Origin of the sequence: Pseudoalteromonas sp. C8 (genome assembly GCF_011378685.1) — a bacterium.
GTDB lineage: Bacteria > Pseudomonadota > Gammaproteobacteria > Enterobacterales > Alteromonadaceae > Pseudoalteromonas > Pseudoalteromonas arctica.
The window spans coordinates 1-57,671 of the sequence record NZ_WTKT01000013.1; the positions used below are offsets into that span (position 1 = coordinate 1).

At 39.3% G+C, this 57,671-nt stretch carries 48 protein-coding genes, 8 tRNA genes and 1 other RNA gene (1 of these 57 running past the window's edge); 38 read left to right on the forward strand and 19 right to left on the reverse strand.

Going from position 1 to position 57,671, the window contains the following annotated elements:
* Nucleotides 1–480 precede the first annotated feature (480 nt).
* The 6 genes from GQR39_RS13175 (at nucleotide 481) to GQR39_RS13200 (ending at nucleotide 9,388) form a co-directional block, all read left to right on the forward strand.
* Nucleotides 481–1,656 carry a DUF1343 domain-containing protein gene (locus tag GQR39_RS13175; RefSeq protein ID WP_165735824.1) on the forward strand — a complete coding sequence of 392 codons (1,176 nt, stop codon included), beginning with the start codon at nucleotides 481–483 and terminating at the stop codon, nucleotides 1,654–1,656.
* A 9-nt stretch (nucleotides 1,657–1,665) separates the two neighbouring features.
* On the forward strand, nucleotides 1,666–3,324 hold the full coding sequence (pbp4b, locus tag GQR39_RS13180; RefSeq protein ID WP_165735825.1) for a penicillin binding protein PBP4B: 1,659 nt from the start codon (nucleotides 1,666–1,668) through the stop codon (nucleotides 3,322–3,324).
* Between the two features lie 191 nt (nucleotides 3,325–3,515).
* On the forward strand, nucleotides 3,516–4,892 hold the full coding sequence (locus tag GQR39_RS13185) for a Na+/H+ antiporter NhaC family protein (RefSeq protein ID WP_007583783.1): 1,377 nt from the start codon (nucleotides 3,516–3,518) through the stop codon (nucleotides 4,890–4,892).
* A gap of 400 nt (nucleotides 4,893–5,292) precedes the next feature.
* The gene (locus GQR39_RS13190; protein ID WP_165735826.1) at nucleotides 5,293–7,035 is read left to right on the forward strand and encodes a potassium/proton antiporter; all 1,743 of its coding nucleotides are present in this window, start codon (nucleotides 5,293–5,295) and stop codon (nucleotides 7,033–7,035) included.
* A gap of 572 nt (nucleotides 7,036–7,607) precedes the next feature.
* The gene (locus GQR39_RS13195; protein WP_165735827.1) at nucleotides 7,608–8,882 is read left to right on the forward strand and encodes an ATP-binding protein; all 1,275 of its coding nucleotides are present in this window, start codon (nucleotides 7,608–7,610) and stop codon (nucleotides 8,880–8,882) included.
* Between the two features lie 11 nt (nucleotides 8,883–8,893).
* Nucleotides 8,894–9,388 (forward strand): RloB domain-containing protein, encoded by a 495-nt coding sequence (locus GQR39_RS13200; RefSeq protein WP_165735828.1) that lies wholly within the window; start codon nucleotides 8,894–8,896, stop codon nucleotides 9,386–9,388.
* A gap of 16 nt (nucleotides 9,389–9,404) precedes the next feature.
* Here the strand turns inward: GQR39_RS13200 and GQR39_RS13205 are convergent, their stop codons facing one another.
* The 3 genes from GQR39_RS13205 to GQR39_RS13215 are packed head-to-tail and all read right to left on the reverse strand — an operon-like array spanning nucleotide 9,405 to nucleotide 11,252.
* Nucleotides 9,405–10,037 carry a hypothetical protein gene (locus GQR39_RS13205; RefSeq protein WP_165735829.1) on the reverse strand — a complete coding sequence of 211 codons (633 nt, stop codon included), beginning with the start codon at nucleotides 10,035–10,037 and terminating at the stop codon, nucleotides 9,405–9,407.
* Nucleotides 10,024–10,602 (reverse strand): sigma-70 family RNA polymerase sigma factor, encoded by a 579-nt coding sequence (locus GQR39_RS13210; protein ID WP_165735830.1) that lies wholly within the window; start codon nucleotides 10,600–10,602, stop codon nucleotides 10,024–10,026. The genes GQR39_RS13205 and GQR39_RS13210 overlap by 14 nt, the downstream gene beginning before the upstream one ends.
* 14 nt (nucleotides 10,603–10,616) lie before the next feature.
* A complete protein-coding gene (locus GQR39_RS13215) occupies nucleotides 10,617–11,252 on the reverse strand; it encodes an energy transducer TonB (protein WP_165735831.1) in 636 nt (211 codons plus the stop codon).
* Between the two features lie 155 nt (nucleotides 11,253–11,407).
* Between GQR39_RS13215 and GQR39_RS13220 the strand changes: the two genes are divergently transcribed.
* The 3 genes from GQR39_RS13220 to GQR39_RS13230 all read left to right on the forward strand — a co-directional run bounded on the left by GQR39_RS13220 (nucleotide 11,408) and on the right by GQR39_RS13230 (nucleotide 13,007).
* Nucleotides 11,408–11,914 carry a DUF3087 domain-containing protein gene (locus tag GQR39_RS13220; protein WP_007583795.1) on the forward strand — a complete coding sequence of 169 codons (507 nt, stop codon included), beginning with the start codon at nucleotides 11,408–11,410 and terminating at the stop codon, nucleotides 11,912–11,914.
* Nucleotides 11,915–11,948: 34 nt separating this feature from the next.
* Nucleotides 11,949–12,398: a low molecular weight protein-tyrosine-phosphatase gene (locus GQR39_RS13225; protein ID WP_010555493.1), complete on the forward strand. Its 450-nt coding sequence runs from the start codon at nucleotides 11,949–11,951 to the stop codon at nucleotides 12,396–12,398.
* 99 nt (nucleotides 12,399–12,497) lie between these two features.
* Nucleotides 12,498–13,007 (forward strand): hypothetical protein, encoded by a 510-nt coding sequence (locus GQR39_RS13230; protein ID WP_007583799.1) that lies wholly within the window; start codon nucleotides 12,498–12,500, stop codon nucleotides 13,005–13,007.
* A gap of 67 nt (nucleotides 13,008–13,074) precedes the next feature.
* On the opposite strand, the gene GQR39_RS13235 is transcribed toward GQR39_RS13230, so the two are convergent.
* On the reverse strand, nucleotides 13,075–14,190 hold the full coding sequence (locus GQR39_RS13235) for an energy transducer TonB (RefSeq protein WP_165735832.1): 1,116 nt from the start codon (nucleotides 14,188–14,190) through the stop codon (nucleotides 13,075–13,077).
* 92 nt (nucleotides 14,191–14,282) lie between these two features.
* Nucleotides 14,283–15,395 carry an energy transducer TonB gene (locus GQR39_RS13240; protein WP_165722094.1) on the reverse strand — a complete coding sequence of 371 codons (1,113 nt, stop codon included), beginning with the start codon at nucleotides 15,393–15,395 and terminating at the stop codon, nucleotides 14,283–14,285.
* Between the two features lie 251 nt (nucleotides 15,396–15,646).
* On the opposite strand from GQR39_RS13240, the gene ribA reads away from it, so the two are divergent.
* From ribA to csrA, 6 genes are all read left to right on the forward strand, one after another.
* Nucleotides 15,647–16,270 carry a GTP cyclohydrolase II gene (ribA, locus tag GQR39_RS13245; protein WP_165735833.1) on the forward strand — a complete coding sequence of 208 codons (624 nt, stop codon included), beginning with the start codon at nucleotides 15,647–15,649 and terminating at the stop codon, nucleotides 16,268–16,270.
* Between the two features lie 81 nt (nucleotides 16,271–16,351).
* The gene (locus tag GQR39_RS13250; protein ID WP_007378958.1) at nucleotides 16,352–17,140 is read left to right on the forward strand and encodes a BPSS1780 family membrane protein; all 789 of its coding nucleotides are present in this window, start codon (nucleotides 16,352–16,354) and stop codon (nucleotides 17,138–17,140) included.
* Nucleotides 17,140–17,592: a regulatory protein RecX gene (locus GQR39_RS13255; RefSeq protein WP_121954069.1), complete on the forward strand. Its 453-nt coding sequence runs from the start codon at nucleotides 17,140–17,142 to the stop codon at nucleotides 17,590–17,592. Before GQR39_RS13250 ends, GQR39_RS13255 begins: the two co-directional genes overlap by 1 nt.
* Before the next feature lie 19 nt (nucleotides 17,593–17,611).
* On the forward strand, nucleotides 17,612–20,212 hold the full coding sequence (gene alaS, locus GQR39_RS13260) for an alanine--tRNA ligase (RefSeq protein ID WP_121954070.1): 2,601 nt from the start codon (nucleotides 17,612–17,614) through the stop codon (nucleotides 20,210–20,212).
* A gap of 6 nt (nucleotides 20,213–20,218) precedes the next feature.
* Nucleotides 20,219–21,436, forward strand: coding sequence for an aspartate kinase (locus GQR39_RS13265; protein ID WP_101217461.1), 1,218 nt, complete (start codon nucleotides 20,219–20,221; stop codon nucleotides 21,434–21,436).
* A gap of 91 nt (nucleotides 21,437–21,527) precedes the next feature.
* The gene (gene csrA, locus GQR39_RS13270; RefSeq protein ID WP_004587515.1) at nucleotides 21,528–21,719 is read left to right on the forward strand and encodes a carbon storage regulator CsrA; all 192 of its coding nucleotides are present in this window, start codon (nucleotides 21,528–21,530) and stop codon (nucleotides 21,717–21,719) included.
* A 50-nt stretch (nucleotides 21,720–21,769) separates the two neighbouring features.
* Here the strand turns inward: csrA and GQR39_RS13275 are convergent, their stop codons facing one another.
* The 3 genes from GQR39_RS13275 to GQR39_RS13285 form a co-directional block, all read right to left on the reverse strand.
* On the reverse strand, nucleotides 21,770–22,237 hold the full coding sequence (locus tag GQR39_RS13275; protein ID WP_010555487.1) for a YcxB family protein: 468 nt from the start codon (nucleotides 22,235–22,237) through the stop codon (nucleotides 21,770–21,772).
* Between the two features lie 132 nt (nucleotides 22,238–22,369).
* Entirely contained in the window at nucleotides 22,370–22,561 is a 192-nt protein-coding gene (locus tag GQR39_RS13280) for a hypothetical protein (protein ID WP_007378921.1), read from the reverse strand.
* Between the two features lie 58 nt (nucleotides 22,562–22,619).
* Nucleotides 22,620–22,793, reverse strand: coding sequence for a DUF1328 family protein (locus GQR39_RS13285; protein ID WP_002961939.1), 174 nt, complete (start codon nucleotides 22,791–22,793; stop codon nucleotides 22,620–22,622).
* 519 nt (nucleotides 22,794–23,312) lie between these two features.
* On the opposite strand from GQR39_RS13285, the gene GQR39_RS13290 reads away from it, so the two are divergent.
* The 5 genes from GQR39_RS13290 (at nucleotide 23,313) to GQR39_RS13310 (ending at nucleotide 27,796) form a co-directional block, all read left to right on the forward strand.
* On the forward strand, nucleotides 23,313–23,555 hold the full coding sequence (locus GQR39_RS13290) for an OadG family transporter subunit (protein WP_007583814.1): 243 nt from the start codon (nucleotides 23,313–23,315) through the stop codon (nucleotides 23,553–23,555).
* Between the two features lie 11 nt (nucleotides 23,556–23,566).
* On the forward strand, nucleotides 23,567–25,348 hold the full coding sequence (gene oadA, locus GQR39_RS13295; RefSeq protein ID WP_024594514.1) for a sodium-extruding oxaloacetate decarboxylase subunit alpha: 1,782 nt from the start codon (nucleotides 23,567–23,569) through the stop codon (nucleotides 25,346–25,348).
* A gap of 13 nt (nucleotides 25,349–25,361) precedes the next feature.
* The gene (locus tag GQR39_RS13300) at nucleotides 25,362–26,492 is read left to right on the forward strand and encodes a sodium ion-translocating decarboxylase subunit beta (protein ID WP_002961942.1); all 1,131 of its coding nucleotides are present in this window, start codon (nucleotides 25,362–25,364) and stop codon (nucleotides 26,490–26,492) included.
* 142 nt (nucleotides 26,493–26,634) lie between these two features.
* A complete protein-coding gene (locus GQR39_RS13305; protein ID WP_024589692.1) occupies nucleotides 26,635–27,606 on the forward strand; it encodes an aldo/keto reductase in 972 nt (323 codons plus the stop codon).
* Nucleotides 27,607–27,619: 13 nt separating this feature from the next.
* The gene (locus tag GQR39_RS13310) at nucleotides 27,620–27,796 is read left to right on the forward strand and encodes a hypothetical protein (RefSeq protein WP_007583822.1); all 177 of its coding nucleotides are present in this window, start codon (nucleotides 27,620–27,622) and stop codon (nucleotides 27,794–27,796) included.
* Nucleotides 27,797–27,870: 74 nt separating this feature from the next.
* Here the strand turns inward: GQR39_RS13310 and GQR39_RS13315 are convergent, their stop codons facing one another.
* A complete protein-coding gene (locus GQR39_RS13315; protein ID WP_165735834.1) occupies nucleotides 27,871–29,184 on the reverse strand; it encodes a peptidoglycan DD-metalloendopeptidase family protein in 1,314 nt (437 codons plus the stop codon).
* 322 nt (nucleotides 29,185–29,506) lie between these two features.
* Here GQR39_RS13315 and tyrS point away from each other — a divergent pair, with 322 nt between their 5' ends.
* Nucleotides 29,507–30,706 carry a tyrosine--tRNA ligase gene (gene tyrS, locus GQR39_RS13320; protein WP_165735835.1) on the forward strand — a complete coding sequence of 400 codons (1,200 nt, stop codon included), beginning with the start codon at nucleotides 29,507–29,509 and terminating at the stop codon, nucleotides 30,704–30,706.
* Nucleotides 30,707–30,802: 96 nt separating this feature from the next.
* Here tyrS and ampE read toward each other — a convergent pair whose 3' ends face one another.
* The 4 genes from ampE to folE2 all read right to left on the reverse strand — a co-directional run bounded on the left by ampE (nucleotide 30,803) and on the right by folE2 (nucleotide 34,211).
* Entirely contained in the window at nucleotides 30,803–31,747 is a 945-nt protein-coding gene (gene ampE / locus GQR39_RS13325; RefSeq protein WP_165735836.1) for a regulatory signaling modulator protein AmpE, read from the reverse strand.
* Nucleotides 31,748–32,455, reverse strand: coding sequence for a 5'-methylthioadenosine/S-adenosylhomocysteine nucleosidase (gene mtnN, locus GQR39_RS13330; RefSeq protein ID WP_024607949.1), 708 nt, complete (start codon nucleotides 32,453–32,455; stop codon nucleotides 31,748–31,750).
* Nucleotides 32,456–32,577: 122 nt separating this feature from the next.
* Nucleotides 32,578–33,174, reverse strand: a complete 597-nt coding sequence (locus GQR39_RS13335) for a DUF2726 domain-containing protein (RefSeq protein ID WP_007582968.1) — start codon at nucleotides 33,172–33,174, stop codon at nucleotides 32,578–32,580.
* Between the two features lie 116 nt (nucleotides 33,175–33,290).
* Nucleotides 33,291–34,211 (reverse strand): GTP cyclohydrolase FolE2, encoded by a 921-nt coding sequence (gene folE2 / locus GQR39_RS13340; protein WP_024589695.1) that lies wholly within the window; start codon nucleotides 34,209–34,211, stop codon nucleotides 33,291–33,293.
* Between the two features lie 232 nt (nucleotides 34,212–34,443).
* Between folE2 and arcB the strand changes: the two genes are divergently transcribed.
* Complete coding sequence (arcB, locus tag GQR39_RS13345) at nucleotides 34,444–36,762, forward strand: aerobic respiration two-component sensor histidine kinase ArcB (RefSeq protein ID WP_165735837.1); 2,319 nt, start codon at nucleotides 34,444–34,446, stop codon at nucleotides 36,760–36,762.
* Between the two features lie 16 nt (nucleotides 36,763–36,778).
* Here the strand turns inward: arcB and arcA are convergent, their stop codons facing one another.
* From arcA to trmB, 4 genes are all read right to left on the reverse strand, one after another.
* Entirely contained in the window at nucleotides 36,779–37,495 is a 717-nt protein-coding gene (arcA, locus tag GQR39_RS13350; RefSeq protein WP_002962549.1) for a two-component system response regulator ArcA, read from the reverse strand.
* Nucleotides 37,496–37,986: 491 nt separating this feature from the next.
* Nucleotides 37,987–39,591 carry a HAMP domain-containing sensor histidine kinase gene (locus GQR39_RS13355; RefSeq protein WP_165735838.1) on the reverse strand — a complete coding sequence of 535 codons (1,605 nt, stop codon included), beginning with the start codon at nucleotides 39,589–39,591 and terminating at the stop codon, nucleotides 37,987–37,989.
* 151 nt (nucleotides 39,592–39,742) lie between these two features.
* On the reverse strand, nucleotides 39,743–40,768 hold the full coding sequence (locus GQR39_RS13360) for a methyltransferase (protein WP_165722087.1): 1,026 nt from the start codon (nucleotides 40,766–40,768) through the stop codon (nucleotides 39,743–39,745).
* Between the two features lie 66 nt (nucleotides 40,769–40,834).
* Nucleotides 40,835–41,560 (reverse strand): tRNA (guanosine(46)-N7)-methyltransferase TrmB, encoded by a 726-nt coding sequence (gene trmB, locus GQR39_RS13365; protein WP_007582957.1) that lies wholly within the window; start codon nucleotides 41,558–41,560, stop codon nucleotides 40,835–40,837.
* Nucleotides 41,561–41,721: 161 nt separating this feature from the next.
* On the opposite strand from trmB, the gene mutY reads away from it, so the two are divergent.
* Both mutY and GQR39_RS13375 read left to right on the forward strand, forming a co-directional pair.
* Nucleotides 41,722–42,783: an A/G-specific adenine glycosylase gene (gene mutY, locus GQR39_RS13370; RefSeq protein WP_024594521.1), complete on the forward strand. Its 1,062-nt coding sequence runs from the start codon at nucleotides 41,722–41,724 to the stop codon at nucleotides 42,781–42,783.
* A gap of 35 nt (nucleotides 42,784–42,818) precedes the next feature.
* A complete protein-coding gene (locus tag GQR39_RS13375) occupies nucleotides 42,819–43,091 on the forward strand; it encodes an oxidative damage protection protein (RefSeq protein ID WP_007582954.1) in 273 nt (90 codons plus the stop codon).
* A 52-nt stretch (nucleotides 43,092–43,143) separates the two neighbouring features.
* Here GQR39_RS13375 and GQR39_RS13380 read toward each other — a convergent pair whose 3' ends face one another.
* The gene (locus GQR39_RS13380; RefSeq protein WP_101164123.1) at nucleotides 43,144–45,921 is read right to left on the reverse strand and encodes an ATP-binding protein; all 2,778 of its coding nucleotides are present in this window, start codon (nucleotides 45,919–45,921) and stop codon (nucleotides 43,144–43,146) included.
* Nucleotides 45,922–46,262: 341 nt separating this feature from the next.
* Here GQR39_RS13380 and GQR39_RS13385 point away from each other — a divergent pair.
* The 11 genes from GQR39_RS13385 to GQR39_RS13435 all read left to right on the forward strand — a co-directional run bounded on the left by GQR39_RS13385 (nucleotide 46,263) and on the right by GQR39_RS13435 (nucleotide 54,247).
* Nucleotides 46,263–46,338, forward strand: a tRNA-Phe gene (locus GQR39_RS13385).
* 71 nt (nucleotides 46,339–46,409) lie between these two features.
* A tRNA-Thr gene (locus GQR39_RS13390) sits at nucleotides 46,410–46,485 on the forward strand.
* Nucleotides 46,486–46,619: 134 nt separating this feature from the next.
* Nucleotides 46,620–46,695 (forward strand) — tRNA-Phe (locus GQR39_RS13395).
* 57 nt (nucleotides 46,696–46,752) lie between these two features.
* Nucleotides 46,753–46,828 (forward strand) — tRNA-Thr (locus tag GQR39_RS13400).
* Nucleotides 46,829–46,962: 134 nt separating this feature from the next.
* Nucleotides 46,963–47,038 (forward strand) — tRNA-Phe (locus tag GQR39_RS13405).
* 57 nt (nucleotides 47,039–47,095) lie between these two features.
* Nucleotides 47,096–47,171, forward strand: a tRNA-Thr gene (locus GQR39_RS13410).
* Nucleotides 47,172–47,222: 51 nt separating this feature from the next.
* Nucleotides 47,223–47,298, forward strand: a tRNA-Phe gene (locus GQR39_RS13415).
* Nucleotides 47,299–47,400: 102 nt separating this feature from the next.
* Nucleotides 47,401–47,476: transfer RNA gene (locus GQR39_RS13420), tRNA-Thr, on the forward strand.
* A 969-nt stretch (nucleotides 47,477–48,445) separates the two neighbouring features.
* Nucleotides 48,446–49,861, forward strand: coding sequence for a TolC family protein (locus GQR39_RS13425; RefSeq protein WP_165735839.1), 1,416 nt, complete (start codon nucleotides 48,446–48,448; stop codon nucleotides 49,859–49,861).
* The gene (locus GQR39_RS13430; RefSeq protein ID WP_010554901.1) at nucleotides 49,851–51,167 is read left to right on the forward strand and encodes an efflux RND transporter periplasmic adaptor subunit; all 1,317 of its coding nucleotides are present in this window, start codon (nucleotides 49,851–49,853) and stop codon (nucleotides 51,165–51,167) included. The genes GQR39_RS13425 and GQR39_RS13430 overlap by 11 nt, the downstream gene beginning before the upstream one ends.
* Nucleotides 51,164–54,247 (forward strand): efflux RND transporter permease subunit, encoded by a 3,084-nt coding sequence (locus tag GQR39_RS13435; RefSeq protein ID WP_024589701.1) that lies wholly within the window; start codon nucleotides 51,164–51,166, stop codon nucleotides 54,245–54,247. Before GQR39_RS13430 ends, GQR39_RS13435 begins: the two co-directional genes overlap by 4 nt.
* Nucleotides 54,248–54,435: 188 nt before the next feature.
* Here the strand turns inward: GQR39_RS13435 and ssrS are convergent.
* A non-coding RNA gene (ssrS, locus tag GQR39_RS13440) (6S RNA) lies at nucleotides 54,436–54,618 on the reverse strand.
* Between the two features lie 193 nt (nucleotides 54,619–54,811).
* Here ssrS and GQR39_RS13445 point away from each other — a divergent pair.
* The 3 genes in view from GQR39_RS13445 to ubiH are tightly spaced (at most 30 nt apart) and all read left to right on the forward strand, a layout consistent with a single transcriptional unit that may run on beyond the window.
* Nucleotides 54,812–55,375 (forward strand): UPF0149 family protein, encoded by a 564-nt coding sequence (locus GQR39_RS13445; protein WP_007587323.1) that lies wholly within the window; start codon nucleotides 54,812–54,814, stop codon nucleotides 55,373–55,375.
* A gap of 30 nt (nucleotides 55,376–55,405) precedes the next feature.
* Nucleotides 55,406–56,728, forward strand: a complete 1,323-nt coding sequence (gene pepP, locus GQR39_RS13450) for a Xaa-Pro aminopeptidase (RefSeq protein ID WP_165735840.1) — start codon at nucleotides 55,406–55,408, stop codon at nucleotides 56,726–56,728.
* Between the two features lie 15 nt (nucleotides 56,729–56,743).
* Nucleotides 56,744–57,671, forward strand: partial view of a 2-octaprenyl-6-methoxyphenyl hydroxylase gene (ubiH, locus tag GQR39_RS13455; protein WP_101216070.1) — the 5' portion only. 260 nt of this gene lie beyond the right edge of the window; 928 of the gene's 1,188 nt are visible here — the first part of the coding sequence; its start codon is at nucleotides 56,744–56,746; its stop codon lies off the right edge, out of view.

Sequence of the window (57,671 nt, forward strand, 5' to 3'; positions counted from 1 at the left end):
TAAAGTGAAATAAAGTGAAGTAAAGTGAAGTAAAGTGAAATAAAGTGAAGTGTAGGTTTAGCCGAATTGAGAACCAAGCAATCGGAGGTTCACTCTTACAAGATACGTCCTGCGCCCACCACTTTCATAAACAAGCCGACATTAAGTCGGTTTTTTTGTGCCCGAAATAAAGTGAAATGTAGATTATCACTCCTGTAGCCGCAGAGCTTGCTCGCGTGAGAAGCGGAAGCTTCTAATCACTGATACTTTATTTACGAGCTTTGCTCGTCGCGTCAGCAAGCTGCACGCCTACAAGTAAAACCAACCCTAATCTTTAAATCCAAACTCCGAGCTTATTCATTTGTTGTAGCCGCAGAGCTTGCTCGCGTGAGAAGCGCCAGCTTCTAATCACTATATCTAAGCCCACTTAACCTTTTCTAAAGCTGCTCTTTAATATTACCTATGTTATTTTAAACGCCTTGTTTAAAAGGATATTGCAGTATGTTTAAAACCCTATTTATTACGTTATTTTTTATTTTTAGCGCTATTTTTATTCCAAGCGTGCAAGCCAACGAAGCTAACAACTCACTTGTAGTAGGTGCGCAGCAATATGCTAAATATTTACCGCAGTTAAAAAATAAACGTGTAGGGCTAGTAGTCAATCAAACATCAATTATAGGGCAAACTCACTTAGTAGATGCTCTGCTGGCTAAAAGCATAAACATAACTAAAATTTTTGCACCTGAGCATGGCTTTCGCGGCGATCACGATGCGGGCGCCCATGTAAAAAATGCCGTTGATAGCAAAACCGGTATTCCGCTTATTTCTATTTACGGTAAAAATAAAAAACCAAGCCAAGCTGCTTTAGCCGATGTTGATGTCATTATTTTTGATATTCAAGATGTAGGAGTGCGCTTTTATACCTACATAAGCTCTATGCACTACATGATGGAAGCCGCTGCAGAGCAGGGGATAGAATTTTTAGTACTCGACAGACCCAATCCAAATATTGCCTACGTTGATGGGCCAATATTAGAGCCAGAATTTAAATCGTTTGTAGGCATGCACCCAATTCCTGTTTTACACGGCATGACCGTTGGCGAACTTGCCAAAATGATCAAGGGTGAGGGCTGGATCAATAAAGCGGCCGATTTAAAATTAACTGTGATCCCTATTGATCATTACACTCGCAAAAGTACTTACAGCTTGCCTGTAAAACCCAGCCCTAATTTGCCTAACGATCAGGCGATTGCGCTTTACCCATCACTTTGCTTTTTTGAGGCAACGCCTATTAGCATTGGTAGAGGCACCGACTTTGCATTTCAAGTAATTGGCTATTCGCCAGTTGCATTAGGTGATTTTAATTTTACGCCGCGTGCAATTAAAGGCGCTGCTTTAAACCCTAAATTTAAAAGCGAAACCGTGCAAGGGCTCGATTTAAGGCAAGCAAATATTACAGGTCTAAATTTAACTTACTTAATAAATGCGTACACGGAGCTTAGTAAAAACAACATCTCGTTTTTTGAGCGCGCTGACTTTATGGATAAACTAGCGGGTACTAATAAATTACGCTTAGCTATTGAAGCAGGGCAATCAGAAGCGCAAATAAAACAAAGCTGGCAGGCGGGGCTTGCGCAATTTAAAGCGCAAAGAGCGCCTTACTTGCTATATAAATAAGGGCTAAGCATGTTTATTGCTTTAAAAAATCAAAGGTGTAGTTATATAAAACAAGCATTTATAGCGGCGTTAAGCCTTATTGTTGTGGGTTGTAGTACACCACCTGAGCCTATTAGCTCGGTGCTACCACTTACAAAGAGCCAACTTGTAGAGCTGCCTAATGCACAAGTGGTTGTAACGTTTCCTGAGGTAAATCCAAGTAGCCGGTTTTATGTAAATAACCGAGGAACGTTTAAAGCTTACAAAGGGCGCGGGCAATTATTAATACAAAACCACAACGCACAAAGCGCCGATATTTACATTAATAATCAAAAGCTCGACGTTAACCAACTAAGCGCCAACACTCTATACAATTACAGTTTGGCAAAAAATACTCACAATGGTGTTAATACTTTTAAAGTTGAAAATATTTTCCCTGTTGGCGCAAGTTTAACGCTACGTTTTGCATTTCCTACTTTAAGCGATGAGCCCATAAAGCTCGTAGATTTTAGTGAAGTAGACACATTAATTGAGCGTGATGTAAAAGCGGGTTTTCCTGGGGCTGTGTTGGCCGTTGTTAAAAATGGTGAACTAATAAAATTAACCGCCTATGGCGATGCAAAGCAATATCAGCAAAGTGATTTAATGTTACTTCGACCAGAGCCCATGCAAACTAATACCTTGTTTGATCTTGCCTCAAACACCAAAATATTTGCCACCAATTTTGCACTTATGAAATTAGTAAGCGAAGGGTTATTGGATATAAATAAACCCGTGCAAAGCTACCTAAGCGAATATAAAGGCGAAGGCCGAGCAAAGCGCACAGTAAAAGACTTACTCACTCACAGCGCCGGATACCCGCCAGTATTTGACTTTCACCGTAAAGATGGCAGCAATGGCGACGCGTTTTATTCGCAAAACAGTAAAACCACCAAACAGCTATTACTTACCAGCGTGCCTTTTAGTAGTAAATCATCTGGGCAGCATGTTTACTCAGATATTGATTACATGATTTTAGGCGTACTAATTGAGCGCATTACAGGGCAGCCCCTTGACGAATACCTAGAGCAGCAAGTGTACGCGCCACTAAAATTAACTAACACGTTATTTAATCCACTTAAAAAAGGCTTTAAGCCACAGCAATTTGCAGCCACTGAGCTTAGCGGCAACACGCGAGACGGGCGCATTAAGTTTGATAATGTTCGCACTGGGGTTTTACAAGGCCAAGTGCACGACGAGCGCGCTTACTATTCTCTTGATGGCGTAGCAGGGCATGCGGGGCTATTTAGTAATGCCCACGACTTAGCCGTGCTTTGCCAGCTATTATTAAATAATGGTGGTTACGGCGACCAACAATTATTTAGTGCAAGCGCCTTAGCGCAATTTTTAACGCCGCAATCAAGCGACGAAACCTACGGGCTTGGCTTTAGGCTTGCCGGTAACAACCAAGCAAGGCGTTGGCACTTTGGCCCTTATGCAAGCGCGCAGGCTTATGGCCACACAGGTTGGACGGGTACAGTGACCGTAATTGACCCCGCTTACGACTTGGCTATTGTTTTACTTACTAATGCTCGCCATAGTGCAATTAAAGGCTCGCTAAAACGTTACGAATTTGCAGGCAAACAATTTGAAACCGCACAATACGGATCGGTGGTGTCGCTTATTTATGAAGCGTTACTAAATCAATAAGCTATCGTATAGGTTAAAACGTACTAACTGTGCCACCTTAAGTGATTTATTTACAGGTGACTTGAGTAAGCCAATCCATTAAGCTAAGCGGTCTATAAAACTAAGCCGGTTTATGTTGTTAGGCTTAACAAATAAGCGTTAAAACGCGTACAAAGCGAGGTTTACTCGCTAATAATTAAGGTTAACTTTTTATGCATTGGTATTCTATTTTACCGCCGCTAATTGCGATTGCTATCGTGTTTTGGCGAAAAGAAGTGATTATGGCGCTACTTGTTGCTGTTGCTTCTTCTGAGTTTTTACTCGCCTTTCAGGGCGAAGGTAATAGCTTGTTTGACACTTTTTTAAATACCATTGAACGTATTATTTCGGTTGCCAGCTCGCCAGGTAATACACGCATATTAATATTTAGTATTTTAATTGGTGCACTGCTTGCCTACATTCGCGAATCTGGCGGCGTTGCAGCAACTGTTAATATGCTAATGAACAAAGGCATTGCAAAAAGTAAGCGCCAAGTGGGCTTTTTAACCATGTTTACCGGTATTGCGGTGTTTATAGAATCTAACCTGAGCGTACTTACCTCGGGTATTTTATCGCGAGGCTTGTTCGACAAATTTAAAATGAGTCGAGCGCGTCTAGCGTATATTATTGACAGCACCAGTGCGCCAGTGTGTATTTTAATACTACTTAACGGTTGGGGGGCATTTGTACTTGGTTTGTTAGGTAACTACGAGCTAGGTGAGTCGGCTGTATCGGTATTGTGGGGCAGCGTTGGGTATAACTTTTACGCCATAATCACCCTTGTTATTGTTTTTTACACCATCGCGTTTGATAAAGTGCATGGCCCAATGAAAGAAGCCGAAGAAAAACTAGAGCTTCAAACAACCGACTTAAAAGATGAAATAAAAGCCTCTAAAGCGCGTTACATGTTAATCCCGCTTATTACGCTCATTACCAGCATGGTTGGCTTTATGTATTACACCGGTAATGGTGTGTTGGCAGAGGGTAGTGGCTCTAAGTCAGTATTATACGCAACAGTTTTAGCTATTGTTGTGGCTTACTTTTTAATGATTGGCTCACGTAAATTTACGCACCATCAATTAGTTGATACAGGCTTTAAAGGCATGGGCGAATTAATGCCACTGGTCGCCATAGTACTGCTTTCGCTTACACTTGGTGCAAGCTTAAAAGAGCTGGGTACTGGCGTATTTGTAGCGTCACTTGTTGGCGACTACTTACCTATTTACTTAATCGTACCTGTGCTGTTTTTAACTGGCGCGGTAATGTCGTTTACTACAGGCACATCGTGGGGTACGTTTGCTATATTAATCCCAATTGGTGTGCCACTTATTCAAGCACTAGGTTTACCGCCATCGCTTGTTGTAGGTGCTATTTTGGGTGGTGGTATATTTGGCGATCATTGCTCGCCTATATCTGACACCAGCGCCGTATCGGCTATTGCCTCTGGGTGTGACTTACTCACCCACGTTAAAACGCAGCTACCGTACGCCTTATTTGGTGGTGGCCTTACGTTTTTAGCGTACTTAGTAACAAGCATAATTGTTTTGTAAAATTTGATTATTTAAATAGTCAAAAGCCTGCTTATTGCAGGCTTTTTTGTTTTTAAATTAAGACCGAGCCGAGTAATACCAAGCTTAACGACACTCTAACTATTAAATAAACTATTTAAATATAGACTTAAGTACCCGTATTTATATTTTTTAGGTTATTGTATAGCATGAGCTTTAAGCTTTTTAATAGCTATAAATTCTTACTTTTTAATACCAATTCGCTTAATTAAGTGATCTATTTTGAGGCTGGAAAAACGTGTTGATAGCTAGGCAAAAAATTTGCTATTTAGTTGTTCTAAATGAGAATTTTTTAACGCCGGTAGCGACATGTTTAGCCCCGTAAAATGATTAAGTATTATTGCGGATTGGTATAACTCATATAAGGCTGTAAATCCACACTATGTTTGCAATTGATAATATCATTCTCGTTAGTGCCATATTAATTTTACTAGGAGTGATCTCGAGCAAGTTATCTGCACGCGTTGGCTTACCTGTACTGGTGCTATTTTTACTTGTAGGTATGCTCGCAGGTGAAGACGGTATTGCAGGTATTTCATTCGACAACGCAGAGGCCGCACATGCTTTGGGTACTCTTGCGCTTGCCATTATTCTATTTGATGGCGGTTTACAAACGCCTACCAGTTCAATTAAACAAGTGTGGAAACCCGCGTCTGCTTTAGCAACCGTCGGGGTGTTATTTACCGCTGTAATTACAGGCCTTGTGGCTACTTATATTTTAGACCTGCCCATATTACAAGGTGTTTTGCTGGGCGCTATTGTTGGCTCTACAGATGCCGCAGCAGTGTTTGCGCTTTTACGAAGTGCGGGTATTCACTTAAACAAAAAGCTTAAATCTACCCTTGAAATAGAAAGTGCATCGAACGATCCAATGGCTATTTTTCTAACGGTTGGATTGCTCGAAATGCTTGTTAACGACATGCCAATAGGGCTGGATTTACTACAGCTATTTGCTCAACAAATGGGTGTTGGCGCTATTTGTGGTCTTTTAATTGGTAAGGTATCGGTTTGGTTTATTAATCGAATTAAACTAAATGCATCGGGTTTGTATTTAGTGATGGTAACCGCATTTGGGCTGCTTTCTTTTGGCCTTTCTGCAACGCTCGGCGGCAGTGGGTTTTTAGCTGTATTTATAACCGGCGTGATTTTAGGTAACAGCAAGTTTGTATATAAACGCGGTATTTTTCTGTTTCATGACGGCTTAGCATGGCTTGGGCAAATAACCATGTTTGTTGTATTAGGACTCCTTATTAATCCGTCATCGTTGGTTGATGTATGGCTAGAAGGATTGCTTATTGCATTGGCACTCATTTTTGTTGCTCGCCCATTAGCGGTAGCGCCTATTTTAAAACTGTTTGGCTTTAATAATCGCGAAACCCTGTTTGTATCTTGGGTTGGTCTTAGAGGCTCAGTGCCCATTATTTTAGCTATATTCCCATTACTATTTGGCCTTTCAGGGGCTGAACTTATTTTTAATGTTGTTTTTTTCGTGGTGTTAATTTCAGCCACATTACAAGGCTCAACAATGCCTTGGATGGCTAAAAAACTAAATTTAGTAGAGCCGCCGCCCGACCTAGCCGCTGCAACACTCGAAATCACAGCCCTAAACGATATTGATATAGAAATTGTAGAATACACCTTAAGTGACGTTTCTCGGGTTTCTGGGCGCAGCTTGTCACATGCCGCACTTCCTGAGAGTGTAGTTGTTGCTATGATCACACGGGGCCCGTCAATCATACCGCCACGAGGTTCAACTAAGTTAAAACCAAATGACCACCTATTTGTTGTTTTAAAACCAGATAACAGACCCTTTGTTGATTTAGTTTTTACAGCAACCGATAAAACAAACCATCAAGATAGCCACTTAGCCCACAACGAACTTAAAGTGAAAGGGGTAACGTTAGTAGGCGATATATTTTACTCTTACCACATGCAAATAGACGCCCCAGAGGGCATAAGCTTGGAAGAAGTGATTAACCAAAAGCTTTCAGGAGAAGTCAGTAAAGGCGATATTGTTGTTATTGGTAATGTGCAAATACGCGTTATAACAATGGTACATACGCGCATAGTTACCATTGGCTTAAAGTATTTAAACAATCCAGAGAAGCGACTTTTAAAGCAGTAATCATTAACAGTGATTTATTTAGCGCTAGGCTCACATTTTTAACGGACGTAGGTTGGGTTGAGTGACACGAAACCCAACGGATCTCCAATGCAAAGAGCACACCCAAAGCTGAGCATGTGTAGTGTTTACTGTAAGCGAACAGCTTGTTGACGCGTAGTGAGTTAGCCTGAAAAGTTAAATGGGAGATAAATACTTCTCCAAGTACTTAGTTTGCCGCCATTACTTTCAGTAAGTGCTTTTGGTTTTTACTAGATAAGAAACTTTGTAACTAAACTTTATATCTATTAAGTAAAATTACTCTAATATTTTTACGCTCATATTTATAAGTAATAATTGTTGGTGAAAGTTCTTATTGGGGCTTTCTAACCATATTCAGTACCACGAAACTTGACTATTCTAGTGCTTCGCTACTGCTTTTTAAAATCTATGATTATCAAGAGCTATGTGTAGGTTTTTTATATGTACTTAATAAAGTTTTTACTATAAGTTTATTAAGTTTGTTTCATAGACATCTATAATTAAATATATATACTAAGCGTGTTAGGACGTATTTTCGTCTCAAGGAGTTTAGTATGATAAAGAAGTTGAAGTTTAATAATTACCAATCTTACCTAAATGACACCGAACTTGATTTTAGTGTTGCAGCAAAATATGCAAATAGCTATTTTGATACTAAAGATAGTAATGGAATCAAATATGCCCGAGTGACAGCTGTATTTGGTGCGAACGGTTCAGGTAAGTCATCGCTTCTAAAGCCATTATCTTTTATTTCTTGGTTTATTTCACAATCCTTCCATGATTTATCAAAGTCTGATTCTATTCCTTTTCAGCCACATTTTTCAGCTAAAAAAAAGCCTACAAACATTGAAATTGAGTTTCAAATTGATCCTCCTGGCGAAGATTCCGAAAAATTAGATTTCAAATATACCTTAAAGTTAACCAGAGAACGTGTTTTGCTCGAAGAGTTAAAGCTTAAAACTTCACGCTTATATTCTCGTGTATTTAAACGGGAGTATGATGAGCAGAAAAGAAAATATATTAATGTCTCTTCATCTTTTTTAAATAATGATAGTCGGCTTAAGGATACGCCACATAACTGTTCTTTTATCTCATATATCGCAAGACTAAATTATGACTTATTACAGGATATAGAGAGTGAAGATATCGATGAAGGTAGTGAATCTATTTATGAAAAGCTAGGTATTATAGACGTTATTTATCCACACTTTTTTCTTTGTATATCTAACATTACAGAAAATGATAAAGCTGATTTCAATGGACTGCATCATGAAACTACTGAGGTGTTTTTAAAACAGCCAAAAATTTTTGAAGCGGTTAAAAACTTAATTTGTAAGTTTGATATAGGAATTAAAAATATTGAAATTAGATCTAAAACTATAATCAATATGAATAAAGAGGAAGAAGAAAGGAATATCCCATATTTTGAGCATGAATATAACGGAGAATCTTTTTTCTTACCTATATTCCAAGAATCAAGAGGCACTAAATCTGCTTACACATTGCTATGTCATATAATACAAGCACTAAACTTTGGTACGTTAGCAATTTTAGATGAATTTGATAATGACCTTCATCCAATGCTAACTAAAGAAATCATTGAGCTTTTTGCAGAAGAAAATAATGAAAAAAATGCGCAATTAATTTTTACCACGCATAATACAGAGTTATTAAAGACATTGCGTAAGCAGCATATTTACTTTGTAGAAAAAGAAGATTCTATTTCAGATGCCTATAGAGCGGATCAGATAGAGGGATTGAAAGAAAGAGATAATTTGAATAGTAAATACTTAACAGGCGCTCTCGGTGGCGTGCCAGATATACTATAGGGATTGTTGTTATGGCTAAGAAAAAAATAAGAAGAGTAATTTTAGTTGTAGGGGAAGGGCAAACTGAAAAAGCATTCTTAAACCATTTAAAATCTATTTTTAAAGGGCAATCTAAAGTTCAAGTTAAAAGTGCAGGAGGAAAAGGGCCTGACAACGTATTAAATAGTGCACTTGCAGAGTATAGGCAGGGAGCATTTTCAGAAATATGTATATTTATGGATAATGATCTACCTATACCGGCAAAGCTATTGAAAGAGTGTGATAAAAAAGGAATACAGATTATAAAGAATGAGCCTTGTGTAGAAGCTACTTTTCTTATGCTTTTAGGTCAAAAAGTTCCCCCTCATCCGAACAATAATAACTGCAAAAAAGAATTTTCAAAATATACCGAAAGCTCTACAACATGCTCGAATACATATAATAACCTTTTTCCTGCTGAATGTTATGTTGAGGCTGTAAATGTGATTCCGCAAATTAAAAAACTACAAGATTTCTATCTTAATTAGTTACCAATCAAACCGCCTAAGCCCCACACTGTTTAACCCCAGCACCCGCATGTTTAAGCGCTATAATCTGCCCTTTACCGTTATGCGCCATAGCCAACATATCACCCGTATTTAGACCACTTTCTACCGCATGTTTACCCTTTAGATCACTGAGCAGTGATTGCTTTATTTGCACTAGTGCCTCGTCATTACAGCTGGCTATGTACCAGTCGTTATCTACCTTTACGAGCGTACCGTATTCTATGTGGCGTTGTTGGTGGCGGCGTAAATCGTTAGCTAATCGGTTGTCGAGTGCGTGTTTTTGCTCTGTAATAGAGCTTGCATAGCTACCTGCTTGATTTATTTCGTGTGTTTTAATAATTGAATAGTCGTGAATGTCTATAGTCTTAAATACCCCGTTAAGTACGGTTTTAGGCTCAGTATTTATTACGTTGTTATTATCAAACACAATAAAGGCGAACACACCCAGTGCGCAGGCAAGGCTGGTTAGTTGTAGCGTAAAACTAAACCTTGTGGGCTTTTTAGGCTTTGTGTGCGTGGCTGTATTAAGTAGCGCTTTTTGTTGATCGCTTGTAAGTGTAGTGCGCTCTTTTCGCTCTTTGTAGTGTTGTGTGAGCTTTTGATCAAACGGCTCATCAGGCTTGTTCATTGTTTGCTCCTAATAAACGTTTAAGGTGTTGCTTGGCGTAGCGCAGCCTTGTTTTAATGGTCTCAAGGCTGCTTTGCGTTATAAGTTCTATGTCGGCGAGCGAAAAGCCTTCTTGTTGCAAGGTTATGGCTTCGCGCTGTACAAAGCTAAGTTGTTTTAGGGCGGCGTCGAATGTGTCATAACTTATGTTTGAGCTGCCTATAGTTAAGCCACTTTCGCTTTTATCATTTTGTGCTGCTAAATGCGTGTTTTCGTCAAGCTCTACAAAGTGCTGTTGCCTGCGGTATTCGTCAATGAGTGTGTTGCGGGCAAGTTTAAATAACCACGCTTTGGGTGTGGTTTGTGCTTGGTAAAGGTGGCGTTTTTCGATTACTTTTAGCCATGTTTGTTGGCTTACGTCGTATGCTAAATGCGTATTAGATTGCGTAACAAGGTAGTGGTATAAGTCGTTACTGTAGAGGGCAATAAGCTGCTCTAAGTAACGATTGTCGCCACTTTTTGCGTAACTTGCCATGCAGTCCTTGCTTGGCGTTTCAAATAACCATGACTTAATACTTAGTAGCATAGGCGTTTAGTCCGTTAAATAGAGTTATCTAATTTAAAATCGAGCTGTACAGTTTGACCTGTTTGTAATTGTGCCACACCTTCAATTACTTTGGGGCGATATTTCCAGCGTTTAATGGCTCTTATTGCTTCGCGATCAAAGGTACGTTTTGGTTCGGCATTAATGACCACTGGGTCGATTACCTCCCCCGTTGGCGAAATACTAAAGCTTAGTTGCACCCAACCTTCAATACCATCGCGCGCTGCTGTGGTTGGGTATTTAGGGTTTATGCGCACTATGGGTGTTGCATCCCCTGTTGGGCGATTAATGGTGTTGTTAATGTCGCCACCAAAATCGTCAATTGTAATCGGCGTAAAGTCGCTAATTGCCAACACAGGATCGGCTGATGTATCAAGCGGTGGAGCTTTTTGCGGCACTTTAGGCATCGGCGGTGGCGGCTGTATTTTTTGTATATGCCTTAGCTTTGAATCCTCAGGTGCCTGAAAAATTTCTACTATAATATCGTCCCCTGGTTTAACCGGTGCGCGTTGCTCGCCACTTATTAAATATTGCATAAACGCAAAAGCTGCAAAGGTCATTGCGGCGCCGCCAATAACGGCAGTCGATGTTTTAATAAATACTGGGTTGTTAGGTACTTCAAGTGTGTGCATAAGCCGCTCCAAATTTTATTGACCACTACAATTAGGGTGTTTTCAAAGCTATAACGGGTGGCAAATCAAAAAGGGGTGAAATAATTTTATAAAAAATGTGGGGTTTAGTTACAATAGCCATTCGCAAATATTAAAACTTAACTTTTTAGGCTGTTATGCAACTCATTGAAATAAATAAAGCGCGTTACCGTAAACATTTAAACCGTGTTATTGCAGGATGTGGTATTGGTTTGGCTGTAGGCAGCTTGGCTATATCGCAAACGCTGATTGCTTTATTTCCTGATGAAAGTGGTAGCCACTTTCATTGGAACTTAATAGGTGTTGCTATTACTAGCGTTGGGCTTGCATGGTTACTTCATAAATACCGTACACATACGTTTATGACAGAAGTTGTTTATGTGTGGGAGCTTAAAAAAGCACTTAATAAAATAACCCGTAAAATGGCTAAGTTAAAAGCCGCTGGCCGTGAAGGCAATGCCGATGCGTTATTAGCGATTCATTATAGCTATGCGGGCTCTCGGTTATTGTGGCAGCTAGACGATAATCTAATTACTATGGACGATTTAGCCATTAAACAAGCTGAGCTTGAATCTGTTGCAGCGCAACATAACGTAACGCTTAACGTTGAAGATTACGACGCAAGTATTTTAAAACAGTTTTAAAGCTTAGGTTTTTAAATTAGTTAGAGGAGCCTTAATGAAAAAAGTACTCATAGTTTGTTTAGGTAATATTTGCCGCTCGCCAACCGCAGAGGCGGTATTAAAAGCCCGCGCTAAAAAGCTAGGTGTTAACGTTAAAGTAGATTCGGCAGGGACTATTGGTTACCACGAAGGTAAAACGCCTGATAGTCGCTCAATGGCAGCAGGGGAGAAGCGCGGTTATAGCTTTAAAGGTATTTATTCGCGTAAAGTACGTACAAGCGACTTTACTGAGTTTGATTTAATTTTAGCGGCCGATACGCAAAATTTAGCTGATTTAACAGCGCAATGCCCTGAGCATTTACGCTATAAGCTGGCGCTATTTTTAGAATATGGCGAGCAAGCCCAAAGCGCTATTCCCGATCCTTATTACGGCGGCGATGATGGCTTTGAAAATGTGCTCGATTTAATAGAAGCGGCTAGCGATAAAATACTCGCTAAAATTTAATCCCTATTTTATTACTAAAGCTAAATTTAACGAGCTTTTTGTCGTATTGCACAGCGTCCCTAAAGTAAGTACATTTTATGCTTACTCAAAGGGAACTTTATGAAAATAAAAATATTACTACTCACTTTATCTATCGCTTCTTGTTCTACTTTTGCTAACGATGTTAGTTTTTCGATTGGGGGTGGCTATCCTTATTTAGTTATTCCTGAAGTGTCTTTGTCGGCTAACGACGACACACAACGCTGGTATGCAAACTATAAACTAGGCCTTGATGATGGATTTTCAGCCGGTTTTGAACAAGCAGTTAGCGATAATAAAAAACATGCTTTTGGCGCGCTTGTGGGCGCTATTGGTGCAAGAGATACAGACCAAGAGTGTGAAAGTTCAACTAATGATGTAGCAACTGACTTTGCTAATACGCTAGGTTGTGTAATTGGCGGTATTTTTGATGAAGAAACAACAAACGGAATAGGGCTTACGTACAGCTATAACTTTAATGGACTGAACAGCGCTGGTTTTAGATTAGAGCTAGATGTGGGCTATGGTAAAGCAAGCGACAGCAACGAAAAAAGAGCCGATGGCGGTATTAGCGTAAGTTACGAATTTTAACTACATAGAATTTGTATTAGTTGGTATTAAAAAAGGCGCATAAAGCGCCTTTTTTAATGAGCCGCTTTTAGTGGCGGTTAATTTTAAAGTCGAGCTGTACCTGAGAAATAGCGCTAACGGGTTTGCCATTTTCAAACTTTGGCGCGTAACGCCATTGCTCAAGCGCTGCTTTGGCTGACTTTTCAAATGCGCTGCCGCCTTCAGAGCTAAGTACTTTTGGGTTTTTTACAAAGCCAGCGGCGTCTACCTCAAACTCCATAATAACGCTACCATCGGTACTAAATCTGGCTTTGTTAACTGGGTATTTAGGATTAACACGATAGAGTGGTGTTTGCTCTTGCGATTCTTTCCATGGCACCATTTGAGCGATAGCGAGGCAATGTTTAGTTGCTTCTTCGCTTTTGCCTTGTTTTTCGTATAGACCTACAAGTTTAGAGTGAGCGGTTAGCTCAGCACTGTGATCGTATTTTAAGTTATCGTCAAACGCGGTAACTATGTTGTTTAAGCGCTCAATTGCCTGATTATACTTTTTACTACCTTCGGCAAATGCGGCTATTAAAAAATTAGCTTTAATTTGCTCTACCGAGCTACTAGGCAGATTTTCACGGTAGTATTCGTCGGCTTCTTCTAGGTAGTTTTTCGCTTCGCGGTATTTTTTAGAGCTAAACTTTTTAGCAAGCAGTGATGCCGCTTCTAGTTTCATGTCGGCTACAAATTTAGGCTTATTTTGTGTTTTAGCTATATCTATTACTTGTTCTAAAAAGTTAGCTGCTTTGTAAGCTGATGTTGTGTAGTTAGCTTGGCCGAGTAGTGCATCAATTGTTTCTATTGATAGTTTACCGTGGTTTGCAGCTAAAATAGTATGGGCTTCGTTATAGAGTGCAAAACGCTGTTCGTTTAGCTCATCGCCGTAGCCTTTTATTGCTTTAGCGTAATTAATAGCTAAGTTGGCGGTGTTATCTGAGCTTTCACCATAAACGGTTTTACCTGATGTGTAAGCAAGTTTGGCAGTTTGTTGTACGTTTTCGTCTACTTCAACTGCTGCTAAATAGCTTTGGTATGCTTGGCTAAATACCGTTTGAGGATCGCTGGCTTGGCTGGCGAGTGCTGTAGTGCTTAAAGTTGTTGCGCTTACAGCAGATAAACTTAAGCCTATAAATAAAGCGAGTTGCTGACGTTTCATAATAATCCCTATTAACTTTTAAATTGAAACTAGGTTGACGTAATTACAACAGTTTCTTATTAATATAATTTTTGACTGAATGGTAAAACTACTTAAAGGCGTTCAAAATACAGTTCAGCTTGAGTTGTTGCATTTACAGGTTTTCCATTTTTAAACTTTGGAGCGTAACGCCATTTTTTAACAGCGGCTATCGCTGATTTTTCAAACGCTTTAGAACCTTCAGAACTAATAACCTTAGGATTTTTCACAAAGCCATGGGTATCAACAGTAATCTCTAATATAACTATTACATGACTTTTAGTTTCACCGCGAGGGTATATAGGCTCGGTTATGTAGAGTGGATTTTGCTCTGAGGTATTTTTCCAGTGCGTATTTTTAGCAAAGGCTAAGGCGTGTTTAGTCGCTTTATCGCTTTCATCTTGTTTTTCATATAGCTGAACTAAGCCAACATGCGCATTAAGCTCAAAGCTTTGATCTAAATTTTTATATTTATCAAATAAGCCAACTATACGGTTTAGCCTTTTAGTTGCTTTGTCGTAATCTTTACGGCCACTCTCAAATGAAACCATTAAAAGGTCAGACTTTATACGCTCTACTGCATTATCAGGTAGCTGGGCTTGGTAATATTTATCTGCATCTTGAGCGTATTTTTTCGCTAAAGAATATTCGCTATGGCTAAACCCATAAAGTAATGTTTCTGCAGCTTCAAATTGCATATTAGCGACAAGGCCAGGGTCATTTTGTAATTCAGCGATTTTAATGAGTTGCTTAAAGTTTTTGACTGCGGTATCTGATTTATTCGTATGAGTGGCTTTGGCTAGTAGCGTATCCATAGTCTCTATTGAGTTTTCGCCATAGTTTTTAACTAAAATACGGTGGGCCTGTGAATACAAATCAAACCGTTTCTCTTCATTACCATACCCTATAGCCACAAGGTTCTTTGCAACATAACTGTTGATGGCTTTAGCGTAGTTAATAGCAAGCTTTGCCGTTTCATTGCTATTTTCTCCATATAGAGCGAGCCCTTTTTGATAAGCAAGTTGTGCTTCTTTTTCAGCTTGTTCTTTGGCTGCAACGAATGCTGAGTCAGTTTCTTCGGCGTTTGCAGATACAACTTGAATGCTATTTACTTGGTTTGCGAAAGTGTAGTTAGCAAAGGCTAATAAGCTTAATCCTATTGATATGGCGATCTGTTGGTGCTTCATAATAATCCCTATTATTTATTAGCCCATAAAATTACCAAAACTATCAAGGCCTGTCATTATTTTAGGTAAATTAAAGTAAACAAGCGAAGTTGTAATATTCGGGTTATTAATTGCTTAACAATCATTGAAAATAACGCCTGTCGTCGCCATATATTTGCCATAAACAGTCTTGTACTACGGTGTATTTATCCTATTTTGTGATATTATCACTTTATTGTCGTGTCGTAGTTATTTAAATATTTGGATTTGTCGTGGCGCAAGTAAGAGCAAGAGTCCAGCTTAATGTTGGCAGAAATAGTGATATCCCTGCAGAAATAATCTCATTTACTGATTTAAAAGATGGTAAAGAACATATTGCTATGGTGTTTAACAACGCTGATACAGAGCAAGATGTACCGCTTATTCGTATGCATTCAGAGTGTTTAACAGGCGATGTATTTTACTCATCGCGTTGTGATTGCGGCGAGCAGCTAAATGAATGTATTGAAATGATGCACGAAAAAGGCGGTATTTTATTGTATTTACGCCAAGAAGGCCGTGGCATTGGTTTATACAACAAAATTGATGCTTACGTACTGCAATCGCAAGGTATGAACACCTACGAAGCTAATAATCATTTAGGCTTTGCTGATGATTTACGTGATTTTTCGGATGCTGTGTTAATGCTTAATGCGCTTAATTTAAGCCACGTTAAATTAATGACCAATAATCCTAAAAAGCTTAACGCATTAAAAGATGCCGGTATTAATGTTGACTCGGTTGTGGGCACGCATGCGCACATTAAAGCGGGTGTTGCGGGTAATAAATCGTACCTAGAAACAAAAATTAAGCATGGCGCGCATATGTTAGATATTAAGAAAATTAAAAAACCTTAATCATTTAATTACGTTTCGTCTATTAATACCCCCTCACGCCAAGTTATACTTGGCGTGTTTCGTTTTAAATTAAGAGCAAGTATGTCTACACAATTACGAATTTTTAAAGCCGATGCAGGGCTAAAGTGGTTAAAAGCCGGATGGCTTATTTTTAAAACCCAGCCAGCAACCTTTATTTTTATGCATTTATTTATTGGTATTGTAGGGCTGCTGTCTTTATTTTTACCGCTGCTGCAAGTAGTAGCAGCACTAGCTACGCCATTTTTAACCGCAGGGTTTTACCAAGCGGTGCTTAGTAAGCAGCAGGGCGGAAAAATTATGCTAGCCGATATTCTCAAGCCATTTACGGCTAAGGGAAATCGCTTAGGGTTATTGCGTTTAGCACTTTATCAAATGGGTGCGGGCATTTTAATGGCGTTACTTGCTAATGGCTTATTTGCCGATGCAGTAGCTGTTATGAGCCAACCGGGACTTGATCCAAACGTAGCACTTGAACAAATGCTTGAGAGTATTTCGGGCGCGAATGTCATTTTGTTTTTTATGGCAATGCTAATTTATTTAACGGCGTTTGCTTACGCTGTACCGCTTGTTTATTTTAGTAAAGAAACACGTATTTTAACGGCGCTTAAAAAATCGTTAATGGTGTTTTATCATAACATTTTGCCACTTGGCGTTTTTGGCCTTATTTGCGCATTATTTATGGCGCTTTCGATGTTCTTATCGTTCTTACCGCTGTTGATTTTAATGCCGATTTGCTACATTAGCTTTTTTGTATCTTATCAAGCCATTTTTATGCCTGTTGTACCACCAAGTGACGACATTAATGTTAAGCCACTTAGCAGTGAAACAAGCGGACGTTTTGACGCTTAATGGATGATAAATTAAAGCAAAAACTAAAAAACTATGTACTTTGGTTACTAGGGCGCCAAGAATATTCGCGTCGTGAGTTAACGCTTAAGCTACAGCAAAAAGAAGCCACAGAAGAGTTTATTGAAACGCTGCTTGATTGGTGCGAAAAGCACAATTTTATTAACGAGCAACGATACTGTGAAGGCTTTGTAAGAAAACACATATTTAAATGCCACGGGCTTAAGCGAATACAAAGCGAAGCTATGGGCAAAGGGATTGATCGTTCGCTACTTGAATTGGTAGTTGAAGAGCTTGAAGTAGATTGGTTTGAGCTTGCGCAGGATGCGTACAATAAAAAATATTCAAATACACCGCCAGATCTCGATTACAAAGATAAAGCTAAGCGCGTGCGCTACTTAATGTATCGGGGTTTTAGCTACGATGAAATTAATTTTGCAATGCAAGCACAGTAAATACAGGTGAGACTTTCAAATGCAGCACATGACTACCGCACAAATTAGGCAACAGTTTTTAGACTTTTTTGCCAGCAAGCAACATCAAATAGTACCTTCTAGCTCGCTTATACCGGGTAACGATGCCACGTTGTTATTTAACAATGCCGGCATGGTGCAATTTAAAGATGTATTTTTAGGCGCAGAAAGCCGCCCTTATACACGTGCGACAAGCTCGCAGCGCTGTGTACGTGCTGGCGGTAAGCATAACGATTTAGAAAACGTAGGCTACACTGCTCGCCACCATACATTTTTTGAAATGTTAGGTAACTTCAGCTTTGGTGATTACTTTAAGCAAGACGCGATTAAGTTTGCATGGGAGTTTTTAACTGAGGTAGTAAGCCTACCTAAAGAAAAACTTTTAGTAACTATTTATCACGATGATGAAGAAGCGTTTGGTTACTGGGCTAACGAAATTGGTTTACCAGAGGATCGTATTATTCGTATTGCGACCTCAGACAACTTTTGGTCTATGGGCGATACTGGTCCGTGTGGTCCGTGTTCTGAAATATTTTATGATCACGGCGAGCATATTTGGGGCGGTCCACCGGGCTCTCCTGAGGAAGACGGCGACCGTTTCATCGAAATTTGGAACCTTGTATTTATGCAATACAACCGTCAAAGCGACGGTACAATGTTGCCTCTACCTAAGCAATCTGTTGATACGGGAATGGGCCTTGAGCGTATTTCTGCTATTTTGCAGGGCGTGCATTCAAACTACGAAATCGATTTATTCCAAGGCTTAATTGCTGCTGCTGCAAGTGTTACTAATGCACAAGACATGGACGACAAGTCACTTCGCGTAGTAGCGGATCATATTCGTTCGTGTGCGTTTTTAATCTCAGACGGTGTTATGCCATCTAACGAAGGCCGTGGTTATGTACTGCGCCGTATTATTCGTCGTGCTGTGCGCCACGGTAACAAGTTAGGTGCACAAGGTTCGTTTTTCTATAAATTAGTTGCTGCGCTAATTGAGCAAATGGGTCAAGCGTACCCTGAGCTTGCTAAGCAACAAGAAATTATCGAAAAAGTATTACGCATTGAAGAAGAACAGTTTGGTAAAACACTTGAGCGTGGCTTAGCTATTTTAGAAGAAAGCTTAAGCGACCTTAAAGGCGATATTATACCGGGCGACTTAGTATTTAAACTTTATGATACGTATGGTTTCCCAGCTGATTTAACGGCCGATGTTGCGCGTGAGCGCCAGATGACAATTGATCATCAAGGCTTTGAAGAGTGTATGGCTGTACAACGTAAAACAGCGCAGCAAGCAGGTAAATTTGGTGCAGATTACAATGACCAATTAAAATCAGATAAACACACTGACTTTAAAGGTTACGACAGTACACATTACAGCGCGACCGTTATTGAAATTTTTGCCGGTGGCGAAGCTGTTCAGTTATTAGAAGATGGTCAACAAGGTATTGTAGTACTAGACCGCACACCGTTTTACGCTGAATCAGGCGGTCAAACGGGTGACACGGGTACTATTACAGTTGCTGGTGGCGAATTTAATGTTACTAATACCACTAAGCTTGGTAATGCTTTTGCTCACCACGGTACTGTACAAGGCCGTATTGGTGTTAATGACAAAGTTGACGCAACTATTGATGATACGCGCCGCGACAGCATTAAGAAAAACCACACAGCTACGCATATTTTACACGAAGCACTACGCCAACTATTAGGTGACCATGTAGGCCAAAAAGGCTCACTTGTTCAGCCAGATCGTTTACGTTTTGACTTTTCGCATTTTGAAGCAGTTACTAAAGATGAGCTACGTGAAATTGAGCGTGTAGTTAATGACGAAATTCGTCGTAACTTTGCACTTAACACTGAGCTTATGGCTATTGATGATGCTAAAGCGAAAGGTGCTATGGCATTGTTTGGCGAAAAGTACGATGACGAAGTACGTGTAGTTACTATTGGCGACTACTCTATTGAGCTTTGTGGTGGTACTCACGTTGAGCGCGCTGGCGATATTGGTTTATTCAAAATTGTATCTGAAAGTGGTATTGCCGCAGGTGTTCGCCGTATTGAAGCCGTAACCGGTGCAGATGCTGTAGCGTACGTTAGCGAGCAAGAGCAACAACTTAGCGATGTTGCAGCTTTAGTTAAAGGCGATAGCGCATCGGTACTTGAAAAAGTAACTGCGTTGCTTGAAAAATCTAAAGGCCTTGAAAAGCAAATTGCACAGCTTAGCGATAAGCTAGCAAGTGCAGCGGGCGCGTCTTTACTTGATTCGATTGTTGAAATTAATGGCGTTAAGCTACTTGTAGCAAACGTTGAAGGTACTGAATCTAAAGCGCTTCGCGGTATGGTTGATGACCTTAAAAACAAGATTGGCTCAGGTGTTATTGCTCTGGGTGTTGCCAGTGGCGACAAAGTAAGCCTAATTGCCGGTGTAACGAAAGACTTAACAGGCAAAGTAAAAGCTGGTGAGTTAGTTAACCATATGGCAGGTCAAGTAGGTGGTAAAGGTGGCGGTCGTCCAGATATGGCACAAGCCGGTGGTAGTGAACCACAAAACCTTGCTGCTGCACTAGATAGCGTTACAGCTTGGTTAACTGAGCGTACTTAAGCCTAAGTGGCGCTTATTGTTCAAAAATTCGGTGGCACTTCGGTCGGCTCAATAGAGCGAATTGAAGCGGTCGCCGACCTTGTTGTTAAAACCAGGCAACAAGGACATCAAGTGGTTGTGGTGCTCTCGGCTATGTCGGGAGAAACCAACCGCTTAATTAACCTCGCCAAACAAATTGATACTCGCCCGAGTAGCCGTGAACTAGATGTACTTATTAGCACCGGAGAGCAGGTTTCTGTATCACTGCTTGCTATGGCTATTATCAAACGTGGTCATTCAGCTGTAAGCTTATTAGCGGATCAAGTCAATATTCTAACCGACAACATGTTTGGTAAAGCCCGTATTGAAGACGTTGCTGCTACACGTTTAAAGCATGAGCTTGAGCATAACCGCATTGCTATTATTGCTGGGTTTCAGGGGCGTGACGTTGAGGGCAATATTACAACGCTTGGACGCGGCGGCACCGATACATCGGCTGTAGAAATAGCAGCGGCTATAAAAGCCGACGAATGCCAGATCTATACAGACGTTGACGGCGTATATACTACAGATCCTCGTGTTGAACCTAACGCGCGCAGAATGAGCCAAGTTACTTTTGCCGAAATGCTAGAGCTGGCAAGTTTAGGCGCAAAAGTTTTGCATATTCGCTCGGTAGAAGCTGCAGGTAGACACAATGTGCCACTTAGGGTGCTTTCTAGTTTTAATCCTGATGAAGGCACATTAATAAGTTTTGAGGAGAACGATATGCCAAGCAAGGTGGTATCGGGGATTGCGTTTAATCGTGACGAATGTTTAATTAAAGTAGATGGTGTGCCAAGCGGTACGCAATATCTTTCAAAAATATTGAAACTTTTTGCTGATAATGGCATCGAAATAGATATGATTAATCAAGTTAATCATATCTTTGAAAAAATAGACTATGCTTTTACTGTGCACTCGAATGATTATCTGCAAGCACTTGAATTATTGAGCGAAGATCAAGCTCAACTCAGTGCTCAAAATATAAGCGGATTACCAACAGTCGCTAAAGTTTCTGCTGTTGGAATGGGTATGAAATCGCATTCTGGTGTAGCAAGTTTATTTTTTGATGCATTAGCGCAGGAAAATATTAATGTGGTTTTAGTCTCGACTTCTGAGATCAAAATTTCAGTTTTAATAGATGAAAAGTACCTAGAGTTGGCAGTTCGTGCATTACACAAAGCATTTTTAACAGAAAATGGATAGATTGAGAGTTTTTACTTACTTTTCAGTCTAATTTTCATTAGTATGTTTAAGCGGAATCTTATAATTTTTATTGGAACATGGGAGCAAGAGAATGCTAATACTAACTCGTAGAGTAGGTGAAACCCTAATGATTGGTGACGAAGTAACAGTTACTGTTCTAGGTGTTAAAGGAAATCAAGTTCGAATCGGTGTTAATGCACCAAAAGACGTATCAGTGCATCGTGAAGAGATTTACATGCGCATACAAGCTGAAAAGTCGAACCCTAATCCGGGCAATGCTTAATCAACACGTATACGTAGTTGAGTAATTAACTCAACTAGTCAAAAAGCCACTCACTGAGTGGCTTTTTTGTTTATAAAAACGAGTGTTTCTGGGGTTAGTATTTGTTTTGAAATGTACTGCATTCCGCTTTTATTTTTAATAATAATACCTTGCTGAGTATCTATTACTTCGCTTATGTCTTGCCAAGTTAGCTGAAAGCTTTTGTAATGATTAGCCGATTTAATGCCTTCTTCATCAAAGGTAAGTGTTACCTCTGAGCCTGACGCTCTGCTGAGCATTTGTCTGGTTACCCACCAAGGTCTGCGATAGTAAAAAGCGACGCACTCTAGTACACCTAGCATGATCATAAACGATCCTAAGTAATGATCGTTTAAAACATAAATGCCAAATAAACCAAGCGCAACGAGGAGTACAAGTAAAAAGTACTTAGGTTTGGCGCGCTTACTGTAGGGGAGTGACTCATCAAAGCACTCGTAAAAGTAAGGTTTATCTAGTGTGTAGGTTGTTGTAAATGCCATATTGCCTTGCTTTAAATATCGTTTTTTTTATTTTAACAAGCTAACCGCTAAATGAGCAGCTTTATAGTCAGTGATTTTATTACAGGCACAAAAAAACGGCCCTAAGGCCGTTTTTTAGCGATACAAGAAGAATTAACAGTTAGTTTCTTCAGCGTTTACGCCTTCTTTAACATTTTCACATGCATCTTCTACTTTGTTTTGCACGTCAGTTACTGCTTCGTCAATACGTTCGCCTGCGTCTTCTGCATGATTGTCTTCACAACCCATGATGAAGAAACTTGCGAATAGACCGATTAGTGCTGCTTTTACAGTTGTTGAATTCATAATGTAATTCCTTGTAAGTATTAATTAAATTTTAGTGTTTGTTAGTTGAATGCTTTATCTACCTGGGTGATTTACCACGTAGTGCACCTGAAACTAATGAGATCACTAAAAGTACTAAAAATATAAAAAATATAATTTTTGCTATACCAGCTGCGGCACCTGCGATGCCACCAAAACCTAACACTGCAGCGATTAAAGCAATAACTAAAAATGTAATTGTCCAGCGTAACATTGTTTTCTCCTTGGTTATCAAATTTGCTCACAATAACTAATGCCAGTTATATGCCAAAGTTTATTTTTGTTTTATATCAGCTAGTTATGGTTTTTAACTGTATTTTTAGTTATTAGTTAGTTAGTAATTTTTACGCTTTGTTATGTAAGTTATTCACACTGTTACAAGTTACCGGTAAATATTCACTAAAAATAATGTTTTTGGTAAGACCAATTAACAATTGATGTGTGTTTTTGTACTTATTATAAAATTTGGCGGTTATTTTTATTAAGTTGAATAGTTAATTAACAACTTCCATATAACTATTAGCTATAGTCGTTATTTTCTGTATGTATTGTAGGGCGCATGATTGCTGGGTTATGGCATGTAAATTTGTTGAGTGTTATGTTGTTTATAGTTTAATTGGTTTTACCAATTTACAAGATGTAGACAAAGCGACTAGTTTTGTTATTATCCAGTGAATAAATATTTAATTAAATCGATTTTTTATTTTCGATATGGGTTTCAAGGGGGAGAAAAATGGATATAGGTGCTCTACTCACAACGGCTGGTAGCTTAATGCTAACTGGTATGGTTGGGGTGTTTGTATTTCTGTCGATATTAATTGGTGCAGTAACGCTTATGTCTAATTTGGTGACGCGCTATAGCGAACCAGAGGCATCACCAGCTAAATCACCGTCTTTTAAATCTCAAGGTGTGCCTAATGAGCACATCGCTGCTATTAGTGCTGCCATTGCTCAGTACAAATCAAATAATAAATAAGGGGCACACACATGGCTAAATTAAAATTAACAGAATTGGTATTACGCGATGCGCACCAATCATTGCTCGCAACACGTATGCGCCTAGACGATATGCTACCTATTGCTAGCAAGCTAGATGATGCAGGTTATTGGTCTATTGAATCGTGGGGCGGTGCTACATTTGATTCGTGTATTCGTTATTTAGGCGAAGATCCTTGGGAGCGTATTCGTGCGCTTAAAAAAGCGATGCCTAATACTAAACAGCAAATGCTATTACGCGGTCAAAACCTATTAGGCTACCGCCATTACGCTGATGATGTAGTTGAAAAGTTTGTAGAACGCGCACATAAAAATGGCGTTGACGTATTTCGTATTTTCGATGCAATGAACGATGTACGTAACCTAGAAACAGCGATTAAAGCGGCTATAAAAGTAGGCGCGCATGCTCAAGGTACTATTTCGTACACGGTAAGTCCTGTTCATACGCTTGATATGTGGCTGACTCTGGCTAAGCAATTAGAAGATTTAGGCTGTCACTCAATTTGTATTAAAGACATGGCGGGTTTATTAAAGCCGTATGATGCTGAAAAATTAATTAAAGCACTTAAAGAAACCGTATCGGTTCCTATTGCTATGCAGTGCCACGCTACAACAGGTTTAAGTACTGCGACTTATCAAAAAGCGATTGATGCAGGCATTGATATGCTTGATACCGCTATTTCATCAATGAGTATGACTTACGGACACACAGCAACTGAAACTATTGTATCGATAGTTGAAGGAACTGAGCGCGATACTGACCTTGACTTAAACCATCTAGAAGAAATTGCTGCTTACTTTAGAGATGTACGTAAAAAATATGCGGCATTTGAAGGTAGCTTAAAAGGGGTTGATGGTCGTATTTTACTAGCTCAAGTACCTGGTGGCATGCTTACAAACATGGAAAACCAACTTAAAGAGCAAGGCGCGGCAGATAAGCTTAATGAAGTTTTGCTTGAGATCCCACGCGTACGTGAAGATCTTGGTTTTTTACCTTTAGTAACACCCACGTCGCAAATTGTAGGCACTCAAGCAGTACTTAACGTGCTAACCGGTGAGCGTTATAAAACAATTACTAAAGAAACTGCTGGCGTATTAAAAGGTGAATATGGCTTAACACCAGCACCAATGAATAAAGAGCTACAAGAGCGTGTGCTTGATGGAGCAGAGGTTATTACTTGTCGCCCTGCAGATAACATTGCACCAGAGCTTGCAACGCTTGAAGCTGAATTATTAAAAGAAGCGCAAGAGCAAGGTTTAACACTTGCTGATGAGCAAATTGATGACGTACTAACTTATGCATTATTTCCGCAAGTTGGTTTGAAATTTATTAAAAATCGTAATAACCCTGATGCATTTGAGCCTATTCCTACCGTTGAAGATAAGAGCAATAAGGCAGCACCAAAATCGGGATCAAATAATAACAGCGTTAAAGCTGAGCAATACAGCGTAAAAGTAGACGGTAAAGTTTACGATGTAGTTGTAGCGCAAGGTGGTGAACTCAAAGAAGTAACTTTAAAGGATTCTGAGCACATTCCTCAGTCTGCATCGGTTGCATCGGGCGAAACACTTAATGCGCCGTTAGCAGGTAATATTTTTAAAATTAAAGTAAAAGCTGGGCAAGTTGTTAACGAAGGTGATGTAGTGATTATTATGGAAGCCATGAAAATGGAAACTGAAATACGCGCTACGCATACCGGAACAATTGCTGAAGTATTAGTTGGTGAAGGCGATGCTGTAACTACCGGCGACGCTATGATTGCATTAGCTTAGGAGTAAATAGAGGATGGAAGGTATTTTAAACCTCTGGAATGCTACTGGCATTGCTAACTTTACAATCCCATCATTAATTATGATTGCGGTAGGGTGTTTATTACTGTTTTTAGCGATAGCTAAAGGTTTTGAACCATTATTACTATTACCAATTGGTTTTGGTGCAATTTTAACAAATGTACCAGTGGCAGGCTTGTCAGACCCAGGTGGGCTATTGTATTACGTTTATTACGTGGGTATTGATACGGGGATTTTTCCGTTATTAATATTTATGGGAGTAGGGGCGCTGACCGACTTTAGCGCGCTTATTGCAAACCCACGTATGTTGTTATTAGGTGCGGCTGCACAGTTTGGTATTTTTGCTACTTTGTTTGGCGCAATATTATTAAATTATGTACCAGGCTTTGAGTTTACTCTACAGGATGCATCAGCTATTGCCATTATTGGTGGTGCAGATGGGCCGACTGCAATATTTTTAGCGTCAAAACTGGCACCTGATTTACTTGGTGCAATAGCGGTAGCCGCATATTCATACATGGCTCTTGTACCAATTATTCAACCGCCAATTATGCGTGCGTTAACAACCCCAGAAGAACGTAAAATTAAGATGCCAGAGCTTCGCAAAGTATCTAAAAAGGAAAAGATTATTTTCCCTCTTATGGTGCTTAGTTTAACGGCTATGTTTTTACCGGCTGCTATACCGCTTGTAGGTATGTTTTGTTTAGGTAACTTAATGCGAGAGTCGGGTGTTGTTGATAGATTAAGTAACAGTGCTCAAAACGAAATCATCAATGTTACAACTATATTTTTAGGTTTAGCTGTAGGTTCAAAGCTTGCTGCAGATAAGTTTTTAACTGTTGAGACGATTGGTATTTTAGTGCTTGGCGCACTGGCTTTTGCAATTGGTACTGCATCTGGCGTATTTATGGCAAAAGGACTTAACCGCATATCTAAAACACCTATAAACCCATTAATTGGGGCAGCAGGTGTATCGGCTGTGCCAATGGCGGCACGAGTAGTTAATAAAGTTGGCCTTGAAAGTAACCCACATAACTTTTTACTTATGCATGCTATGGGACCCAACGTAGCGGGTGTACTTGGTAGTGCAGTTGCTGCGGGTATTTTATTAGCACTTGTTGGCTAATAATTAACGTGGTAGTTAATAAATGATTTAGCGCAGTTTACTGCGCTTTTTTTTGTTCTTAATTTGTTCACCGCTAAATGGTTTCTTGTTCAGCGCTTTTTGTTTACAGTAACAGCTCTTCAAAATTTTAAGGATAGTTATCATGCTTCACACACCTTTAGCAAAGCACTTACCTCATGTTAGTAAACTTGTATTCGGATGCATGGGTCTGGGAGGCGGTTGGAATAAAGACGCAATCACTGATGCACATGTTAAGCAAACTCATGAATGCATAGATAGCGCTATTGAAGGTGGCATTAACTTTTTTGACCATGCTGATATTTATACTTTTGGTAAAGCGGAGCAGGTTTTTGGTAAAGCATTAAGCGAGCGACCAGAGCTTAGAGAGCACATGTATATTCAATCTAAGTGTGGGATTCGTTTTGAAGATGACTTAGGGCCAAAGCGCTATGATTTTTCATCAAAGTGGATTGAGCAATCAGTTGAAGCATCCTTGAAGCGATTAAATACAGACTATTTAGACGTACTTATGCTACATCGTCCTGATCCACTCATGGAAGTTAACGAAATTGCTCGTATATTTAGTTGCTTAAAAGAAAGCGGTAAAGTGCGCAATTTTGCAGTATCGAATATGCAGCAACATCAAATGAATTTTTTACAGCATGCACTTGATATGCCGATTGTGGCTAATCAAATTGAGGCTAGTTTACAAAAACATCAGTTTGTTGATGAGGGTGTATATGCCGGTAATAGTGACGGTAAGGATCTTAATTTTACGCCCGGTAGTATTGAGTACTGTCGCCATTTTGAAATTCAAATTCAAAGCTGGGGCAGTTTATGCCAAGGATTATACAGCGGCAGTGATTTATCAAACGCATCGCAGGCTGATATAAACACGAGTCTTTTAGTTAATAAGCTGGCTGCACTTTATGATACGTCTGCTGAGGCTATTGTCATTGCATGGTTACTGCGCCATCCCGCATCTATTCAGCCGATTATTGGAACAACTAATGCCAAGCGTATTAAAGCCTCTTGTGATGCTGTAAACGTACAACTAACTCGTGAGCATTGGTATGCACTTTATGTAAGCGCTAAAGGCCATGAGCTACCATAAGTAGGACATTGATATGAATATATTCGTTATTTTAATTGGTTTGTTTGTCGCGCTAGCGATACTTATTCCATTGCTTGAAAAATATCAAAGTAAAATAGGGCTCAACGGTGCAACCAAATACAGCAAATATATTTGGCCATTAGTGATGGTGTCTTTAGTGATTCAGCTCATTTATGTATTAATGTATTAATGGTTTTTAGCGTATACAAAAAAGCCTTTGCAGGTTTAACCTGCAAAGGCTTTTTTAATGTTTATTAATAAACTTTATTTAAGTGCTAACTGTAGCTCGCGATTGCGCTCAAGTTGGGCAATAAAGTTATCTGCAATCGGTTTAAACTTAGCAAGTTCTGAGCGAGGTAGTGGCTCTGACTTAGGAAGTTTTACTGTTTTAGGATTACGGTGAACGCCATTTACTAAAAATTCATAGTGTAAATGCGCGCCAGTAACACGACCCGTAGAACCTACAGTACCAATTTGTTGGCCCTGTTTAACTTTTTGGCCCGTTTTAACTAGTTTCTTATTTAGGTGTAAGTACTTAGTTACATATTGTGTGCCATGGCTAATAAATACGTAGTTACCGTTGTACTTGCTGTAACCCGCTTTAACTACCTTACCGTTACCTGATGCAACCACCGGTGTGCCAGTGCGTGCCGCAAAGTCGATACCACGGTGCGCTCTAACTTGCCCAGTAACTGGGTGTAAGCGACGAGGATTAAAGCTCGAACTAATATACTTAAAGCTTACAGGTGCACGTAAAAATGCTTTTTTCATGCTACGCCCTTCAGGCGTATAAAAATTGCCGTCGGTATGGCGAATCGCTGCAAAGCGCTGACCTTGGTTTACAAATTCAGCTGCAATAATCTTACCTGTACCAATAAACTCGCCATCAACATAGTGAGACTCGTAAATTAAGCCAAATAAATCGCCTTTACGAATGTCGTTTGCAAAATCAACATCCCAGCCAAATATGTCAGCAAAGTTCATTATTTGGCGCTCGCTTAAACCTGCCGCAATTGCTGAAGTCCAAAAGTTATTAGATATTTCGCCGCCAGCGGTTTTAGTTAGCGTTTCAATTTCTTTACTATCGATAGCTGTATCGTAATTACCTTCGTCGTTTAAGGTAACAAATAAAGTATCTGTTTTTGAAATTACATAGCGTAGTTGAGCCAAAGAGCCATCTTCAGCTGTCGCAAAGCTAAGTATTTCACCGGGGTGAATTTTAGTTAGCTTGCGCGTTTCTGCGTTAGTGTTAATTAGTTTATGGAGCGTTTGAGCTGAAAAACCAGCACGTTTGAAGATAATTGCTAAATTGTCGCCATTTTTAACTTTATGATCGACAAAGTCGTATTCTGGTAACTTTTCTGCTGCTTGCTCTGAATTTAACTCAGTTAATTTTTCGTTGTCATCAACTTTAACTTGTAACTCATAGCGCTTGCCTATCTCTAATGCATCTGCATTATTGTCTTTAGAAGCAGTCGCTTTTTCAGAAGGAAGAAATGCCAAGCCGGCAATAGCAGAAACTAAACCTAAAATAAGCAATTTGTGTTTTTTTGGGAGAGTGTTAACCACGTGAACCATAACGTGCCTTTTTCTGCTGTCAAGATAATAAATACATAATATTGCAGGATATACTTAATAATGTACGAATACTAGTGCTTTGTAGATTTAAACTAACCTTAAACTACGCTAAAATCAGGGTTAAGAAGCCTTTTTTAACGTCCTATCTAACTAAGACTCAATTCATTTTGTTTAGTTGCATTAATAACTTAAAAAGTTATTTTAATTAGGTAGAAATTTGTTATGTTAGCTACATATATATATTCGGTTTAAACCTATATTAAACCGTGATTACAAGTAACTAGTCCGCCCCTTCGTAGGCAGAATTTTGGAGTAATACAAAGTGGATTTACAAACCGCTCTAGCAGAGATAAAACGCGGTGCAGAAGAAATATTAATTGAAGACGAACTAGTTGAAAAACTAAAGTCGGGCAAAAAGCTAAAAATAAAAGCTGGCTTTGATCCTACAGCCCCTGATTTACATTTAGGGCACACTGTACTAATTAATAAAATGAAAACCTTTCAGGATTTAGGTCATGAGGTTATTTTCTTAATTGGTGACTTTACTGGCATGATTGGTGACCCAACAGGTAAAAACGTAACGCGTAAACCACTTACTCGCGAAGACGTACTAGCCAATGCCGAAACATATAAAGAACAAGTATTCAAAATTCTAGATCCTGCTAAAACCACTGTTGCATTTAACTCTACTTGGATGGAAAAGTTAGGCGCTGCAGGCATGATTAAACTTGCTGCAAATCAAACTGTAGCACGTATGCTTGAACGTGATGACTTTAAAAAGCGTTATGGAAGCGGCCAACCAATTGCAATTCATGAGTTTTTATATCCACTGGTACAAGGTTGGGATTCGGTTGCACTAGAGTCAGATGTTGAACTGGGCGGTACTGATCAGCGCTTTAACTTGCTAATGGGTCGTGAGCTACAAAAAGTTGAAGGCCAAAAGCCGCAAACAGTATTAATGATGCCATTACTTGAAGGTACTGACGGCGTTCAAAAAATGTCTAAGTCGCTTGGTAACTACATTGGTATTACTGATGCGCCAAACGATATGTTTGGTAAAATAATGTCAATTAGTGATGTGCTAATGTGGCGTTATTACGATTTATTAAGCGCGCTTTCTATTGAAGAAATTGCAGCTCAAAAAGAACGTGTTGAGCAAGGTACTAACCCGCGCGATATTAAAATAGAACTAGCTAAAGAGTTAATTGCTCGTTTTCATAGTGAAGCTGATGCACAAGGTGCACATGATGATTTTATTCAGCGTTTTCAGAAAAAAGCGTTACCAGATGAAATCCCAGAGCTGACAATCACTATCGCAGAAGAGACTATTTTAATTGCTAACTTGCTTAAAGAAGCAAATTTAGTAGTAAGTACATCAGAAGCAATGCGTATGATCAAGCAAGGTGCAGTTAAACTTAACGGTGAAGATAAAATCACTGACACCAAACTTGAAATAGCAAAAGGCACAACAGCTATTTACCAAGTAGGTAAACGTAAGTTTGCAAACATCACTGTAGCTTAAATACCGTTTGAAAACTAAAAAACCAGCCTAGGCTGGTTTTTTTGTGCTCGTATTTTGGGGTCTGTAAATAGTTACGAGGTAGTCACTAAATAGTCACTAAATCACTTTTAATATTTCAATACTTACAATTACTAACAACCAAAATACACGCGCCTGATTTAATCTATTAATTATTACAGGTACATCCTCGGGTGTAGGTAGTCTATCAGTACCTATACGCATTTTATTAAAGCGAGTACCTAAATAAACTGCAGGCCCGCCCAGCTGCACGCCAAGTGATGCAGAGCATGTGCTTAGTAGCCAACCTGTATTTGTTTGATAAAAATGTCTACCATAATGCTTTATGTAGTGCATGCTTTGTTTGCTCGCTCTACTTGCTGCAATAGTTAAAGCGAGTAAGCGCATTGGAATATACTCAATAATAAACAACAGAGTTTTAAGCGGTTTTAAAAAGTAGCTATTTGGGGATATGTCACTACGCCAGGCTTGTTGTATTAAAGTAAGTAATCGATAGGCGAGGGCCGCAATAGGGCCAAAGGCTAAAAATATAAATATAACTACGAAATAGTATCGAGCAGTGCGCAGTATTAAGCTTTCAATTAATGCTTTGATAATACCAGGAGATGAAAGCCTATTAACTTCACGGGCAAGCAGTGGTTTTAGTAATTCGCGTGCTGTCGATTTTTGATTTTGTTTAGTTAGCTTTGCAATGCGAAGTGCTTTTTTATCAATACTCTTACTTTCTAAGCATAAGTATAAAATAAGGCCAGCGAGTAATTCAGGATAAAAAGCAAACTCGAGTAGTAACACTACAATAATGAGAATGACACTTAAAATGAGCGTGCTTGCGAGTATAGCTGCCAAATATTGATAGCTTTTAGGTTCTTTGCTTTTGTATATGCGCTTGCCAATAGCACTAAAAACAGCATTTAACGCTGTATTAGGATGATACCAGCTAATAAGGGGAAGAAAGCGCTCAGCAAGGAGCGCTAGTATGAAGGCAATAAAGTCCAAGTGGTTTTGAACAATATTGCTAAGCATTTACAGAGACACTGCAGTTAGCTTTTCTAAAAGTGCGACAACCATTTTAGATGAGTTGATTGATGCTGTTTCTAGGTATTCTTCAAATGATTGTGGTGACTCTTTACCTGCTATATCAGACATTGAGCGAATTACAACAAATGGTGTGTTAAGCGTAAAACACGTTTGTGCAATTGAAGCGCCTTCCATTTCAACGGCAAGCATTGTAGGAAAATCACTGCGTGCTTTATCAATACGCACAGGGTCACACATGAATGTGTCACCAGTACAAATTAAGCCAACAAGTGTTTTAACATCACTGATTTGTTCGATTGTTTGTTGTGCTGCTTCAACTAATTTAGGGTGAGCTGCAAAGCCTGCTGGCATTTGTGGTACTTGGCCAATTTCGTAGCCAAAAGCAGTAACATCTACATCGTGATGACGTACTTCTGACGAAATGACTACGTCGCCAACACTTAGAGAAGGATCGAATCCACCGGCAGAGCCTGTGTTAATTACGCAATCAGGTTTAAAGTTGTCAATTAGTAAGGTAGTTGCAATTGTTGATGCTACTTTACCAATACCAGATTGAACAAGTGTTACTGTGTTACCAGCCAACTCACCAGTATAAAAAGTGAAACCTGCTTTAGTTAAAATTTGTGGGTTTTGCATCGCTTCACGTAAAATTTTAACTTCTGGCTCCATTGCGCCAATAATACCAACATTCATAATGTTTAATTCCTGAGTTTGAATCACTTGATTATACGTGAAGTTAGCAATAAAAAACAAAAAAGCGAGCTTGTTTATGAGCTCGCTTTAAATACTTTTTAGGAGAGTATTTAATTTGGTTTTTAAATTTCAGCTAAAGCAGTTGTTTGTGCTTTGGCTTGAGAAGGTGAAAGTACCGCTGGCTTATGTGAGCGATTACGAACAGGGCGCTGCGTTTGTGTTGCTGCAGGCTTACCAAGTTTAAACATAATTGCATCGCGTACTTCAGAAGGACGGTAGCCTGATTTAACTTTCATACGAATATGTGGAATGCCCGCAGACTCTAGTGCACCGTTTACAAACCAGTCGCGTTGAGCTTTGTGACCATCTTTATTAGCATTGTTAACTAGGTCAACGGCCGCAACAATAGTTAGTTTTTCTTTATCGATTAATACAAAATCGAGTTGCTTATTTTTAGCTTTAGCTAAAGCAGCACGTTTAGATTTAATAGAAAGACCTTGTTTGCAGTCAATAACGTCAATTAACTTAACGCGACTAACAATTTTATATTGATCGCCTACAGCACGCTCGAGAAGATTTAAAAAAGCGCCTTCAACCTGCGTAAAAACAGTTTGCTTGCGGGTAAAAGGATACGGGTTTCCGCCATCGTCATTAAATTTTGACGCAACAACAGAAGCCCCGACAACTAATACTAGAATTAATAATAAAGCGAATTCCATACGGTAACTCCATAACAACAAATTGACACTGCTCAAATAAAGCAATTTACGTGCCTAAAAAGTATGAGTTATAAAATAATTACCAACTGTTTATAAAAGCTAAAACGATGTAGCTATTAAGCTTTGTATCCACCTTCAATACCTTTAACCGCAATAGCTACAGCATCGTGTGCATGGAGTGATTCATAATGATTTATTTGCAGCCAGTAATCGCTGTAATTATCTGTTTCTAATAAAGCTTTAATTTTACGCGCTGCGTCTTCACAAAACATAAGGTTTTGACCATTTAAACGAGCAAATTCTTGCTCGTCTTCGCGCTTTACTGCCGCTTGTACCGGTGTTTTAAGTTCAGCTTCGAGGGTGTTTATTAGAGTCACTACGTCAAATTCTTGAATATTGCTATCAAGCTTTACTTTTACGTTGGCAATAGAGCGCTGCGAGTGAGGTGTAGCAACTATGCCTTGTGTAGTGCCTAGCCATTCGTGCACATCTTTTTGGCTTAAGGTTTCTTGGTTAAATTTTTCGTTAAACGCGTTTTGTATAAGCTGGCGTGCAAGTGCTGCAGAGCAAGGGCATGTTGAAGAATAGGTAACATCTACGGTTAGCTCGTAGCTAATAATATTATTTTCAATTGTACTGGTAAGTACAACTGGGTAGCTTTTCCAGCCTGCTTTACCACTTAATAGTGACTTACGACGTAGCGGTAGTTCAAATTTAAATTCAATTTGTGCTTTATCGCTCAGCCCTTCGTGGCTAGTTATAAAGGTATCGAGTGCTTGCGCTATTGTTTGCGGATTGACTTGCTGCTCAGTTGAAAGCAGGTCAAGTGCTAAAAATAGACGTGACATATGAATGCCTTTGGCATCTTCTTTATGCAAATTTACAAATGCACGAGCTTTGGCATTTACTGTAACTGGAGATAAGTCTCGTGACTCAAAAATAAATGGCAGTTCGATTTCGCCCATGCCAACCCAGTCTAATTTACCTGTTTGTAAAGCGGGTGCAGTGTCTGCTATATCTGGCATATTGGTTTGCATGTGCGCTACTCGTATTTTGGAGATAATAAAGCGGGGCATTTTACACTAAATAATTTATTGCTGAAATGATGAGTTTAAGAGATGAGCAAAATCAAACATGAAAAATTCTGTTTTTATCGCACAACATGGGTAGTGGTAGGAGAAAAATGCTAAAATCTGGGAAAATGGTATGTTTATACATGCGCATTGCCTTCTTTATATTTAAGCACACAGCTAAGAGATAAAATTACGTATGACCGATTATTCTTTGAGCCCTTGGGCTCGGGTACTTTCCAGCTCAATAACGCGATTTGGTGAATTTAAAACCGCAGCTATTTGTTACACTTTATTTTTAACTGTATCTCTTATTTTATCGAGCATGTTTTATTATGTTGCGATAGGCGAATTACACCTTGTTGATATTTTGGCTGTGGTATTTTTTACGGCTGTAGTTTCTCCTTTAATTATAAGTGTATTACTTAATTCAATTCGTCAATTAGATGCCTCGTATGCTTATTTAGATAGCGCAACCAAGCAGGAAAAGCTCTTAAACCAAACCTTAAAAGACAACATTAGTCGTTTAAATATTGAAATTGATGAGCGTAAAATGGCATTTCATGCCAAGCATCGCGCTATCGAAGAGCTGCGCCGAGAAATTGCTGAGCGTAAAAAAACACAACAAGAACTTGCCCAACAAAGTATGTTGCAACGCTCAATCGTTGATTCATCTCCCGATCTATTTTATTACCGTGATAACAACGGTGTATTTGCCGGCTGTAATAAAATGTTTGAAGAGGTAATGGGAAAATCAAGTAGTGAGCTAATAGGAAAAACGGTAGAGCAGATATTCCCGAGTCATTTTTTAGCTGAAGTTTTGGCAACCGATAAAGAAGTAGAGCAAAGCCATAAAGCGCTGACTATAGATGTAGGTTATGAAGTAAATGGTGAAACACGTTGGTTTGAGCTGCGTAAATTACCTTTTATAAATGATGACGGTGACTACATTGGTTTACTGGGTTTTGGTCGTGATATCACTAGCCGTAAAGAGGCAGCACAAGCGCTCGAAACTGCCTATAAAGACAAAGGTAAGTTTATTGCTACGCTGAGCCATGAACTACGTACTCCTTTAAATGGCATTGTTGGTTTAACGCGTATGTTATTAGATACAGAGCTTAATAAGCAACAGCGTAGTTGGGGCAATACTATTTTTTCGAGTGCTGAAACACTCGGCAATATTTTTAACGATATTATAGATTTAGATAAAATAGATAGAGATCAGCTCGATATAGCAACCAATTCTATTAATGTGTCAGACTTTATAAACGATGTAGTTAATTTTGCAGGCTTAATAGCAGAGCAAAAAGAGCTTGAGTTTGATATTAAGCGCAATGGCATACTTGATGTTTACGCGCAGCTCGATCCGACTCGATTACGCCAAGTTGTTTGGAACTTAATTAACAACGCCGTTAAGTTTACTCAGCAAGGCAAAGTAACACTCGAATGCAGCAGAGAAAATCGCGTAGAAGGCCCATGGTTAGTTATTAAGGTACGAGATACCGGTCAAGGTATTCCACCAGAGCAACTTGCCCATATATTTGATATGTATTACAAAGCGCCGGATTTAAAAGGCACTAACGCGATAGGCTCCGGTATTGGTTTAGCTGTAACTAAGGCACTTGTAAGTGCAATGAAAGGGATAATTACGGTAAATAGTACTGAAGGCGAAGGAAGTTGTTTTACAGTGCAAATACCGCTTAGTTTATGTGTTGCACCAACAGAGCAAAGTTATGTTGGCCGTGGTTTGTATATTCTGCTAGTAGAAGATGTGCCTCTGAACGCCGAAATTGCTACAAACCTATTAGAGCAACGCGGGCATGAAGTGTTATGGGCTGAAACCGGTGAAGATGCGCTCTCGTTTGTCGAAACCGAAGATGACTTAGATTTAGTACTACTCGATATGCAATTGCCAGATATAAACGGTGACGTGGTTGCTAAACAAATACGCTCAGATAGCCACTTCGATAAATTACCTATTGTTGCTTTAACTGCCAATGTACGCAGTGCTGAAAAAGAGCTTGAAGGTATATCAATACAAGGTGCGTTGGCTAAACCAATTAACACAGTTAAGCTTGATAAAATGCTGGCTGACTTATTTGGCATTAAGCAAAGTGAATGCACAGAGCCACAGCTAAAAGTAAGTGAAGAGGCGCTAGAGGGCATTGATGCACACTTATTAGATATTGAAACAATAGAAGACTTTGTAAATTCGATGGGCTTAGTTGTATTTAGACGCAGTAGTCAGTTATTCGAAAAGCTAAGTCCACAATATCAGCAAGAATTACTTACTTCATTAAATGCCGGCGATAGAGAAGAGTATGAATCAGTAGCGCATAAACTTAAAGGTGCGGCTGGATCGGTAGGTTTAAATGATGTGCAGCTTCATGCCAAAATAATGGAGCATGGTGCGATTGATGAATCTGATGAAATGTTAAAGCAGTGGTTAGATGTTTTAGCAGATAAAATAAATGAAGGACAAAAAGCCCTTCATTTATTTTTACAGCAATTAGAGTAAAACTAATTAGCTCTAATTAAGCGTCAATTTTACCAATGAAACGGTAACCTTCACCATGGATGGTGCTGATTAACTCTGACGTTGAGTTATCACTCTCAAAATGCTTACGAATGCGACGAATAGTAACATCAACAGTACGGTCATTTGCACGAAGCTCACGGCCTGTCATGTGCTTGATTAATTGCTCACGACTAAAAATACGACCTGGAGAATCAAGCATTAAACGAAGTGCTCTGTACTCACCTTTTGGTAAACGTTTAGCGTCGCCATTTGGAGAAGTAAGACAGCGGCTATTCTCATCAAGTTCCCAACCGTTAAACGTAATAACACCATTTGTTTCTAGTGCTGACTCTTCACCGCCTAAAGCAGTACGAGTAATAAGGTTGCGAGCTCTAATAGTTAATTCACGCGGGTTGAATGGCTTAGTAACATAGTCATCTGCGCCAATTTCAAGACCTAAAATACGGTCAACATCGTTGTCACGACCGGTTAGGAATATAAGACCTACTTTACGCTTTTGGCGTAATTCACGGGCTAAAATAAGACCGTTTTTACCAGGAAGGTTGATATCCATAACTACAAGATTAACGTCATCGTTATTTGTAAGCTTGTCATGCATATCATCGCCATCAATGGCTTCAATAACTTTGTACCCTTCAGCTTCAAATAAACTAACTAGGTTCAGTCGAGTTACGTCTTCATCTTCTACGATTAGAATGACTGGCGTTTGCATTATTAATTAACCTTTTGGAATATTTTATTTATAAAAAAACCGGTGACGAATTTATAACCGATTACTAGAGATTATAGGATTATACCCATTTGTTAACAAGGAAAAAACAAATTGGATAAAAATAAAACAGTAGGGTGTCCAAAGTCTACTAAAAAGGGCAGTGCAAAAACTACTGTTTAATTGATATATACGTGGATGTAGCTATTTGAATCATAAAGTCGAAGCCATTTTCCTTTAATAATTGATACATCATTCAATCAAACAAGGTACTTAAAATAATCAGACTAATTCAAAGCAAAACTATATCACTTTCTAACCTTTCATCAATGTATGTGATACAGCAAAGATAAAAAAGTTCATAAATCGCTTGGTAATATTTATTTAATGCAATTAAATAATGTTACGCGCTTATCACATGCCTCATTAATGAGGTCATTAAATGCTAATTCAAGGATAAATTTTAAATATATGCACTTTTTAGTGATCTTTATTTAAGGAATAGTAATTATAAAGCGAGCACCGTGTTTTTCTTCAATATCAAACATAACTCTTCCGCCAAGTGCTTGTGTTACTAGGTTGTAGACCAAGTGCATGCCTAAGCCGCTTGCGCCTTGTCCGCGCTTTGAAGTTACAAACGGGTCAAAAATTCTATTTTTAATGTTTTTATCAACGCCTTGACCGTTGTCAGAATAAACTATTGTTAATTTTTTCCCTACTAGTTCTACGTCAAAGCGAATTTCATTATTTTCTTTACCTATAAATCCATGAATCACAGAGTTCATAAGCAACTGCTGAAACACTTGTTGCAGAGGTTCAGACTTACTATGAATAGCCAAGTCGGTCGGACAGTTAATAATAACGACAGGCTTTTTAGGCAGTAGTTCAGATTGAATCGATGTTAAAACATCACTTATTAATTTATGTACATTAATATAGGTATTAACACCGTCATCTTGAATAACGGCCACTTTTTTAAAGTTAGATATCAGGTCTGCGGCACGATTTAGATTACGATAAATTAAGTCTAAGTTTTCAATACCTTCATCTATAAAGCGTTTTAGATGGCTTGAGGTAAGTTTTTTATCGTCAAAGCTTTGCTGTATATCTGCCAGTTTATCTCGAAGTAATGTAGAGCCTGTAATACCTAGCCCTATTGGTGTATTCACTTCATGGGCAACCCCAGCAACCATTTGCCCAAGCGATGCCATTTTTTCGTTTTCAACAATTTGCGTTTGGTACTGATGCATTCGCTCAAGGGTTGATAAAAGCTCTTGATTTGCTTCTCTGAGAGCGATTGTTCGCTGGTTTACTTTTTCTTCAAGGCTCTGGTTTAGTTGTTTTATTTCTTGTTTATCTTTTTCGTGGCGCTCAAGTTGCTTTTTGGTGCGTGTAAGCATGATATTTAAACTATTTGAAAGAGCGGTTATTTCTTTTACATCGGTTATTGGCGCGCGTGCATCATAGTTATGATTTTTAGATACATCCTGCAATAGCATGCTTAACTGCTCTATTGGCTTGGCTATACGTCGTTGAACTTTTATAGCAATAAAGTAAACAACGATTAAAATTAATAGAGTTAATAGCACGTCTATTAATATTTTTCTCTCAATATAAGTCTCTAAACTTTCGAGGCTCCCTCGCATGTATACATAACCGACCAACTTTTCGTTATCGTAAATAGGGCGGGTTAGTTCAATATGATCGCTCGTAATTCGTGGCGTTTTTAGCTCATCAACACTGTCTATTCTTAGTGGTACTGGAGGTGTTTTTTTTGCATTAAAGCTAATAAAAAAAACAGGTTTTTGAGATGCTTTTTCTATTGAATAAATATGTATGTTTTTTACAAGGGGGATATTTTCAAATGACTTGAGGCGTTTTTCTTCTGTTTTTCTATCATCTTCAACTACTGATTTACCAGCATCAAAAGCTACAATTTCAGAAAGTATGACGAGTTTATTAATGATTAATTGCTTTTGCTCTTTTACGCTTAAATAAGTAGATATCGAAATAGATAGCGACAAGCAAATAGCTGTAATAAGCATAATTAAATTTATGAGTGCTTTGCGAATGCTACTTTGATGAACTTTTTTAGGCATTATTTCGTTATCGCCTGAATTAATTTTGATTATTTAGAGTTTTAGTTTAGCAAAGACGGGAGAAAATGAAGGAAAAAAGCTAAATTAATTCTTATATTTATGCGAAGGTTAGCTTGAGCGCGTTTGCACTCAAGCATTTTTAAAAATAATACTAGCTGCTATATACGGCAAACTTGTTATTTTTAAATACCGTTTGGTAGCTTTCAAATTGCGTTTCTAAAATAGGCGGGTATTTTAAAAAGCTGTTAGCAACAATATTCAGCTTTCCTACTTTAGTTAAATGCTGTTTTGCATTTGCTAAAAATGTTTCTGCTACTGTGTAGTCGGTTGCAATACCTGTATGAAAAGGTGGATTGCTAATAATTAAATCAAACTTACCGGTAATGCTTTTAAGGCCGTCACTTAATATCGCTTCGCCTTTGATGCTGTTAAGCTTTAGAGTTTGCTGTGTTGCGTAAGTTGCCAGTGCACTTACATCACTACACACAAACTCAAGTGCTGGATTATGCAGCCCTAAAAAGGTTGCTATTAAACCTGCGCCACAGCCAAAGTCGAGAACCCTACCTTGCTTAATTGTCGGTGCGTTTTCGAGTAGAACTTTCGTTCCCATATCTAAACTACCGTGATTAAACACCCCTGGGACACTAATAGCTGTAAACTCGGTGTCGGCAACATTAACAACAAACTTTTTATGGTAGGTCGTAATATCAAAGTCAGGATGCTGGGTAATCTCAGCAAATGAGTAAAGAACGCAGTGCTTAGCTGAATCAATTTTGTTACTAAACTCAGCTTTACCAGCTAATTGCTTTTCAATTGATTTAACACCACTTTTGTTTTCACCTACCACCAATAGTTCGGCATCGTCAGTAATAGCAGATCGAATATTATCAAGCGCCATTAATAACTCAGGTTTTGATTTAGGATAGTAAAGAATAACTAAATCGTAGCCGTTACCAGGTATTGTGTGATTTACACAAATCTCAACGTCTTTGGTGTTTTTAGCAAACTCGCCGTTAGCATGGTTGTAGCTAAATGCAGTTACCTTGCTTTGCGGGTTAAGTTTTTTAAGCTCTGTTAAAAAGCCATCTTGAACAAAGTTGACCACCAAGATAGATTTGCCCGTTAGTGCCTCGCTATTACGAAGTAACAGTAAACTTGGGTTGGTTAGTACGCTCATAAATGGCTTTGCCTTACAGTATGTTTAGTTTTATCAAAAATAAAAGTGAGTGCTTAAAGTTACAAATTACTCAGTACGTTCAAACATTAAATCCCACACGCCATGACCTAGGCGATGTCCGCGCTGCTCAAACTTAGTAAGCGGGCGCAAATCTGGACGTGGAACATAATCGTTTGTTTCTGATTGGTTTTTAAAACCAGGAGCTACATTCATTACTTCGAGCATATGCTCTGCATAGTTTTCCCAATCTGTTGCCATATGAAAAACGCCACCCATTTTCAGTTGGGCTCTTAGTTTTTCAACAAACTCAGTTTGTACGATACGGCGTTTATGATGACGCTTTTTATGCCAAGGATCAGGGAAAAACAACTGTAGTGTTGTTAAGCTTTCATTAGGTATACAGTCTGCAAGTACTTCAACTGCATCGTGTTCAAAAATACGCAAGTTAGTAATGCCTGCTTCATCGGCATCCATTAAACAAGCACCAACGCCTGGGCGGTGTACTTCAATACCAATAAAGTTTAGGTGAGGGGCATTTGTTGCCATTTCGACAAGCGATTTACCCATACCAAAACCAATTTCTACTACTACATCGTTGTTGTTGCCAAAAACTTCGCTTAAATCAAGCATACCGTTTTTATGCTCTAGGCCCATTGTTGGCCAGCATTTTTCGATTGCAGCGGCTTGGCCTTTGGTTAATCGACCTTCGCGTTTTACAAAACTGCGAATGGTGCGGATGTATTTACCTTCTTGCTTAGCTTGCTCAAGGTTAGTGTTGCTTGATTCACTCATATTATTGGCCTGACAAAAACAATGTGTTTAAAAATGGTTGCATATTATCCCTGACCGAGCCCGCAATCACAAGTATTAGCTGGTTTTACACGCCCTATAGCTTGATCTTTTTATTAACTACAATAGACTGAGCCGCCATTGAGCATCAGTAAAAGTACAATATGTTGGATTTAAATAAAGAACAGTCTAATTCGTTTTCTAATCAAGTCGTTGATTGGTATCACCTTCATGGGCGTAAAACACTTCCATGGCAGTTGGGTAAAACACCTTATAAAGTGTGGGTGTCTGAGGTGATGCTCCAGCAAACTCAAGTTATTACTGTTATCCCATATTTTGAAAAATTCATGCAAAGCTTTCCAGATATTATTGCTTTAGCCGATGCTGATGAAGATTTAGTACTGCATCACTGGACTGGCTTAGGGTATTACGCTCGTGCGCGTAACTTACATAAAACAGCTAAAATAGTACGTGACAAGTACCAAGGTGAATTTCCGCAAACGCTTGATGAAGTAATGGATTTACCGGGAATAGGACGCTCTACTGCCGGGGCTGTTTTATCATTGTCGCTTGGGCAGCATCATCCAATTTTAGATGGGAATGTTAAGCGAGTCTTAGCGCGCTACTTTATGATAGAAGGTTGGTACGGTGTTAAAAAAGTCGAAAACCAGCTTTGGCATTTATCAGAGCAATTAACACCTAAAAATAATGTCACCGAATTTAATCAAGCTATGATGGATTTAGGTGCGAGTGTTTGCTCACGCAGTCGTTTTGATTGTGAGGCTTGCCCATTAAATTCAGGTTGTGGTGCTTTTAATGCAGGTAAAGTAAAAGAGTTTCCACATTCTAAACCTAAAAAAGCAGTGCCGAAGAAGAGTTGTCATCAGTTAATTATTCAGTGCGGCGATAAAGTGCTTATGGAAAAACGCCCTAACAGCGGTATTTGGGGAGGACTATTTGGCTTTTTTGAATTTAATGAGTACGAGGAGCTTCAAATATTTTTAGCTCAGCAAGGATTAGAAGCCAACTTAGTAGAGCTTGAAGCGTTTATTCATGTGTTTTCACATTTTGAGCTGAAGATTAATCCGCATGTGCTCAATGTTAAGAACATTCCTGATGTAGTAAATGACAAACAATTAGTATGGTATCCGCTTGATCAATCAATAGAGGTTGGCTTAGCAGCGCCAACTAAAAAGTTGGTTAAACAAATTACAGCAATAGTATAGAATAGCCCCATATTTAGCGTTAGAGAGAATCAATCATGGCACGTACAGTATTTTGTCAAAAGTTACAAAAAGAAGCCGAAGGGCTTGGCTTTCAGTTATACCCTGGTGAAGTTGGTGAAAAGATTTTTAATAACATCTCTAAAGAAGCGTGGGGTCAGTGGCAGCATAAGCAAACAATGCTTATTAACGAAAAGCATTTAAATATGATGGACCCAGAGCACCGCACATTTTTAGAAGAGCAAATGGTTGGCTTTTTGTTTGAAAACAAAGATGTGGAAATTGAAGGTTATCGACCGCCTGAAAAATAATATTTTGAACATTAAAAAAGGGCTAAATAGCCCTTTTTTTGTGTGCGATTATTTAATCACTTAACTCATCTTCTTGCTCAGAGATTTTAATTTGTTCTTTTAAAAATTGAGCTGCCTTAGAGTATTCAATTTCTAACTTATCTCTTAAGTCTATTAATTCATCGGTAGTGAGTTCACCTTTTTTACATTTATCTTCAAATGCACTTGAAAGTTCAGCCACCGTTAGGGCACCAATTGTTTTAGAGATCGATTTTAATTGATGACACCCTTCAATAATCTCATCTAAATCGTTAACCATAACGCCTGAATTAATCCCCTTAATTAGCCCTTGGCTTTGTTCTAAATACATTTTGAAAAAGCGTAACTGTTTAGCTTCGTCACCATTTACATATTTAGCAACCGCTTCCATATCAATAGGTAGCGCCATGGTTTGATGGATAACTACATTTGGGTTTTGGCTTTGCTTATCGCTCCAGCGTTTTAAGGTGTCCTCTAACGCGTTTAGCTCTATAGGTTTGGTAATGAAGTCGTTTATACCTACGGCTAAACAACGCTCTTTTTCGCCTTTAAGTGCGTTTGCTGTTACAGCAATAATGTAAGGCTGTGCATCAATTGATTCTAATAGCTCTGCTTCGTTACGGATTTTTTCGACCATATCGTAACCCGACATTTTAGGCATGTGTAAGTCGGTTAAAATAAGTGAGTAATCACCTTTTCTCCACATATCTAAGCCTTCTTCACCGTTGTTTGCTATCTCAACGCCAAAACCTAGTATGTGTAATTGATCGGTCAGCACTTGTTGGTTTAGAAGGTTATCTTCAACAAGTAAAACCAATTTGTTTGATTTACGAGCTTGCTCAACATTTAAATAGTTATTAAGTGTTTTGGTTTTTTTAATTTGTTTAGGTGTATGCAAACCTGCAGCGACTAAAATAGACAGCATAAAGTTAGACTTACATAAAGGAGAGGCATTAATATAAAAAATATTATTATGATTTATAGCCGCTTCATCAAGCTTACTTAGTACAACAACTTGTTGGTTATAATCCTCTAATGAATAAAATAAGCGTCTTAGCAGCGCGTTTGTTTTATCCATATTGTCTATGCCATCAGCCACCCAAATAATATCTTGCGAATGTTGGTGCTCTTCAATTTCTTCTTCTGTGTGTGCATAAACTATTTTAGCGCCCATAAACGATAAATAACGGTACATTGTTTTTTCACGTTCTAGGTGATTACTAACTACAACAATTTGCTTACCATTTAATGCACCTTTGTGTGCGTACTTAATTCTACCCGATGTGCTAAACGGCAGTTCAACAGTAAACTCACTGCCAATTCCTGTATGGCTAGTTACATGAATAGTACCTAGCATAAGCTCAGTTAAGCTTTTACAAATAGAAAGACCTAAACCTGTCCCTCCATATTCTCGGGTAATCGAATTTTCGGCTTGAATAAACGGATTAAATATTTCGCGTAGTTGTGCCTGCGACATGCCTTTACCGTTATCAGTTACGCAAAAGCGTAAGGTAAAGTGATCAGTCGTATTATGTACCACCTCTACTGATATTTTTACATGCCCTTGGGTTTTTTCATCAGTGCTCGTAAATTTAATTGCGTTGCTACATAGGTTATAAAGAACCTGACGTACACGTACGCTATCACCGGTAAGATTTATAGGAATATCTGGTGCTATTGCTAGCTCTAAATCAAGCTCACGTTTTTTAGCAACAGATGAGAGCACACGAGCAACTTCTTCAATAGTATCGGTTACCGAAAATGGGATCGGGTCAATATTTAGCTTTCCAGCCTCAATTTTAGAAAAATCTAAAATATCATCCAAAATGCTCAATAACGAAAATGCTGATTCACGAATAATCGTACTTAAACGATGCTGAGCGCCATCAAGTTCGGTCTGGCGCAGTAAATCAATAGTACCTATAACACCATTCATCGGTGTTCTTATTTCGTGACTCATCGTTGCTAAGAATGTTGTTTTAGTTTCGCTTGCTCGCTCTGCTTTTAATGTGGCTTGCTCAAGCGCTAAGGTACGATTTTGCACTTCGGCTTCTAGGCCATTTTGTAATTTATAAAGCTCTTTTTGTGCAGAGTCATTCTCGCTCATTGCAGTTTGTACTTTTTGTAGCAATAAGTTGATGTTTTTTGCTACTACACCTAAACCAATATCAAGTTGCTCATCAACATTACTATTGTAATTAGCATCTTCAGTGATTGCCTGTAACTCTTGAGTAAGAGTGTCAGTACTTTTACGTAAGCGCGTATTAATGTACATATTAAACATTAAAGTAAGTATAAATAATGCAGCAACACTCGCTATCGCGATGATGTAAGCGATAACTTGAGAGTCTTGAGCGCTTAAAGGCGTGGCTGGTATGTTTTGCTTAATAATAAGCTCGCCAATGGGCTGATCGTTTAACAATAGTAGGTGATGCAGGATACCTTCTTCTTTTAAGTGCTTTTCAGTTTTAACAGAAGCGATGGCTGGTTTACTGCTGCTATATACCAACTGAGTATCTGATGTAGCATTGAAGCGATATAGAGTATATTCAAAGTCACCGTCTAATAAGGAGGTTAAATCAAGTAACTGTTTTACTTTACCTTGACCATACATAGTTAATGCATCAACCATAGGTAAGTCTAATCTATCGGCAAGCGTTACAATATTAATAGAGGATGCTGGTTGGGCTGTCTTAACTTCAGTTTGTGTATAAAATGAGTGGGCAACAATGGCGAGCGCTGTTACAGCAATATTAATGATTAAAAAAAGTGGCAGTAAGCCTTTAACTGGCGATGAGAATTTACTCTGCATTGATTGTTTCCAATTGATGTGTTTTTACTACGATAAGTCCCTATCGTACGTATCTAAGCTAATCGTAACATTTACAAAAAATAATTCACTACGGTTTTAGTCTGATTTAGTTATATTTATTTATAGTTATAGCCCGATTTGTGGTAAAAATGAACGTTATTAATAAAAAACGTACTGAGTTGTCTGAAAACCGTTCAAACAGTTATAAAGAAGAAAAAAAAAGTTGACTTGTAAGGGCAAAACTCGTTTAATACGCCGCACGCCCAGATAGCTCAGTCGCTAGAGATGAGTGGGAATTGCATTAAAAATCCTTTAAGATTTTTAATTAGCACTGTTTAAGTGCCTCGATAGCTCAGTTGGTAGAGCAGAGGATTGAAAATCCTCGTGTCCCTGGTTCGATTCCGGGTCGAGGCACCATTTATTAAAGTAGTGGTGTTTAATCAACAGTTTAAACATTATTACGCGTGCCTTAGCACACAGTTTTGTGTGCCGACTTAGCTCAGCTGGTAGAGCAACTGACTTGTAATCAGTAGGTCAACCGTTCGACTCGGTTAGTCGGCACCATTTATTTAAAGTAGTTTGAAAAGAAAGCTGTAATCAGTAGTCTGTTCAAATTACCCGTCGACTCGGTTAGTCGGCACCATTTATAAAGCTAAAAGTTAAATAATTATTTTACTTTTAGTTAGCACAGTTTATGTGCCTCGATAGCTCAGTCGGTAGAGCAGAGGATTGAAAATCCTCGTGTCCGTGGTTCGATTCCGCGTCGAGGCACCATTTACTTTAAGTTATCAATCTTTAAAATTGAACGTGCCTTAGCACACAGTTTTGTGTGCCGACTTAGCTCAGCTGGTAGAGCAACTGACTTGTAATCAGTAGGTCAACCGTTCGACTCGGTTAGTCGGCACCATTTATTTAAAGTAGTTTGAAAAGAAAGCTGTAATCAGTAGTCTGTTCAAATTACCCGTCGACTCGGTTAGTCGGCACCATTTATAAAGCTAAAAGTTAAATAATTATTTTACTTTTAGTTAGCACAGTTTATGTGCCTCGATAGCTCAGTCGGTAGAGCAGAGGATTGAAAATCCTCGTGTCCGTGGTTCGATTCCGCGTCGAGGCACCATTTACTTTAAGTTATCAATCTTTAAAATTGAACGTGCCTTAGCACACAGTTTTGTGTGCCGACTTAGCTCAGCTGGTAGAGCAACTGACTTGTAATCAGTAGGTCAACCGTTCGACTCGGTTAGTCGGCACCATTTATTTAAAGTTAATTGTAAAGTATAACAATTAATTAGCACATTTTATGTGCCTCGATAGCTCAGTCGGTAGAGCAGAGGATTGAAAATCCTCGTGTCCGTGGTTCGATTCCGCGTCGAGGCACCATTTATTGAGAAGCCTTGCTTATGCAAGGTTTTTTTATTTTAAGTGCTTTATAAAAGTTCTCAATCTTTAAAATTGAACGTGCCTTAGCACACAGTTTTGTGTGCCGACTTAGCTCAGCTGGTAGAGCAACTGACTTGTAATCAGTAGGTCAACCGTTCGACTCGGTTAGTCGGCACCATTTATTCAAAAGCCTCGCTTATAGCGAGGCTTTTTTGTTTTCAACTTGAGAATTAAAAATACCCATAGTTAAGAGCAAAGCAACTGACTTGTAATCAGTAGTCTGTATAAGTTATCCGTTCGATTAGGTTAGTCGGCACCATTTATTCAAAAGCCTCGCTTATAGCGAGGCTTTTTTGTTTTCAACTTGAGAATTAAAAATACCCATAGTTAAGAGCAAAGCAACTGACTTGTAATCAGTAGTCTGTATAAGTTATCCGTTCGATTAGGTTAGTCGGCACCATTTATTCAAAAGCCTCGCTTATAGCGAGGCTTTTTTGTTTTCAACTTGAGAATTAAAAATACCCATAGTTAAGAGCAAAGCAACTGACTTGTAATCAGTAGTCTGTATAAGTTATCCGTTCGATTAGGTTAGTCGGCACCATTTATTCAAAAGCCTCGCTTATAGCGAGGCTTTTTTGTTTTCAACTTGAGAATTAAAAATACCCATAGTTAAGAGCAAAGCAACTGACTTGTAATCAGTAGTCTGTATAAGTTATCCGTTCGACTTAGTTAGTCGGCACCATTTATTCAAAAGCCTCGCTTATAGCGGGGCTTTTCTGTTTCTATATGTCTAATACCAATCCGCAATAATACTTAATCAATTTTAGGGATTAAACCTGACGCTAACTGCGTTAAAAATTTCTGATATAGAGCAACTAAATAACGAAATTTTTGCCTTGTTATCGACACGATTCTCTTACCTCAAAATAGATCACTTAATTAAGCGAATTGGTATAATCTCTTAGACACACTACAAAAAGTTAATTTTTTATTATTAAAAATTGCTGATCATTTGCTCATTTTTACCGTATAACTGGCTATTATGTTAGTTCATCGCTAGCTATGTAATGTTATGTAAAGTAGGTTGAGCAAAAGTTGCCAAAGTGCTTGAATTACGTTCATAAATAGCAGTAATTTAGGTTTAATTATGATTTGGCAATGCAAGCCAACCCTATTGGCAATTAGTGTGATGCTGCTTAGCGGCTGTGCGAGTGATTTTAACTCGTCGCAGCGCATGCAAGCGCCTAATAATATGCCACAGCAATGGCAGCAAGAAGCATCAAGCTCGGTATTAAAAGTACAAGAGCAATGGCTTACACAACTACAAAACCCTACGCTTAACAAATTTGTACAACAAGCACTTAAAAACAACCAACAGCTTTTACAAACTAGTTACGATGTAGAAATTCAAAAACAACAGCTTATAGTATCGGGCGCTGCGCTTTGGCCTAGCCTCGATTTATCAACGCGTACTAGCCGTAGTAAAGACAACCGCCCAGTGAGCTACGACAACGCAAGTTCAGTTAGTTTAAACTTAACTTACGAGGTTGATTTATGGGGTAAGCTTTCAGATTCAAAGCGCGAAGCTAATCTTAACTATTTAGCGCAACAGGCACGGTTTGAGCAAGCTAAACAGCAACTCGTTGCTGATGTGGTAACAGGCTGGTTTGATGTTGTTACATCACAACAATTACTCGATTTATTTAAACGCAGAGAAGCTAACGCACAGCAAAACCTAGATATTATCGAGTCTGGCTATCGCCAAGGTATAAACGAAGCACTCGATGTATATTTAGCCCGTAATGAGCTCAATACTGAACGCGCTCGCATTGCCACTCAAACGGCGAACCTATCGGCTTCAGCACGTGTACTTGAGCGTTTACTGGGTGAATACCCAAAAGGTGCCATTACTGCTAGTAGCGACTTACCCGTTATTAATACCGATATTCCACTAGGCTTACCTTCTGAACTTATAACACGTAAACCTACGCTGCGAGCAAGTTGGTATGATCTTTTAGCCACCGACGCTTCATTGGCGTATGCGCACAAACAACGCTTTCCAAGTTTAGATTTAACAGCTTCACTAAGTGATAGCACCGACAGAGTAAGCGACTTGTTTTCTCCATCAAGCCTTGCATGGTCGTTATTAGGTAGTATTTCAGCACCACTTTTTGAGGGCGGACGCTTAAAAGCGAATGAAGAAATAGCGCGCCTTAATACTCAAAAGCAAGAGCAACTTTATTTGCAAACGCTTTACGATGCATTTGGTGATGTAGAAAATGCGATTTCACAGCAGCAGTCCCTCAAAGCGCAATATAGCAGCACCCTTGAGGCGCAAGAAAACGCACTTGCAGCAGAGCAGTTGTCGTTTGAGCAATATCAAAGTGGCTTGGTAACTTACACTACGGTGCTTGACGCACAAGGCAGGTCTTTCGATGCACAAAGCTCCTTAATCGACATTAAAAACCAATTAATAGCTAACAGAATTAACTTACACGTTGCCCTTGGTGGTGATTTTGCAAAGCCCTCAAGTGAACTAAAGAGCAATAATGATGAAAACTAAAACAGCAAAAATTATTATTCCAGCGGTGGTTATTATTGCCACTATTTTAATTGTTATGTTTATTAAAGGTAATCCGCCAGAGGCTAAACGCTTTGGCTCACCTCCTAAAGCATCAATAAGTGTGGCTGCGCTTGAGCTTAAACCACAAAATTACCAAGTGATGATTGATAGCTACGGTACGGTAAAACCACGTACACAAAGTTTATTAGTTGCTCAGGCATCTGGGCAAATAATTGAAGTAAGTGATGACTTTAGAGAAGGTGGCTTTTTTGAAAAGGGCGACGTACTTTTAAAGCTAGACGATAGAGATCATCAAGCTGAAGTTAAATCTGCTCAAGCCAATTTATTAACGGCAGAGCAAGGCTTATTAGAAGAAAAAGCGCGTGGACAACAAGCTATTACTGATTGGAAACGCCTTGGCGGCTCAAATCAGGCAAGCAGCCTAGTACTGCGTGAACCACAACTTGCAGCAGCCGAAGCAGAAGTTTTATCTGCTCAAGCAGTACTTGAAAAAGCCATGCTTGATTTAGAGCGCACTAAAGTAACCGCGCCATATGCGGGTCGTATACTTAGCCGTAGTGTTGATTTGGGGCAAGTTGTTACTAACAATACCCAGCTTGCCACTATTTACGCAATCGATAGCGTAGAGATTCGTTTACCGATTAAAAATAAAGATCTTCCGTTCGTAAATTTACCAGAGCAATATCGTGATGGCGCCAAAAATCAAGCAGGTTCAATTGTTAAATTTACCTCTGACTTAGTGGGTGAGCAAACGTGGCAAGGGCAGCTAGCGCGTACCGAAGGTGCTATAGATGAAGGTGCACAACAGCTTTACGTAGTTGCTAAAATTAACGACCCATATAAAGCAACGGCTAATAACCAGTACCCAATAAAAATAGGGCAATACATAAAGGCGCAAATTACCGGTAAAACAGTTCCTAACGCACTTATAATCCCTAACAGTACTATTTATCAAGGGACGTATGTTTATGTTGTTGAAGAGGGTGTACTTAAGCGTAAAGACATTACACTTGCTTGGCAAAATGCGACACAAGCGATGATAAAAACGGGATTAAATCCAAATGATAAACTGGTTATTACTCCACTAGGGCAAGTGAGTTCTGGAACTCAGGTAAGTATTTTAGGCGAACAAAGCACAGAGCAACCTAAAAGCCGAGGAGCTAATGGGCAAGGTAAAGGAAAGCGCCCGACGCCAGAGCAGCTTGAGCAAAAAGCAAAAGAGCAGGGTATTAGTGTTGAAGAGCTAAAAAAACGCCGCGCAGCAAAGCAAGGAGATAAGCCATGATCGCTTGGTTTGCCAAAAACCATGTTGCTGCTAACTTATTGCTAGTAACGCTGTTACTGTCGGGACTTTTTAGCTTATCAAGCAAAATACCGCTTGAGGTATTTCCTTCATTCGAAACTGACATGATAAGCGTAAATGTAAGTTTGCGTGGTTCAACACCAGAGGATGTAGAGCAAGGTGTAACTATACGAATAGAAGAAGCAGTACAAGATTTAGAGGGCATAAAGCAAATATTTAGTCGCTCTTCTGAAGGTTCTGGCTCTGTGACAATAGAAGTGGAAAGCGGTTACGACCCTCGTGAGCTTTTAGCTGATATAAAAAGTCGTGTAGACGCAATTAACACTTTTCCAGCCGATGCTGAAAAGCCGATAGTAGCGCTTGCTGAGCGAATTCGTGAAGTTATCGCGGTTACCGTATCGAGTGACTATGGCGAAAAAGAAACCCGCGAATACGCAGAAACAGTACGCGATCAAATCCTACGTTTACCTAATGTAACGCAGGTAGAGCTAAGTGGCGTTCGTGATTACGAAATAGCCATTGAAGTAAGCCAAGATATTCTTCGTCAGTACGATTTAAGCCTGGCACAAATATCGAGTGCTATTTCTAACTCAAGCTCAGATATTTCTGCTGGTAACTTAAAAACAGAAGGCGGGGACGTACTTATAAGCTCTAAAGGGCAAGCATATCGTAAAGATGAATTTGCCAGCATTGTTGTTAAAAACCAAGCCGATGGCACTATTATTCGCTTAGGCGATATAGCGACTATAAAAGATGATTTTGAAGAAACACCAGTACGTACTCGCTTTAATGGTAAGCAAGCTGCATTTATCGACGTATATCGAATTGGTCCACAAAGTGCGATTACAGTTGCTGACGATGTTAAAAACTACATAAAAGAGCAACAAAGCTCTCTCCCGCAAGGGTTTGAACTAAGTTACTGGGATGATGATTCGGAGCTGGTTAAAAGTCGTATTTCGACCCTTACTACCAATGCTTTACAAGGCGGTATTTTAGTACTGGCTTTACTTACTTTGTTTTTACGCCCTGCAATTGCATTTTGGGTATTTATTGGTATTCCTGTTTCGTTTATGGGCGCGTTTATAGCGATGCCTATTTTTGGCGTAACCCTTAATATTATGAGCTTATTTGGCTTTATATTGGTACTGGGGATTGTTGTTGATGACGCCATAGTTACCGGCGAAAACGTTTACACCCATCTAAAAACAGCTAAGTCGGGCGAGCAAGCCGCAATTTTAGGTACTCAAGAAGTAGCAACACCAGTAACATTTGGTGTGTTGACTACCGTTGCTGCCTTTTTACCTTTGGCTTTTATTGAAGGGGCGCGTGGTGCCTTGTTTGCACAAATACCGGTAGTAGTTATTCCAGTATTATTGTTTTCATTGATTGAATCTAAATTTGTACTACCAGCACATTTAAAATATATAAAACTACGCCACGAAAAAGGCGAACCTTCAAAGTTTGATGTTATTCAACAGCGTTTTGCAGATGGATTTGAAAACGCGATTTTAAAATACTATCAACCCACTTTAAATTTAGCACTGCGCCATAAATTGGCTTCGGTAAGCTTGTTTATTGGTGTATTTGTTATAATTTTAACCATGATCACCAGCGGTTGGACTAAGTTTGTATTTTTCCCGCGCATACCAAGCGAAACAGTCCGCGTTAACTTAACACTACCAACAGGTACACCGTTTGAAGTAACTAATAAATACGTAATTGACATGTCGCAAAAGGCGCAGCAATTACAAGAAAAGTACCGCGATCCAGATACTGGCGAAAGCGTTATTTTAAATATATTAGCCACAACAGGCGGGCGTGGTGGTGTATCTAATTCAGGCTCTGTACGCTTTGAAATAACCCCTGCCGAAAAACGTGAATCAGACATAGGATCACGAGAACTTGCCAGCGAATGGCGCGATTTAATTGGTGTGATACCAGGCGCCGAAAGTTTAACGTTTAGAGCCGAAATTGGCCGAAGTTCAGACCCCATTGATGTTCAGCTTAGCGGCACTTCGTTGACTATTTTACAAGACGTGGCTGATCACATTAAAACCCGTTTATCGACCTATCCAACGGTATTTGATATTGCCGATAGTATGTCCGACGGTAAAGAAGAGTTACAAATAGAGCTTACGCAACAAGGTTTAGCGCTGGGCTTAAATAGAGTCAATGTAGCAGGACAAGTACGTAACTCGTTTTTTGGCTCGCAAGCACAACGTATTCAGCGAGGCAGGGATGACGTACGTGTAATGGTACGCTTACCTATAGATGAGCGCCGCTCTGTAGCTGACCTACAAAACATACTTATAAATACGCCTGATGGAGGCTCAGTGCCTTTATCGCACGTGGCAACACTTACTGCTGGGCAAAGTCCATCAACTATTAATCGAATAGACCGTTACCGCACATTAAACGTAACAGCCGATATCGAAAAAAATAATACCAACATGACCATACTGCAGGCTGACCTAACGGAGTATTTAGATGGGTTAATGCAGCAATATCCTGGAGTAGATTACAAACTAGAAGGTGAGGCTAAAGAGCAAAGAGAGTCGTTTGGGTCGTTGGCTTGGGCACTTGTGTTTGTATTTTTTATTATTTATGCGCTATTAGCAATACCGCTTAAATCTTACTTACAACCAATCATAGTAATGAGTGTAATCCCATTTGGCATGATAGGTGCTGTAGTAGGGCATTGGATCATGGGAATGGACTTAACTATTATGAGTTTACTCGGTATGCTTGCGCTAACCGGGGTGGTGGTAAATGATTCGCTTGTACTCGTTGATTTTATTAATAAAAAGCGCAGTGAAGGTGGTAAAGTTCTCGATGCTATAAAAATTGCAGGTGCATCACGTTTTCGCCCTGTAATGCTAACTAGTTTAACGACCTTTATTGGCTTAATGCCATTACTGTTTGAAAAAGCGACTCAGGCACAGTTTTTAATACCAATGGCGGTGAGCTTAGGGTTTGGGATTATTTTTGCTACCTTTATTACTTTATTGTTAGTACCAATAAACTACATGCTAATGGAGCGTTTTCAAGGTTGGTTTAAATAACTTCACTCTTAAATACGTGATTATTAAAGCTGTAGGTAAGCAATTACCTGCGGCTTTTTTATAAGCTAAAAAGTAATATTAGACAATAGAAGATAAGTGAATAAAAAATTTAGATAAATATAAGAATAAACAGGAAGGTTAATTTCTTTTTTGATAAAGCCTTTTAAAGGCGAGGGTTTGCTAAAAAGGTGTTCCCCAAGATACGGTACTCGGTTTCAGTCCTGAAACCAGAAGGTTTCAGGGCGGGAATCTGCGGTTTACCGTAGGCTTCTCGGTACATGCCGAGCCTGCACAATAGTAGACGAACAGAAACCCTGGTATAAAATTTATCGGCTCAGGGACTTAACTAAGCTCCGGTACCCCAGGGAACAATTTAAGTATATAAGACATAATCCAATCCTTAAACCCCAAACGTAAAAAATTAAACCGTTCGCTTAGTTTTTCCGCACCTTTAACTCATCATTTACTTTATCGCATGGTTTTTGAGCTTGATCATACAATTAATTGGAGTTGCTTTTTATCGAGTGGTAGCATTGCCTTAACTTGCAAAGCGAAGATTCGATTATGAACGATTTACCCGATTACGAAAAAGCTCAACTGCTTTTAGAAAAAAACGAAATATTTGTATCACCTGCTGAAGCGCATGGTGTGATTAGTGGTTTACTTGCGTGTGGTTTAACCATTGACGACAAAGAATACTTAGGCCTTTTGAGTGATGTGTTTAACGATGGTGAATCGTTTAGTAACGATTTAAAGCAGTTTTTTGGCACTATTTATAAGCAAGTAGTCGCGAGCTTTAATGATGATGAATTTCAGTTTGATTTATTTTTACCAAGCGACGACGAAACACTCATCGATCAGGCTAATGGCCTCGTATCATGGGTAGCGGGTTTTATGCTTGGTTTTGGTTTAAAGCAAAAAGACTACGGTAAACTATCGAGTGATGTTAAAGAGGTTATTACTGACTTTAGCGAAATCACTCGCCTAGATACTACTTTTGAAGAAACCGAAGAAGACAGCCAAGCGCTGCACGAAGTGATTGAATATGTGCGTGTATCAGCACTACTTTGTTTTGCAGAGCTTGGTAAAGAGCAAAGCACGCAAAGTACTAAAAAAACACTTCATTAACTTTTAAAAAGTAAAACGGGTTGGTTAATAATGGTTGAAGTACAAAAGTCAGAATTTAAAGCACGTCGCGAGCGCTTACTTGCTCAAATGGATGAAAATAGCGTTGCTATTATTCCCGCTGCGAGCGAAGTGACGCGCAGCCGCGATACCGAATATGCATTTAGACAAGATAGCGACTTTTTTTACTTAACTGGCTTTAACGAACCCGACGCCGTACTTGTACTCTGTAATAACAGCGATGCACCCAGTACTTTATTTTGCCTAGATAAAGACAAGCTTGCAGAAATTTGGCATGGCCGCAGAGTTGGCTTTGATAAAGCTAAAAGTGACTACCTGTTTGATGAAGCTTACCCGCTAAGTGAATTAAACGATAAAACACTCGATATGCTAAATGCAAAAAATGCGCTCTATTTTGCACAAGGTGCTTATCCCTCATTTGATACCAAAGTGTTTTCGTTACTAGGTACGCTTCGAAATGGCTCACGAAAAGGCCTCAAAGCACCGAGTACTTTAAAAGAGATACGCGGCCTGATTCATGAAATGCGTTTGTTTAAATCGCCAAGCGAGATAGATGTTATGCGAGAAGGCTGCGAAATTAGTGCGCGAGGGCACATGCGCGCTATGCGTTATTCGCATGCGGGTGCCACAGAGTTTCAGCTAGAAGCAGAGCTACATCATCATTATGCAATGAACGGTGCGCCTCATCCTGCGTACGGCACAATTGTTGGTAGTGGCGACAACGCCAATATTTTACATTACACACAAAATAGCGATGTTTTAAAAAGTGGTGACCTAGTACTTATAGACTCCGGTTGTGAGTTACAAGGTTACGCTGCTGATATAACGCGTACATTTCCGGTAAATGGTCAATTTAGCGAAGAGCAAGCCGCGCTTTATAATATTGTACTTAAAGCGCAAGAAGTTGCTTTTGATGAGGTAAAACCCGGTGGTTATATGTCGCATGCTAATAAACTAGCAATGGAAGTAATGACCCAAGGTTTACTCGACTTAGGTATTTTAATTGGCGACTTTGACGAGCTAATGGCAAAAGGTGCGTGTAAAGAATATTACATGCACGGGCTTGGGCATTGGCTTGGTTTAGATGTACATGATGTTGGCGATTACAAAGTAAATAACGCTGAGCGTGCATTTGAGCCGGGTATGGTACTCACCATAGAGCCAGGGCTTTATATAAGCGAAGACTCAAGCGCACCGCAAAAATACAAAGGCATTGGCATTCGTATCGAAGATAACTTGCTAGTTACCGAAACCGGCCATGAAAACTTGACCCTAAGCGTACCTAAAAAAATTAGCGATATAGAAGCACTTATGCAAAGTGCTAAAAACGTATAAAGCTCGGAGAGTAAAGTGGCTAAGCAGTTTGATGTAGTTATTATTGGCGGTGGTTTAGCGGGAGCAAGCTGCGCATTAAGTGTGGCTAAAACTAATCCCGCGTTAAATATTGCCGTTGTAGAAGCTAATCAAGTAACCGGCGACTACCACCCAAGCTTTGACGACAGAAGCATTGCACTTGCTCAGCAATCGGTAGAGTATTTACAAAGCCTCAATTTATTTGAGCAAAATGCCCCTTACACCGCAGCAATCAAAAAAGTGAGCGTGTCTGATAGAGGCCACTTTGGCAAAGCGCACATTAATTGCGACGAATTTGCTAAGCCCTCACTTGGTTACGTAGTAGAAGTTAACCCTTTTGGCCGAGCGCTTCACCTGCGTTTAACGCAGTCAAATATTACGCTTTTGTGCCCCGATAGCGTAATTGCCATTGAGCAAACTTTGCATAGCAATACACTCACCTTACAAAGCGGCGAGCAATTAAACGCCAAGCTATTGGTTATTGCTGATGGCGCACAATCACCAACACGTAGTTTACTTGGGCTTGGTTTTAATACCCAGCCTTATGAACAAGGCGCAATTATTGCTAATGTAGAAGTGGCTGGTGGGCATAATAATCATGCCTTTGAGCGTTTTACACAAAACGGGCCTATGGCGTTATTACCCATGAGCAATAACCGTTATTCGTTAGTGTGGTGTATGCGCCAAGATCAGGTTGAACAGCACATGGCACTCAGTGAACAAGGCTTTTTAAGTGCCCTGCAAAGCGCGTTTGGTTATCGCGGTGGTCAATTTACTAAAGTAGGCATGCGCACGAGTTACCCGCTCGTTTACGGGCAAGTTGAGTCTTTAACTGCGCACCGTACAGTGGTTATTGGTAATGCTGCACATGCGATTCATCCTATCGCAGGGCAGGGTTTTAATTTAGGTCTTCGCGACGTACAAG

Coding starts and splice junctions, on each gene's coding strand:
- GQR39_RS13310 (WP_007583822.1), top strand. CDS start 27,620: ATGAATATATTCGTTATTTTAATTGGTTTGTTTGTCGCGCTAGCGATA.
- GQR39_RS13195 (WP_165735827.1), top strand. CDS start 7,608: ATGATAAAGAAGTTGAAGTTTAATAATTACCAATCTTACCTAAATGAC.
- GQR39_RS13430 (WP_010554901.1), top strand. CDS start 49,851: ATGAAAACTAAAACAGCAAAAATTATTATTCCAGCGGTGGTTATTATT.
- mutY (WP_024594521.1), top strand. CDS start 41,722: ATGTTGGATTTAAATAAAGAACAGTCTAATTCGTTTTCTAATCAAGTC.
- trmB (WP_007582957.1), bottom strand. CDS start 41,560: ATGAGTGAATCAAGCAACACTAACCTTGAGCAAGCTAAGCAAGAAGGT.
- GQR39_RS13280 (WP_007378921.1), bottom strand. CDS start 22,561: ATGAATTCAACAACTGTAAAAGCAGCACTAATCGGTCTATTCGCAAGT.
- GQR39_RS13445 (WP_007587323.1), top strand. CDS start 54,812: ATGAACGATTTACCCGATTACGAAAAAGCTCAACTGCTTTTAGAAAAA.
- GQR39_RS13205 (WP_165735829.1), bottom strand. CDS start 10,037: ATGAACAAGCCTGATGAGCCGTTTGATCAAAAGCTCACACAACACTAC.
- GQR39_RS13275 (WP_010555487.1), bottom strand. CDS start 22,237: ATGGCATTTACAACAACCTACACACTAGATAAACCTTACTTTTACGAG.
- mtnN (WP_024607949.1), bottom strand. CDS start 32,455: ATGAATGTTGGTATTATTGGCGCAATGGAGCCAGAAGTTAAAATTTTA.
- GQR39_RS13220 (WP_007583795.1), top strand. CDS start 11,408: ATGCAACTCATTGAAATAAATAAAGCGCGTTACCGTAAACATTTAAAC.
- GQR39_RS13235 (WP_165735832.1), bottom strand. CDS start 14,190: ATGAAACGTCAGCAACTCGCTTTATTTATAGGCTTAAGTTTATCTGCT.
- arcA (WP_002962549.1), bottom strand. CDS start 37,495: ATGCAAACGCCAGTCATTCTAATCGTAGAAGATGAAGACGTAACTCGA.
- arcB (WP_165735837.1), top strand. CDS start 34,444: ATGACCGATTATTCTTTGAGCCCTTGGGCTCGGGTACTTTCCAGCTCA.
- GQR39_RS13355 (WP_165735838.1), bottom strand. CDS start 39,591: ATGCCTAAAAAAGTTCATCAAAGTAGCATTCGCAAAGCACTCATAAAT.
- GQR39_RS13200 (WP_165735828.1), top strand. CDS start 8,894: ATGGCTAAGAAAAAAATAAGAAGAGTAATTTTAGTTGTAGGGGAAGGG.
- GQR39_RS13315 (WP_165735834.1), bottom strand. CDS start 29,184: ATGGTTCACGTGGTTAACACTCTCCCAAAAAAACACAAATTGCTTATT.
- GQR39_RS13225 (WP_010555493.1), top strand. CDS start 11,949: ATGAAAAAAGTACTCATAGTTTGTTTAGGTAATATTTGCCGCTCGCCA.
- pepP (WP_165735840.1), top strand. CDS start 55,406: ATGGTTGAAGTACAAAAGTCAGAATTTAAAGCACGTCGCGAGCGCTTA.
- GQR39_RS13285 (WP_002961939.1), bottom strand. CDS start 22,793: ATGTTACGCTGGACAATTACATTTTTAGTTATTGCTTTAATCGCTGCA.
- csrA (WP_004587515.1), top strand. CDS start 21,528: ATGCTAATACTAACTCGTAGAGTAGGTGAAACCCTAATGATTGGTGAC.
- pbp4b (WP_165735825.1), top strand. CDS start 1,666: ATGTTTATTGCTTTAAAAAATCAAAGGTGTAGTTATATAAAACAAGCA.
- GQR39_RS13290 (WP_007583814.1), top strand. CDS start 23,313: ATGGATATAGGTGCTCTACTCACAACGGCTGGTAGCTTAATGCTAACT.
- GQR39_RS13210 (WP_165735830.1), bottom strand. CDS start 10,602: ATGCTACTAAGTATTAAGTCATGGTTATTTGAAACGCCAAGCAAGGAC.
- GQR39_RS13185 (WP_007583783.1), top strand. CDS start 3,516: ATGCATTGGTATTCTATTTTACCGCCGCTAATTGCGATTGCTATCGTG.
- GQR39_RS13360 (WP_165722087.1), bottom strand. CDS start 40,768: ATGAGCGTACTAACCAACCCAAGTTTACTGTTACTTCGTAATAGCGAG.
- GQR39_RS13435 (WP_024589701.1), top strand. CDS start 51,164: ATGATCGCTTGGTTTGCCAAAAACCATGTTGCTGCTAACTTATTGCTA.
- GQR39_RS13215 (WP_165735831.1), bottom strand. CDS start 11,252: ATGCACACACTTGAAGTACCTAACAACCCAGTATTTATTAAAACATCG.
- GQR39_RS13190 (WP_165735826.1), top strand. CDS start 5,293: ATGTTTGCAATTGATAATATCATTCTCGTTAGTGCCATATTAATTTTA.
- GQR39_RS13255 (WP_121954069.1), top strand. CDS start 17,140: ATGGATGATAAATTAAAGCAAAAACTAAAAAACTATGTACTTTGGTTA.
- GQR39_RS13375 (WP_007582954.1), top strand. CDS start 42,819: ATGGCACGTACAGTATTTTGTCAAAAGTTACAAAAAGAAGCCGAAGGG.
- GQR39_RS13230 (WP_007583799.1), top strand. CDS start 12,498: ATGAAAATAAAAATATTACTACTCACTTTATCTATCGCTTCTTGTTCT.
- GQR39_RS13250 (WP_007378958.1), top strand. CDS start 16,352: ATGTCTACACAATTACGAATTTTTAAAGCCGATGCAGGGCTAAAGTGG.
- GQR39_RS13425 (WP_165735839.1), top strand. CDS start 48,446: ATGATTTGGCAATGCAAGCCAACCCTATTGGCAATTAGTGTGATGCTG.
- ampE (WP_165735836.1), bottom strand. CDS start 31,747: ATGCTTAGCAATATTGTTCAAAACCACTTGGACTTTATTGCCTTCATA.
- GQR39_RS13240 (WP_165722094.1), bottom strand. CDS start 15,395: ATGAAGCACCAACAGATCGCCATATCAATAGGATTAAGCTTATTAGCC.
- GQR39_RS13300 (WP_002961942.1), top strand. CDS start 25,362: ATGGAAGGTATTTTAAACCTCTGGAATGCTACTGGCATTGCTAACTTT.
- alaS (WP_121954070.1), top strand. CDS start 17,612: ATGCAGCACATGACTACCGCACAAATTAGGCAACAGTTTTTAGACTTT.
- GQR39_RS13335 (WP_007582968.1), bottom strand. CDS start 33,174: ATGGAATTCGCTTTATTATTAATTCTAGTATTAGTTGTCGGGGCTTCT.
- folE2 (WP_024589695.1), bottom strand. CDS start 34,211: ATGCAAACCAATATGCCAGATATAGCAGACACTGCACCCGCTTTACAA.
- GQR39_RS13305 (WP_024589692.1), top strand. CDS start 26,635: ATGCTTCACACACCTTTAGCAAAGCACTTACCTCATGTTAGTAAACTT.
- oadA (WP_024594514.1), top strand. CDS start 23,567: ATGGCTAAATTAAAATTAACAGAATTGGTATTACGCGATGCGCACCAA.
- GQR39_RS13380 (WP_101164123.1), bottom strand. CDS start 45,921: ATGCAGAGTAAATTCTCATCGCCAGTTAAAGGCTTACTGCCACTTTTT.
- GQR39_RS13175 (WP_165735824.1), top strand. CDS start 481: ATGTTTAAAACCCTATTTATTACGTTATTTTTTATTTTTAGCGCTATT.